General features: G+C 72.2%; 52 protein-coding genes (1 of these 52 only partly in view). 30 read left to right on the top strand and 22 right to left on the bottom strand.

Going from position 1 to position 57,272, the window contains the following annotated elements; translation table 11 throughout:
* Positions 1–1,692, top strand: partial view of an Hsp70 family protein gene (locus ABZS37_RS16075; protein WP_355169569.1) — the 3' portion only. The gene continues 1,083 nt to the left of window position 1, outside the view; 1,692 of the gene's 2,775 nt are visible here — the last part of the coding sequence; the start codon falls outside the window, past its left edge; it ends in the stop codon at positions 1,690–1,692.
* A gap of 18 nt (positions 1,693–1,710) precedes the next feature.
* Here the strand turns inward: ABZS37_RS16075 and ABZS37_RS16070 are convergent, their stop codons facing one another.
* On the bottom strand, positions 1,711–2,145 hold the full coding sequence (locus tag ABZS37_RS16070) for a Rieske 2Fe-2S domain-containing protein (protein ID WP_355169567.1): 435 nt from the start codon (positions 2,143–2,145) through the stop codon (positions 1,711–1,713).
* Between the two features lie 151 nt (positions 2,146–2,296).
* On the opposite strand from ABZS37_RS16070, the gene ABZS37_RS16065 reads away from it, so the two are divergent.
* Positions 2,297–2,869: a nucleosidase gene (locus tag ABZS37_RS16065; protein WP_355169565.1), complete on the top strand. Its 573-nt coding sequence runs from the start codon at positions 2,297–2,299 to the stop codon at positions 2,867–2,869.
* Between the two features lie 9 nt (positions 2,870–2,878).
* Here ABZS37_RS16065 and ABZS37_RS16060 read toward each other — a convergent pair whose 3' ends face one another.
* Positions 2,879–4,057 (bottom strand): low temperature requirement protein A, encoded by a 1,179-nt coding sequence (locus ABZS37_RS16060; RefSeq protein WP_355169563.1) that lies wholly within the window; start codon positions 4,055–4,057, stop codon positions 2,879–2,881.
* 170 nt (positions 4,058–4,227) lie between these two features.
* On the opposite strand from ABZS37_RS16060, the gene ABZS37_RS16055 reads away from it, so the two are divergent.
* The 3 genes from ABZS37_RS16055 to ABZS37_RS16045 all read left to right on the top strand — a co-directional run bounded on the left by ABZS37_RS16055 (position 4,228) and on the right by ABZS37_RS16045 (position 6,889).
* A complete protein-coding gene (locus tag ABZS37_RS16055; protein ID WP_355169561.1) occupies positions 4,228–5,088 on the top strand; it encodes a S1 family peptidase in 861 nt (286 codons plus the stop codon).
* 161 nt (positions 5,089–5,249) lie between these two features.
* Positions 5,250–6,206, top strand: coding sequence for a sugar kinase (locus ABZS37_RS16050; protein WP_355169559.1), 957 nt, complete (start codon positions 5,250–5,252; stop codon positions 6,204–6,206).
* Positions 6,207–6,274: 68 nt separating this feature from the next.
* Positions 6,275–6,889: a bifunctional 4-hydroxy-2-oxoglutarate aldolase/2-dehydro-3-deoxy-phosphogluconate aldolase gene (locus ABZS37_RS16045; protein WP_355169557.1), complete on the top strand. Its 615-nt coding sequence runs from the start codon at positions 6,275–6,277 to the stop codon at positions 6,887–6,889.
* Between the two features lie 50 nt (positions 6,890–6,939).
* Here ABZS37_RS16045 and ABZS37_RS16040 read toward each other — a convergent pair whose 3' ends face one another.
* The 5 genes from ABZS37_RS16040 to ABZS37_RS16020 form a co-directional block, all read right to left on the bottom strand.
* A complete protein-coding gene (locus tag ABZS37_RS16040; protein WP_355169555.1) occupies positions 6,940–7,521 on the bottom strand; it encodes a GNAT family N-acetyltransferase in 582 nt (193 codons plus the stop codon).
* The gene (locus ABZS37_RS16035) at positions 7,511–9,565 is read right to left on the bottom strand and encodes a penicillin acylase family protein (RefSeq protein ID WP_355169553.1); all 2,055 of its coding nucleotides are present in this window, start codon (positions 9,563–9,565) and stop codon (positions 7,511–7,513) included. Before ABZS37_RS16035 ends, ABZS37_RS16040 begins: the two co-directional genes overlap by 11 nt.
* On the bottom strand, positions 9,562–10,386 hold the full coding sequence (locus ABZS37_RS16030) for an ABC transporter ATP-binding protein (RefSeq protein ID WP_355169551.1): 825 nt from the start codon (positions 10,384–10,386) through the stop codon (positions 9,562–9,564). Before ABZS37_RS16030 ends, ABZS37_RS16035 begins: the two co-directional genes overlap by 4 nt.
* A gap of 29 nt (positions 10,387–10,415) precedes the next feature.
* Positions 10,416–11,444, bottom strand: a complete 1,029-nt coding sequence (locus ABZS37_RS16025) for an iron chelate uptake ABC transporter family permease subunit (RefSeq protein ID WP_355169549.1) — start codon at positions 11,442–11,444, stop codon at positions 10,416–10,418.
* A 76-nt stretch (positions 11,445–11,520) separates the two neighbouring features.
* The gene (locus ABZS37_RS16020) at positions 11,521–12,588 is read right to left on the bottom strand and encodes an iron chelate uptake ABC transporter family permease subunit (RefSeq protein ID WP_355169659.1); all 1,068 of its coding nucleotides are present in this window, start codon (positions 12,586–12,588) and stop codon (positions 11,521–11,523) included.
* A 118-nt stretch (positions 12,589–12,706) separates the two neighbouring features.
* Between ABZS37_RS16020 and ABZS37_RS16015 the strand changes: the two genes are divergently transcribed.
* The 7 genes from ABZS37_RS16015 to ABZS37_RS15985 all read left to right on the top strand — a co-directional run bounded on the left by ABZS37_RS16015 (position 12,707) and on the right by ABZS37_RS15985 (position 21,372).
* Positions 12,707–13,738 (top strand): ABC transporter substrate-binding protein, encoded by a 1,032-nt coding sequence (locus tag ABZS37_RS16015; RefSeq protein WP_355169547.1) that lies wholly within the window; start codon positions 12,707–12,709, stop codon positions 13,736–13,738.
* Between the two features lie 4 nt (positions 13,739–13,742).
* Positions 13,743–14,600, top strand: a complete 858-nt coding sequence (locus tag ABZS37_RS16010) for a siderophore-interacting protein (protein WP_355169545.1) — start codon at positions 13,743–13,745, stop codon at positions 14,598–14,600.
* 99 nt (positions 14,601–14,699) lie between these two features.
* A complete protein-coding gene (locus ABZS37_RS16005; protein ID WP_355169543.1) occupies positions 14,700–16,238 on the top strand; it encodes an aspartate aminotransferase family protein in 1,539 nt (512 codons plus the stop codon).
* A gap of 35 nt (positions 16,239–16,273) precedes the next feature.
* On the top strand, positions 16,274–17,551 hold the full coding sequence (locus ABZS37_RS16000; protein WP_355169657.1) for a SidA/IucD/PvdA family monooxygenase: 1,278 nt from the start codon (positions 16,274–16,276) through the stop codon (positions 17,549–17,551).
* Positions 17,548–18,171: a GNAT family N-acetyltransferase gene (locus ABZS37_RS15995; protein WP_355169541.1), complete on the top strand. Its 624-nt coding sequence runs from the start codon at positions 17,548–17,550 to the stop codon at positions 18,169–18,171. The genes ABZS37_RS16000 and ABZS37_RS15995 overlap by 4 nt, the downstream gene beginning before the upstream one ends.
* Positions 18,172–18,194: 23 nt before the next feature.
* The gene (locus ABZS37_RS15990; RefSeq protein ID WP_355169655.1) at positions 18,195–20,015 is read left to right on the top strand and encodes an IucA/IucC family siderophore biosynthesis protein; all 1,821 of its coding nucleotides are present in this window, start codon (positions 18,195–18,197) and stop codon (positions 20,013–20,015) included.
* A 67-nt stretch (positions 20,016–20,082) separates the two neighbouring features.
* Positions 20,083–21,372, top strand: coding sequence for an MFS transporter (locus ABZS37_RS15985; RefSeq protein ID WP_355169539.1), 1,290 nt, complete (start codon positions 20,083–20,085; stop codon positions 21,370–21,372).
* Positions 21,373–21,518: 146 nt separating this feature from the next.
* Here ABZS37_RS15985 and ABZS37_RS15980 read toward each other — a convergent pair whose 3' ends face one another.
* Complete coding sequence (locus tag ABZS37_RS15980) at positions 21,519–22,004, bottom strand: GNAT family N-acetyltransferase (protein ID WP_355169537.1); 486 nt, start codon at positions 22,002–22,004, stop codon at positions 21,519–21,521.
* 133 nt (positions 22,005–22,137) lie between these two features.
* Here ABZS37_RS15980 and ABZS37_RS15975 point away from each other — a divergent pair, with 133 nt between their 5' ends.
* Positions 22,138–22,800 carry a fasciclin domain-containing protein gene (locus ABZS37_RS15975; protein ID WP_355169535.1) on the top strand — a complete coding sequence of 221 codons (663 nt, stop codon included), beginning with the start codon at positions 22,138–22,140 and terminating at the stop codon, positions 22,798–22,800.
* A gap of 46 nt (positions 22,801–22,846) precedes the next feature.
* On the opposite strand, the gene ABZS37_RS15970 is transcribed toward ABZS37_RS15975, so the two are convergent.
* Both ABZS37_RS15970 and ABZS37_RS15965 read right to left on the bottom strand, forming a co-directional pair.
* Entirely contained in the window at positions 22,847–23,860 is a 1,014-nt protein-coding gene (locus tag ABZS37_RS15970; protein WP_355169533.1) for a phosphotransferase, read from the bottom strand.
* Complete coding sequence (locus tag ABZS37_RS15965) at positions 23,857–24,930, bottom strand: LacI family DNA-binding transcriptional regulator (protein ID WP_355169531.1); 1,074 nt, start codon at positions 24,928–24,930, stop codon at positions 23,857–23,859. The genes ABZS37_RS15970 and ABZS37_RS15965 overlap by 4 nt, the downstream gene beginning before the upstream one ends.
* 93 nt (positions 24,931–25,023) lie before the next feature.
* Here ABZS37_RS15965 and ABZS37_RS15960 point away from each other — a divergent pair, with 93 nt between their 5' ends.
* From ABZS37_RS15960 to ABZS37_RS15920, 9 genes are all read left to right on the top strand, one after another.
* Positions 25,024–25,743 (top strand): cupin domain-containing protein, encoded by a 720-nt coding sequence (locus ABZS37_RS15960; RefSeq protein ID WP_355169529.1) that lies wholly within the window; start codon positions 25,024–25,026, stop codon positions 25,741–25,743.
* Positions 25,744–25,911: 168 nt separating this feature from the next.
* The gene (locus ABZS37_RS15955) at positions 25,912–26,844 is read left to right on the top strand and encodes an ABC transporter permease (RefSeq protein WP_355169527.1); all 933 of its coding nucleotides are present in this window, start codon (positions 25,912–25,914) and stop codon (positions 26,842–26,844) included.
* Positions 26,845–26,867: 23 nt separating this feature from the next.
* On the top strand, positions 26,868–27,872 hold the full coding sequence (locus ABZS37_RS15950; RefSeq protein ID WP_355169525.1) for an ABC transporter substrate-binding protein: 1,005 nt from the start codon (positions 26,868–26,870) through the stop codon (positions 27,870–27,872).
* A 4-nt stretch (positions 27,873–27,876) separates the two neighbouring features.
* The gene (locus ABZS37_RS15945) at positions 27,877–28,671 is read left to right on the top strand and encodes an ABC transporter ATP-binding protein (protein WP_355169523.1); all 795 of its coding nucleotides are present in this window, start codon (positions 27,877–27,879) and stop codon (positions 28,669–28,671) included.
* A gap of 38 nt (positions 28,672–28,709) precedes the next feature.
* Positions 28,710–29,861: a Gfo/Idh/MocA family oxidoreductase gene (locus tag ABZS37_RS15940; RefSeq protein ID WP_355169521.1), complete on the top strand. Its 1,152-nt coding sequence runs from the start codon at positions 28,710–28,712 to the stop codon at positions 29,859–29,861.
* Entirely contained in the window at positions 29,858–31,009 is a 1,152-nt protein-coding gene (locus tag ABZS37_RS15935) for a dihydrodipicolinate synthase family protein (protein WP_355169519.1), read from the top strand. Before ABZS37_RS15940 ends, ABZS37_RS15935 begins: the two co-directional genes overlap by 4 nt.
* A complete protein-coding gene (locus tag ABZS37_RS15930; RefSeq protein WP_355169517.1) occupies positions 31,006–31,809 on the top strand; it encodes a sugar phosphate isomerase/epimerase in 804 nt (267 codons plus the stop codon). The genes ABZS37_RS15935 and ABZS37_RS15930 overlap by 4 nt, the downstream gene beginning before the upstream one ends.
* Positions 31,802–32,725, top strand: a complete 924-nt coding sequence (locus ABZS37_RS15925; RefSeq protein ID WP_355169515.1) for a hypothetical protein — start codon at positions 31,802–31,804, stop codon at positions 32,723–32,725. Before ABZS37_RS15930 ends, ABZS37_RS15925 begins: the two co-directional genes overlap by 8 nt.
* Positions 32,656–33,000 carry a hypothetical protein gene (locus tag ABZS37_RS15920; RefSeq protein ID WP_355169513.1) on the top strand — a complete coding sequence of 115 codons (345 nt, stop codon included), beginning with the start codon at positions 32,656–32,658 and terminating at the stop codon, positions 32,998–33,000. Before ABZS37_RS15925 ends, ABZS37_RS15920 begins: the two co-directional genes overlap by 70 nt.
* A 79-nt stretch (positions 33,001–33,079) precedes the next feature.
* Here the strand turns inward: ABZS37_RS15920 and ABZS37_RS15915 are convergent, their stop codons facing one another.
* Together ABZS37_RS15915 and ABZS37_RS15910 are read right to left on the bottom strand one after the other, a co-directional pair.
* On the bottom strand, positions 33,080–34,024 hold the full coding sequence (locus ABZS37_RS15915) for an acyltransferase domain-containing protein (protein WP_355169511.1): 945 nt from the start codon (positions 34,022–34,024) through the stop codon (positions 33,080–33,082).
* Between the two features lie 83 nt (positions 34,025–34,107).
* Complete coding sequence (locus tag ABZS37_RS15910; RefSeq protein ID WP_355169509.1) at positions 34,108–37,572, bottom strand: ThuA domain-containing protein; 3,465 nt, start codon at positions 37,570–37,572, stop codon at positions 34,108–34,110.
* A 233-nt stretch (positions 37,573–37,805) separates the two neighbouring features.
* On the opposite strand from ABZS37_RS15910, the gene ABZS37_RS15905 reads away from it, so the two are divergent.
* Positions 37,806–38,651: an SAM-dependent methyltransferase gene (locus ABZS37_RS15905; RefSeq protein WP_355169507.1), complete on the top strand. Its 846-nt coding sequence runs from the start codon at positions 37,806–37,808 to the stop codon at positions 38,649–38,651.
* Here the strand turns inward: ABZS37_RS15905 and ABZS37_RS15900 are convergent.
* From ABZS37_RS15900 to ABZS37_RS15885, 4 genes are read right to left on the bottom strand one after another with little or no spacing between them, the layout of a single operon-like run.
* Positions 38,563–39,294, bottom strand: coding sequence for a beta-eliminating lyase-related protein (locus ABZS37_RS15900; protein ID WP_355169505.1), 732 nt, complete (start codon positions 39,292–39,294; stop codon positions 38,563–38,565). The genes ABZS37_RS15905 and ABZS37_RS15900 overlap by 89 nt on opposite strands.
* 59 nt (positions 39,295–39,353) lie before the next feature.
* Positions 39,354–40,175 carry an NAD(P)-dependent oxidoreductase gene (locus ABZS37_RS15895; RefSeq protein ID WP_355169503.1) on the bottom strand — a complete coding sequence of 274 codons (822 nt, stop codon included), beginning with the start codon at positions 40,173–40,175 and terminating at the stop codon, positions 39,354–39,356.
* A gap of 60 nt (positions 40,176–40,235) precedes the next feature.
* Positions 40,236–40,826 (bottom strand): DinB family protein, encoded by a 591-nt coding sequence (locus ABZS37_RS15890; protein WP_355169501.1) that lies wholly within the window; start codon positions 40,824–40,826, stop codon positions 40,236–40,238.
* Between the two features lie 24 nt (positions 40,827–40,850).
* Complete coding sequence (locus ABZS37_RS15885; RefSeq protein ID WP_355169499.1) at positions 40,851–42,410, bottom strand: NAD(P)/FAD-dependent oxidoreductase; 1,560 nt, start codon at positions 42,408–42,410, stop codon at positions 40,851–40,853.
* 176 nt (positions 42,411–42,586) lie between these two features.
* Between ABZS37_RS15885 and ABZS37_RS15880 the strand changes: the two genes are divergently transcribed.
* The 3 genes from ABZS37_RS15880 (at position 42,587) to ABZS37_RS15870 (ending at position 44,960) form a co-directional block, all read left to right on the top strand.
* Positions 42,587–43,813, top strand: coding sequence for a hypothetical protein (locus ABZS37_RS15880; protein WP_355169497.1), 1,227 nt, complete (start codon positions 42,587–42,589; stop codon positions 43,811–43,813).
* Between the two features lie 119 nt (positions 43,814–43,932).
* Complete coding sequence (locus ABZS37_RS15875; protein ID WP_355169495.1) at positions 43,933–44,505, top strand: GNAT family protein; 573 nt, start codon at positions 43,933–43,935, stop codon at positions 44,503–44,505.
* A gap of 41 nt (positions 44,506–44,546) precedes the next feature.
* Entirely contained in the window at positions 44,547–44,960 is a 414-nt protein-coding gene (locus ABZS37_RS15870) for a type II toxin-antitoxin system Phd/YefM family antitoxin (protein WP_355169493.1), read from the top strand.
* A 26-nt stretch (positions 44,961–44,986) separates the two neighbouring features.
* Here ABZS37_RS15870 and ABZS37_RS15865 read toward each other — a convergent pair whose 3' ends face one another.
* The 6 genes from ABZS37_RS15865 to ABZS37_RS15840 form a co-directional block, all read right to left on the bottom strand.
* Positions 44,987–46,054: an ABC transporter ATP-binding protein gene (locus ABZS37_RS15865; protein WP_355169491.1), complete on the bottom strand. Its 1,068-nt coding sequence runs from the start codon at positions 46,052–46,054 to the stop codon at positions 44,987–44,989.
* The gene (locus tag ABZS37_RS15860) at positions 46,051–46,866 is read right to left on the bottom strand and encodes an ABC transporter permease (protein ID WP_355169489.1); all 816 of its coding nucleotides are present in this window, start codon (positions 46,864–46,866) and stop codon (positions 46,051–46,053) included. Before ABZS37_RS15860 ends, ABZS37_RS15865 begins: the two co-directional genes overlap by 4 nt.
* The gene (gene modA / locus ABZS37_RS15855; RefSeq protein ID WP_355169487.1) at positions 46,863–47,657 is read right to left on the bottom strand and encodes a molybdate ABC transporter substrate-binding protein; all 795 of its coding nucleotides are present in this window, start codon (positions 47,655–47,657) and stop codon (positions 46,863–46,865) included. Before modA ends, ABZS37_RS15860 begins: the two co-directional genes overlap by 4 nt.
* Positions 47,654–48,079, bottom strand: a complete 426-nt coding sequence (locus tag ABZS37_RS15850) for a TOBE domain-containing protein (RefSeq protein WP_355169485.1) — start codon at positions 48,077–48,079, stop codon at positions 47,654–47,656. Before ABZS37_RS15850 ends, modA begins: the two co-directional genes overlap by 4 nt.
* Positions 48,080–48,229: 150 nt before the next feature.
* Complete coding sequence (smpB, locus tag ABZS37_RS15845; protein ID WP_355169483.1) at positions 48,230–48,721, bottom strand: SsrA-binding protein SmpB; 492 nt, start codon at positions 48,719–48,721, stop codon at positions 48,230–48,232.
* 25 nt (positions 48,722–48,746) lie between these two features.
* Entirely contained in the window at positions 48,747–50,984 is a 2,238-nt protein-coding gene (locus tag ABZS37_RS15840; RefSeq protein WP_355169481.1) for a hypothetical protein, read from the bottom strand.
* A 150-nt stretch (positions 50,985–51,134) separates the two neighbouring features.
* Here ABZS37_RS15840 and ABZS37_RS15835 point away from each other — a divergent pair, with 150 nt between their 5' ends.
* From ABZS37_RS15835 to ABZS37_RS15820, 4 genes are all read left to right on the top strand, one after another.
* Positions 51,135–52,793, top strand: a complete 1,659-nt coding sequence (locus ABZS37_RS15835; protein ID WP_355169479.1) for an FAD-dependent oxidoreductase — start codon at positions 51,135–51,137, stop codon at positions 52,791–52,793.
* Between the two features lie 55 nt (positions 52,794–52,848).
* Positions 52,849–54,285, top strand: coding sequence for an ATP-binding protein (locus ABZS37_RS15830; RefSeq protein WP_355169477.1), 1,437 nt, complete (start codon positions 52,849–52,851; stop codon positions 54,283–54,285).
* Between the two features lie 95 nt (positions 54,286–54,380).
* Positions 54,381–55,013, top strand: a complete 633-nt coding sequence (locus tag ABZS37_RS15825; protein ID WP_355169475.1) for a flavin reductase family protein — start codon at positions 54,381–54,383, stop codon at positions 55,011–55,013.
* Positions 55,014–55,154: 141 nt separating this feature from the next.
* Positions 55,155–57,098, top strand: coding sequence for an ABC transporter ATP-binding protein (locus ABZS37_RS15820; protein ID WP_355169653.1), 1,944 nt, complete (start codon positions 55,155–55,157; stop codon positions 57,096–57,098).
* The last annotated feature ends 174 nt before the right edge of the window (positions 57,099–57,272 follow it).

Here is a 57,272-nt window from a genome sequence, read left to right as displayed (position 1 = left end):
GACCAACCGGAGTTGCCGGTGGCCGAGGGCGCCCTGACCGACCTGCCGCTACGTCGACCGCTGCCCGCGCCGGCGTACGCGGGACCGCCGATCGCCCCGCCCGCACCGACTCCCGTGAGCCCACCCGCGCCGACCGCCCCGGCGTGGGCCGGACCCGTCGCTCCGACCGTACCGGCCTGGGCCGGACCAGTCGCTCCGACCGTACCGGCCGGGGCCGGACCAGTCGCACCGACCGTACCGTCACAGCCCTGGCCCGGATCGACCCCGCCGGCGGGGCCGCCCGGGCCGGGTTGGTCCGGCGTCACCCCGACCCCGACCCCGGCTGTCGGCGGGGCGCGTTGGCGGCGGGCCCGCTGGGTGGTGCTCGGCGCGGTGCTGGCCCTGGCCGGCGTGGCCACCGCCGCGACGCTCTACCTCACCCGTGACCGCTACCCGGATCTGGAGTTCCGGTCGTTGCGCGAGCTGTCCCGGCCGCCGGCCGGCGCCGAGCGGCCCGCCAGCATGTGGACGGCGGTGCTCGGCGACCGGGCCTACCTCGCGTACCCGCTGCCGGACCGCCGGCTGGAGGTGGCCGCCGTCGACACCAGGACCGGCGACGAGCTGTGGCGCAAGGCGACCGACGTGCGAGCCGACGACTGGGAGAGGCTGGTGGCCATCCCCGGGGCCGTCGCGGTCGTCGCCGACGCCCCGGGCGACAGCACCCTGCGTCCGCTGGCCGTGCTCGACGGACGCACGGGCACGCAACGCTGGCAGCACCCGATTCGCGGTGACGACGACGTCTACTTCGCCGCCGACACGGCGGTGCTGGTGGACCGGGGCGCCGCCCAGCTGGTCGGCCTGCGCCTGAGCGACGGCGGGACGGAGTGGACCCAGCCCAACCCCCGCGACCAGTACGACGGCCGCCGCACCGTGGTCCGGCCGGTGGGCAGCGATGAGGCGTCGGCTGGCCCTGCCTTCCTCGACGGCACGCCCCGCGACCCGTGGGCCAGCAAGGGGCGGCGACTCGTCCAGGTGGGCGCGGACCGGTCGGTGCGACTGCTCGACATGGCTTCCGGCACCGTACTGCGCCAGTGGGGCAACGTCGCCGACCTCGACGACCTGGTGGTCGCCCATGAGGACCGGCTCTACGTGGCCGCCAACGAGGGCGGGTACCAGTTGTTGGCGTACGACCTGGGCTCCGACGCGGAGCCGGTGGTTCTCCACCGGTCCGGCAACGACGAGTACCGCCCGAAGGAGCTGGTGGCCTGCGGTGAGCGACGGGCGTGCCTGTTGCAGGTGCCAAACAGCAAGGTCGAGAACACTGAGGTGGTGGCCGCGACCGAGGGTGAGCACTCGCGCCATTGGCCCGCGCCGGGCGTGACGGGCCTGGTCCCGCTGGGCGAGCAACTGCTTGCCCAGCGGGAGTACCCGGAGCCCACCGTCACCCTCTTCGACGCCGCCGGCAAGCCGGTGTTGCGGGACCGTGGCGGTGTGGCGGTCCGGTTGGACGCGGGCAACCTGCTGGTCTTCGCCAAGGCGCCCAACATGGTCGCGGACAACCGCGTACTGGCCGGGGTGTGGGCCGAGTCCGGCGAGCACGACGACCTGGGCGAGCTCCAGGACGTCCGCAGCGCGTCCTGCTCGTGGAACACCACGGTCATCGCCTGCGGCGCGGACAAGGACTTCGTCCTGTACCAGTTCGCCGAAAACTGACCCCGCCCCGCGGGGTTGTCAGGCGCGGAGGATCTCGTCGCCGTTGATTGTGACGGGGATTTCGGTGAGGCCTCGGGTGGCGGGGCCGCCGAGGCGGGAGCCGTCGCTGGGCGAGAAGGTGGAGTTGTGCGCGGGGCAGGTGACCACCCCGTCGCGGGGTGCGGCGACCCGGACGCCCTGGTGCGGGCAGGTCGCGTCGTACGCCTTGAAGCTGCCGGCCTCGGGCTGGACGACCAGCACACCGTCGGTGACCGTGCCGCCACCGACCGGAACGTCTCCGGTGCGGGCCAGCACGGTGCCGGCTTTGGCAGCCGCCTGACTGCTGGTGGGGCTGTCGCCGGCGCCGCAGGCGCTCAGCAGCCCGGCGGCGCCGAGGGCGCCCACCCCGGTCAGCAACCCGCGCCGGCTCAGGCACCAGCGGTTGTCGCGGAGAAACTCCTGTCCGTCGTACACCGTTGTCACCTCTCCGTCGGCGGCCCCGGACCACCGTCGTCCGATCGCTCGCCGGCCCAGCCTGCCGCACGTGGCTGAACGCGCGATGCGTCCGAGCTGAATGATGGCTGGGTGCGTCGGTGGCCGAGTGCCGGGCCCGTACGATGCTCCGGTGAATCTTCGGGGTACGGTCCGCGCCGATCGTCCGCTGGTGGTGCTCGCCGTCGGGGAGGAGGCCCGCTACCTGCCTCCCGAGCTGCCGGTCCTGCTCACCGGCATGGGCAAGGTGAACGCCGCCAGCGCGGTGGCCGCGGTGCTGGCCGCCGGGCCGCGCCCCTCCCTGCTGCTCAACCTGGGTACGGCCGGCGCGTTGCGCCCCGGCTGGGCCGGCATTCACGAGGTCGCCACCGTGCTCCAGCACGACCTGGACACCGACCTGCTGCGCACGCTCACCGGCGAGACCTACGGGGCTCCGCTGTCGCTGGCGAGCGATGGCGCGGTGCTGGCCACCGGTGACACGTTCGTGGCCGACGACGCGGCGCGGGACCGGTTGGCGCAGCGTGCCGACCTGGTCGACATGGAGGGGTATGCGGTGGCGTGGGCCGCCGCGCAGGCCGGTGTGCCGTGCCGGCTGATCAAGCAGGTCAGCGACGAGGCGGGCGACGGCGCGGCCCGGACCTGGCGGGACTCGGTGGACGTGTGCGCCCGGGACCTCGCCGAGTGGGCCGGTCGACACCTCGCCTGACTGTCGGGGTCAGTCGCCGGGTGGTCCCATCAGCAGGCCCGGCGTGGTCTCCCGGGTCGCCCCGGGGACCAGGATGTGACCGGCCAGCCCGAGCGCCACGATCGCGGTTACCAACACCGGCGGCCAGCCGCCGGCCCACGGCAGCACCAGCAGCGGCAGGATCAGCCAGATCATTCGCCGCCACGGCACGATCTTGGACACCAGCAGGGAGAACAGGACTCGGCCGATCACGAACAGCGCCGGGCCGGCCATGATCACTATGAGCCACCGCGTCGGCGTCGTTCCGGTCGGCCGGGCGACGGCCAGGTCGAACGAGGCCGCCGTGCCGACCACGCCGGCCAGCATCAGCAGATGGGTGTAGGGAGCCACCCGTGTCGGCCGGCCCTCCCTGGCCCCGGCCTCCAGTAGCTCGCCGGCCCGGAAGACGTAGATCTGCCAGAGCAGCAGCATGGTGGCGAACGCGCAGAACAGGGCGGCGACCCGGAAAAGGTCGAGGTCGCCCCGGCTGGCCTGGAGGGTGGGCACCAGGATGATGTCGCCGAGGGCCAGGATGACGAACTGCTGATACCGCTCGCCGAGGTGCCTGGTGGTCCGCTCGTACTGATCGACAGGCACCCGGCCCAGCCAGGGCGTCGGGTAGCGGGCCGCCGCGGAGAGCAGATCGATCGCGATCGCGATCGTCCAGATCCCCCAGCTCGGAGTGTCGGACATCGCGCCGGCGACCCAGAAGATGCCCGACACCACGAACCAGAACAGGAACCGGGTGGCCCGCTTGATGGCTGCCCGGTGCCCCTGCCGGTACAGGATGGTGACCAGGATGATGCCGCGAATCACGTGCGTGCCGACGTACGCGACGACGAAGATCATCGCGTGCCCGATGGTGACCATCGGCAGCGATGCCGCCATCCCCACCGACCCGACCATGGCGACCATCAGGATGGCCTGGATGGGGCGCTGCTGCGGGTCGTAGAACTCCGTCGTGGTCGCGGTGACCGACCAGGTCCACCAGATGGCCGTCAGCATCAGCAGCACCTTGGCGCCGCCGGACCAGGAGAGATTTTCGCTCAGCAGCGTCGAGATCAGTGCCAGGGCGGCCACGAAGACCACGTCGAAGAGCAACTCCAGCAGCGTGGCCCGGGTAGACCCGTCCGGCCGGCGTACCAGCGCCGCGGAGCCCTCGGTGGTCATGCCCGGCCTCCCGCCGCGTCTTCCGAGGATTATCGGCGGCGTCGGCGCGGCCCGTCCCCGGATCGGTGATTCCCGCCCATCGGGGAAGAGTGCGCGTGAGGTTGCCACGGCGTCGGGCGCCGGGCGATGCTTGGCGACATCCATCAATCTCGATCTCTGCGGAGGCTCGGATGCGCCGCTCCCCGCTCGTCGCCCTCGTCCTGACCATCCTCCTGCTCGTCGCGCCCGGCGCGGCGCAGGCCGCCGTCCCCGACCGGGCCGCGCCGCCCGCCACCGCCCCGGCGGCCGTGCTGGCCGGGGTACGCACAGCGGGCACGGCCTGGGGTCTCGACCCGGCCACCGGCCGGATGACCCTCAGCGTCGACGACACCGTGGCATCCGCCCAGCTGACGGCACTGCGGGCGGTGGCCGACCGGGCCGGCGCGCTGCTGCGCCGCGAGCCCGGAACGCTGCGCACCCTGATCGCCGCAGGGCAGGGCATCTACGGCGGCGGCGGTCGCTGCTCGCTCGGTGCGAACGTGCGCAGCGGCAGCACCTACTACGTGATCACTGCCGGGCACTGCACCACCACCGCCAGCGCCTGGTACGCCGACAGCACCCAGACCACCGTGCTCGGCACCCGCACCGCCACCAGCTTTCCCACAAACGACTACGGGCTGATCCGCTACACCGGCCGGATCGCCCATCCGAGCGCGGTCTACACCTACCCCGGGCTGCTGACCATCTATGGCGCCGGCAACGCGTACGTCGGCCAGGCGGTGTGTCGCAGTGGTGTCACCACCGGGGTGCGCTGCGGCACCGTCACCGGCCTCAACCAGACCGTCAACTACGCCGGCGGCGCGGTCACCGGTCTGATCCGCACCAACATCTGCGCCGAACCGGGGGACAGCGGCGGACCGCTCTACGTCGCGTCCACCGGCACCATCATCGGCATCCTCTCCGGTGGCAGCGGCAACTGCACCTCCGGTGGCACGACCTACTACCAGCCGATCGGGGAGGTGCTGGCCGCGTACGGGCTGACGTTGCCCTGACCCTCGGTGCGCCGCGCGACGGGTTGCCCGTCTCGGGCGAGACACCTAGGCTCGGCGGCGTCCCGGACCCCGCCGCGAGGACGTGTGCCCCCATGCCGACCGAGTCCCGACACGATCGAGCGAACGTTCCGGCCGGGTCCCCGCCGGTCGAGGTGGCCGCAGTGGGGGAGACGATGGTGGTGCTCTGCCCCGCACCGGATGAGCCGCTGGAGCACGCCGAACAGGTCGCTGTGTCGGTCGGCGGCGCCGAGTCCAACGTGGCCGGCTACCTGGCCCGACTGGGGCACCGGGCGGCCTGGGTAAGCCGGGTCGGCGACGACCCCTTCGGCCGGGCCGTCGTCCGGCACGTCGCCGCCGCCGGCGTCCGCGTGGACCAGGTGAGCGTGGACCCGGCCGCTCCCACCGGCCTGTACGTCAAGGACCCGGGCCCGGAGGGGACCGCCGTGCACTACTACCGGGCCGGGTCGGCGGCCTCCCGGATGGACCCCGGCACGCTGGCGAACCCCGGGCTGACCGGTGCCCGGGTGCTGCACCTGTCCGGGATCACCCCGGCGCTCTCCGCCTCCTGCCGGGCGCTCGTCGAGCACGCGGTGACCGACCGGCCGCTGGCGGGGGCACTGGTCAGCTTCGACGTCAACCACCGGGCCCGGCTGTGGCCCGCCGAGCAGGCCGCGCCGGTGCTGCGCGACCTTGCCGACCGCTGCGACCTGGTGTTCGTCGGTCAGGATGAGGCGGACGTTCTGTGGGGCACCGCCGACCCGATGGCCGTACGCCGGCTGCTGCCCGGACCGGAGACGGTGGTGGTCAAGGACGGCGCGGTGGGCGCCACCGCACTGAGCCGCGACGCCGAGCCGGTCTTCGTCCCGGCGCCCCGGGTGACGGTGGTGGAGCCGGTCGGCGCCGGTGACGCGTTCGCCGCCGGCTACCTGGCCGGGCTGCTGCGGGGCCTCGACCCAGTGCGGCGGTTGCGGCTCGGTCACCTGGTCGCGGCCCAGGCGTTGGCCAGCAGCGGCGACAACGCCCCGGTGCCGCCGTGGGCCTGGTTCGAGAAGCTGCTCGCTGCCCCCGTAGACGCCTGGTCGCCGCTCGACCTGACCGCCGCGCGGGCGGGGGACTGAGTCGTGTCGTCGGGTCTCGGCCCGGCCGCCAGGCAACAGATGCACCGCGACCTCGGATGGAGTGCACCATGACCACAGCGGACTTCGACCACATCTTCGGCGGCGCCCGGGTGATGGCGATCCTGCGCGGCCTGCCGGTCGCCGAGACCGTTCGGCTCGCCGAGCGTGCCTGGGACCTCGGCATCGACGTGGTGGAGGTTCCGGTGGCCACCGCCGACGCGGTGCCGGCGCTGCGCGCCGCCGTCGAGGCGGGCACCGAGCGTGGCCGGATCGTCGGTGCGGGCACCGTGCTCGACGTCGAGCAGGTCGCCGCGGCTGCCGACGCGGGTGCCGCGTTCACCGTCGCGCCCGGCCTGGACCTGGCCGTCGCCGACGCCGCCGCCGCGCGTGGCCTGCCGCACCTGCCCGGTGTGGCCACCCCCACCGAGGCACAGCAGGCGCTGAGGCACGGCCTCACCTGGCTCAAGGCGTTCCCCGCGATCTCCCTCGGGCCGGCCTGGTTCACGGCCGTGGCCGGCCCGCTGCCACAGCTGCGCTTCGTCGCTACCGGCGGCCTCGACGCGGGCAACGCCGCCGCGTTCCTGCAAGCGGGCGTACGGGTGGTGGCGGTCGGCTCAGCCCTGTCCGACCCAAATCAGCTGGACCGCCTGGCCGAGCTAACCACCCTCGCCACCCCCGCGTAACCCTGACCCCTCCCGCGCCGATCTTGCACTTGCTGCCCCGACGAAAGCCTTCAATCGGGGCGCATCGCCGACCGAAAGTGCAAGATCGGCGGCCGGTCGAGGAAGAGCAGCCGCGCGCGTTTCTCCGGCAGGTCGATCAACGGTCCGGGCCGGAAACCCGTGCGGAGAAACCGGTTGATGGCACGGTCGTTGCGGGCGTCGGGTTCCATCACGACCCGCAGCCGGCCCGGGTCGGCGAGGACGAAGTCCAGGATCGCGCCGAACAGCGCACCGGTGAAGCCGCGCTCGACCGCCGTCGGCGGTCCGATGAGCAGGTGGACGCCGACGTCGCCGGGGCGTACCTCGTAGCACTCGCCGACCGGGTCGGCCTCGGGCTGGTAGGTCTGCGCCAGCGCGGCCGGCACGCCGTCGCGGTGCACCAGGTACGCGTGGTGGGTGGCCAGTGAGTCCAGGTAAGCGTAGATCTCGCGCACCCGTTCGCGGCTCGCCTCCCGCATCCCCCAGAAGCGCGCCCGGTCCTGGGTGACCCAGCCGTGCAGCAGGTCGACGTCCTCGTCCGGCCGCACCGGCCGGATGGTGACCACCCCGAATCCGCCGACGTTGCTGCGGTAGTGATGCCCATCAGTGTTCATCGTGCTCCTCGGCGAGACGGTCCCAGTCCGTGATGACCGGCAGCAGCTCACCGGCCAGCCAGGCGGGGCTCTGGTCGTCGTGGTGCGAGTCGCCCGGCACCCCGCAGGCGCCCAGCGGGACCACCCAGCGGCTGTCCTCGCGCCGGGCCAGGTCCCAGACGAAGCGCGCCGCCGGCCCCCGGAAGCACCAATGGGTCACCCCGGGCACGCTTGAGGTCGCCAGCACACAGTCGTGGTCACCGTCGAGTCGCGGGCCGGGCCCGTCGTCCGGGCCGGGCAGCGCCCGCCACGGCACCAGCCGGTGCAGGTCTCCCCAGCGCACCTGCCCGGCCGCCGCGTCGGCGACCTCGTCGGCCGCGGCGCGCACCAGCGCGGCCATGTCCACGCCGGGCAGCGGGGTCGCGCCGAGCAGGTGCTCCAGCGCGTAACCGACGCGCGGCGTCAGCGCCAGCCAGGGCGCGAACACCTCCGGGTACGCGGGCGGCTCGGCCAGCTCGGCCAGCGCCGGGTGGGCGGCGATCCGGCGTACGACAGCCGCCCGCAGGGTGGCGAAGGCAGCCGCGTCGGTGCTGTCGGCTGCCATTCGACGGTCCCAGCGCAGCAACCGTTCCCGCAGCGCGGTGGCGGCCGGGCCCAGCCCGGTCGACTCGGCCAGCACCGCCAGCAGCGGCTCGGCCGAGCCCAGGTACGTGTCGGTGTGCACCACGGCCATCTCGTCGGCCGACCAGGCCTGACCGGCGTCGAGCAGCTCGGCGATGCGGTGTGCCCGGTGCGGCGGGGCGAACTCGACCCCGAGCGGCGCCGCCAGCCCTCGCTCGTTGGCCATCACCGCCCGGCCGACCACCTCGGCTCGGGGCATCGGCGCGTACCAGCCCTGCCAGGCGTGCGCGGCGTCCCACGCGGGGACCACCCGTCGGCCGTTGTCCGGATGCCGCACCGGCACCGCCCCGGCGACCCGATGCAGCAGCCCTCCGGCGGTGTCCGCCGCCTGCACCACGTTGACCGGCTCCACCCAGTGCCGCAGCGCGCGGTCCACGTCCGCCACGGTGTGGGCGCGCAGCAGCTCCGGCAGCGTCGCGAAGCCGAGTTCGGCGCGGACCCGTGGCGGGTAGCGCAGGCTGATGGCCGTCTCGTCGTCCGGCCCCCCGACGATCACCGGACCTCGGTCGGTCTCCACCACCTCGACCTCGACCGGATCAGCCCCGGCCACCTCGATCGCCTCGACGTGGCGGTGGACGTCCCGCCAACCGTCCGGGCCGAGGGCCTGCACCTGCTGGCCGTGCCGGCGCAGCCGCTCGGCGTACAGGTCCTGGTAGTCGGCCATCGCGTTGGTGATCGACCAGGCCACCGCGCCGGTGTGCCCGAAGTGCGCGATCCCCGGCACGCCCGGCACCGCGAGCCCGACCACGTCGTACTCCGGGCAGGCCAGCCGGATCTGCTGGTAGACACCGGGATCCTCAAGGAACCGGTGCGGGTCGCCGGCGAGCAGCGCGGCTCCGGTGACGGTGCGCTCGGCGGCGAGCAGCCACCCGTTACTGCCGGCGACGGCCGGCCCGTCGGTGGCGAACAGGTCGACCGCTCCCGGGCCGAGCCGTTGCGCCACGTGCTCGCGCCAGAGCTTGCTGGGGAACCCGGCGAACAGGATGTGATGGCCCAGCCAGACCGCGAGCGGCGTCCACGGCTCCCACCGACCCGGGCTCAGCCCGGTGGCCGCGAACTCCGGCGCCCGGGCCGCCCCGGCGGCGAGACCCGCGTTGACCCCGGCCACGTACGCGCCCACCCACTCGGCGGTCGCCGGATCCAACGCCACGTGGCAGCGGCGTGCGGTGTCGTCGAGCCGGACCTGCCGGGCGAACCGGTCCCAGCCGAGCGCGTCGGCACCGAGGAAGGCGGCGCTGGTGCCCCGGGCGCGGTGCCGTTCCACCTCGATCTGCCAGGCCCGGTCGTACGCGGTCACCCGACCCTGCGCCGCCGCCAGCGCGAGTGGGTCGTCGGCACGCAGGTGCGGCACTCCCCACGGGTCGCGGAAACGCCGTGCGCTCATGCCCGCTCCGGGACGGTGGCGGCGGCCCGGCGCCGCGCGGCGGGAACGACCAGCGGGGTGCCGGTCTCCGGGTCGTCGATGACCCGGCAGGGCAGGCCGAACACCTCCGCCACCAGGTCGGCGGTGACCACCGATGCCGGCTCCCCGGCGGCCACCACGCGTCCGTCGCGCATGGCGATCAGGTGGGTGGCGTAGCGGGCCGCGTGGTTCAGGTCGTGCAGCACCGCGACCAGCGTGCGCCCCTGCTCCTCGTGCAGTCGGGCGCAAAGATCCAGGATCTCGATCTGGTGGGCGATGTCGAGGAACGTGGTCGGCTCGTCGAGCAGCAGCAGCGGGGTCTGTTGGGCGAGCGCCATCGCGATCCAGACCCGCTGCCGCTGGCCGCCGGAGAGTTCGTCCACCGGCCGGTCGGCGAGGTCGTCGACACCGGTGGCGGCCATCGACTCCTCGACCACCCGCTCGTCCTCGCGCGACCACTGCCGCAGCAGCCCCTGGTGGGGGTAGCGGCCCCGGGCGACCAGCTCGGCGACGCTGATCCCGTCCGGCGCGATCGACGACTGCGGCAGCAGCCCGAGGGTGCGGGCCACCTTCCGGGCGGGCAGGTCGTGGATGTCCCGGCCGTCCAGCAGGACCGTCCCGACGGTCGGACGCAGCATCCGGGACAGCGCCCGCAGCAGGGTCGACTTGCCGCAGGCGTTCGGACCGATGATCACGGTGAACGACTGGTCGGGCACCTCCACGGTCAGGTCCTCGGCGATGATGCGCCGGTCGTAGGCGAGGGTCAGCGCGGTGCCGCCGAGCCGGGAACTGCCGGGGTGCATGGGTGCTCCTTCGAGGGCGTCGCGGGTGTTCACAGCCGACCCGCCCGGCGTTCCATGGCCAGCAACCAGACCAGGTAGCCGCCGCCGATCACTCCGGTCACCACACCGACCGGAAGTTGGTGTCCGGAAAACGCGCGCTGGGCCAGCAGGTCGGCGCCGACCAGCAGCGCCGCGCCGACCGCCATCGACGGCAGCAGGTTCGGGCCGGGCGCCCGGGTCAGCCGCTTCGTCACGTGCGGTGCGACGAGCGCCACGAAGGACACCGGCCCGGCGGCGGCCGCCGCGAACGAGACGAGCAGCACCGCCGCGGCGAGCAGGACCAGGCGTAGTCGGCGCACCGACACACCGAGGGCGTTGGCCGTGTCGTCGCCCAACTCCATCATCCGCAGCGCCGGCCCGCAGCCGACGAGCACCAGCGGCGCCAGCACGGCGGTGACGACGAGCAGCGGCCCGGCGTTGGCCCAGCCCCGCCCGTCCAGGCTGCCGGTGAGCCAGAGCACCGCGCGGGCGGCGTCCATCAGCGGCGCCCTGGTCAGCAGGTAGCCGTTGACCCCGGTCAGGATCGCGGCGACGCCGATGCCGACCAGGATGAGCCGGAAGCCGTGCACCCCGCGTCGCCAGGCGAGCGCGTAGATCACCAGGCCGGTGGCGAGCCCACCGACGACCGCCGCGCCGGCCAGCGCCATGCTGCTACCGCCGAGGACGACCACCACCAGCGCACCGGTCGACGCGCCCTGGGTGAAGCCGAGCATGTCCGGGCTGCCCAGCGGGTTGCGGACCAGCGACTGGAACACCGTGCCGGCGAGAGCCAGCGCGGCACCGACCAGCAGGGCGGTGACCAGCCGGGGCAGTCGTAGCTCCTGCACGATGAACTGCTCGGCCGGTGTGCCGCCGCCGGCCAGCGTGCGCAGCACGTCGGCCGGGCCCATCGGGTAGTCACCACTGCCCACGGCGATCAGGCCGAGCCCGGCCGCGAGCAGCGCGGCGCCGGCACCGACGGCCAGCGCGCGGGGGCGGAACCGCAAAGACAGCCCGCCAGGTGTACGGAGAACAGTCACGCCACCGCTCCGCTTCGCTCCGCGATGGCGCGACGCGCCACCGTGCTGAGCCTGCTGGTCCGCTCGTGACGCGCGCTCACGGGTGGGCCACCCTTGCGCGCGTGACGAGCCACAGGAAGAGCGGGCCGCCCAGCACGGCGGTCACCATGCCGACCTGGAGTTCGCCGGGCCGACCCAGCACCCGGCCGAGCACGTCGGCGCCGAGCAGCAGCACGGGCGCGAGCACCGCGCAGTACGGCAGCAGCCAGCGCAGGTCGGGGCCGGTCAGGGCGCGAACCAGGTGCGGCACCAGCAGCCCGACGAAGACGATCGGGCCGCACGCGGCGGTCGCCGCGCCGCAGAGCAGGGTGACCGCGACGATCACGGCGGTGCGGATCAGCGCGGGTCGCGCACCCAGGGCCCGAGCCGCGTCGTCGCCGAGCGCGAGCGCGTTCAGGGGACGGGCGGCGCCGAGCGCGACCAGCAGGCCGACCAGGATGAACGGCAGGATCCGGGTCACGGTCGCGGAGTCCGCGCTGGCCAGTGAGCCGACCGTCCAGAACCGCAGGCGCTCCAGCGAGGCCGTGTCCAGCAGCATCACCGCGCTCACGTACGAGTAGAGGGTGGCGTTGAGTGCCGCGCCGGCCAGCGCGAGGCGAGCCGGGGTGGCGCCACGCCCCCCGCCCACGGCGTAGACGAGCGCGGTCACCACCGCCGCGCCGAGCAGCGCGAACCAGACGTACCCGCCGATGGCGGTGACGCCCAGGAAGGCGGCGGCGGTGGCGACGGCCGCGGACGCCCCGGCGTTGATGCCGAGCAGCCCGGGGTCGGCCAGTGGGTTGCGGGTGAGGGCCTGCATGACGGCGCCGGCCACGCCGAGCGCGGCGCCGGCAAGAAGCCCGAGCAGGGTACGCGGCAGGCGCATCCGGTGCACCACGGCGTACTCGGTGGCGTCACGATGCAGCAACCCGGACCAGACGTCGGCGAGCGGCATGGCTTTCGCCCCGACCGCGATGCTGAGCACCACGATCACGCCGAGCAGTGCCACGGCGGCGACCAGGCCGGCGGCGCGGGCCGCCTGACGGCCGCGCCGAACCGGGGGTGCGTCCGTGCTCCTGTCCGGCACGTGTCGTGCCGGTCTGGTGACGGTGGGTGTGGCGTCCAGTGTGGGCTCCGGAGTTGTGGCGACACGGCGAACCGCTGTTGACAATGACAGAGGTTAGGCTAACCTAACCCCGCTGCCCGGGTCGACCCCGACCAACCCCTGATCGAAAGACAACACCATGCCCGATGCCCTGTCTGCCCGCCGCCTCTCCCGCCGTGGCCTCCTGGCCGCCGGTGGTGCTGCCACCCTGGCCGCCCTGCTCGCCGGCTGCGGCAAGGACGACGCCGCAAAGCCCGCCACCAGCAACGGAAGCGGTCCCTGGTCGTTCACCGACGACCGCAACAAGAAGGTCGAGGCTGCGGCCCGCCCCGCCCGCGTGGTGGCCTTCACCGGCGTCGCTGCGGCTCTGGTCGATTTCGGTCTCGACAAGCAGCTCGTGGGCGTGTTCGGCGAGACCAAGCGCGCTGACGGCACCGCCGACCCGCAGTCCGGCGACCTGAACATCGAGGCCGTCGAGATCCTCGGCAACGTGTGGGGCGAGTTCAGCCTGGAGAAGTACGCGGCGCTGCGCCCCGAGCTGCTGGTCACCCACATGTACGACCCGGACGCGCTCTGGTACGTGCCGGACGAGAGCAAGGACAAGATCCTTCCGCTCGCGCCCAGCGTGGCGATCACCACCGCCCGGGTGCCCATGACCAAGCCCATCGAGCGGTACGCCGCGCTGGCCGAGTCGCTCGGCGCGGACCTGTCCGCGAAGAAGGTCACGGACGCGAAGGCCCGCTTCGACGCCGCCGCCGAGGCGGTCCGGCAGGCGGTCAAGGGCAACCCCGGGATCAAGGTGATGGCCTGCTCCGGCAGCCCCGACCTGTTCTACGTCTCCAACCCGAAGGTCAGCACCGACCTGATGTACTTCGCGGAGCTGGGCGTCGACATCGTGGTCCCCACCAAGCTCGAAGCCGGCGACTACTTCGAGGCGCTGAGCTGGGAGAGCACCGGCAAGTTCCCGGCCGACCTGATCCTGCTGGACAACCGCAGCACCGCGCTTCAGCCCAAGGACCTCGCCGCCAAGCCGACCTGGCAGCAACTGCCGGCGGTCAAGGCCAACCAGGTGACCCAGTGGGACGCGGTGCCCCGCTTCTCGTACGCCGGCTCCGCGCCGCTGCTGGAGAACCTCGCCACCGCCATCCGGAACGCGAAGAAGGTCAGCTGACGCCATGACTACGAGCACCGTCGAACCGATCGCCCTGCAGTACCGCTTCTTCGCCGCGCACGTCGTACGGGCCCGCCGGGTCGGCGCCTCGCTGATCCGGGTCACCCTCGGCGGTACGGAGCTGATCGACTTCGCCGGTGGCGGCCGGGACCAGAGCGTCTCGCTGTTCCTGCCGCACCCGGGACAGGACGCCCCGGTGGTCCCGGTCGAACAGGGCGAGGACTGGTTCGGCGCCTGGCGGGCACTCCCGCCGGACGTCCGTGCGGTGATGCGCTCGTACACCATCAGAGAGCACCGGCCGGCGGTCGCCGAGGTTGACATCGACTTCGTCAGCCACGGCGACACCGGCCCCGCCTCCCGCTGGTCGGCCCTCGCCGGGCCCGGCGACCGGGTGCTGCTGCTCGGCCCCGGGGTGCACGACAACCGCAGCGTCTGCTTCGGCCCGCCGGACGGCACGGACCTCGTGGTGCTGGCCGCCGACGAGACCGCGCTGCCGGCCACCGCGGGCATCCTGGCCTGGCTTCCCGCCGGCACCCGGGTCCGCGCCTGGATCGAGGTGCCCGACGCCGCCGACATCACGGACCTGCCCACCGAAGCCGACGCCGAGATCAGGTGGATCGTGCGCGGCAGCACCCCACCCGGCAGTGATCTGCTGGTCAGCGCGGTTCGTGCGACCCGGCTGCCCACCGGCACCCCGTACGCCTGGATCGCCGGCGAATCCGGTGTGGTGCGGGCGTTGCGCCGGCACCTGGTCGGCGAGCGCGGCCTCGACCGTCGGCGGGTGACTTTCGCCGGCTACTGGCGGCGTGGGCTTTCCGAGGAGGACCTGCGCGTCGAGGCGCTGGCCGGCGCCACCGCCTGAGCGGCGACCCATTCGAAAGGCAGCACTGCCCCCCGGCGCGCGACCGCGCCGGGGGGAGGGTTCCGGCTGCCCCTCGTCGAGAACGTGGAAGGACATCCCGTGACCGTGCCGACGTACCCCGTCGAGACCACCGCGCCGCCGCCGGCGCCAGCCGCCGCGCGGGCCCATCTGCTGCATGACGGCTCGGTCGAGCAGTACCGGCGGACGATCGCCGACGGTGTCGACCGGGTTGCCCGTCGGGTGGCCACCGTGGACCGCCCGGTCACCGGGATCACCCCGGCCGAGCTGGCACCCCTGGTCGACCGCGTGGACCTGGACCGGCCGCTGGGCGACGCCGGGGCCGCACTGGATGAGCTGGAGGACGTCTACCTGCGCGACGCCGTCTGGTTCCACCACCCCCGCTACCTCGCGCACCTCAACTGCCCGGTGGCCATCCCGGCGCTGCTCGGCGAGGCGGTGCTCACCGCCGTGAACTCGTCGCTGGACACCTGGGACCAGAGCGCCGGGGCCACCCTCATCGAGCGGCGGCTGATCGACTGGACCGCCGAGCGGATCGGCCTCGGTCGCAGCGCGGACGGCGTTTTCACCAGCGGCGGCAGCCAGTCCAACCTCCACGCGCTGCTCCTGGCCCGGGAGGAGGCGTGCGCCGAGGCGATCGGCTCGTCGGCGCGCGCCGAGCTGCTGCCCCGGCTGCGCGTCCTCACCTCCGCGGCTGGTCACTTCAGCGTGCAGAAGTCGGCCAAGCTGCTGGGCCTCGCCCCGGACGCGGTGATCGCGGTGCCCACCGACGCCCGGCGGCGGATCCGGCCGGCCGTCGTCCGCGAGGAGATCGCACGGTGCCGGGAGGCCGGGCTGGTGGTGATGGCCGTCGTCGGCACTGCCGGCACCACCGACTTCGGCTCCATCGACCCGCTCATGGAGCTGGCCGGGATCTGCGCGGCGGCCGGCGTCTGGCTGCACGTGGACGCGGCGTACGGCTGCGGTCTGCTCGTCTCGCCGACGCGGCGGCACCTGCTCGACGGCATCGAGCGGGCCGACTCGGTGACCGTCGACTACCACAAGTCGTTCTTCCAGCCGGTCAGCTCCAGCGCGCTGCTGGTCCGCGACCGGCGGGCGCTGCGGCACGCCACCTACCACGCCGACTACCTCAACCCGGCTCGGATGGTGGAGCAGCGCATCCCCAACCAGGTCGACAAGAGCCTGCAGACCACCCGCCGCTTCGACGCGCTGAAGCTCTGGCTGACCCTGCGCGTGATGGGCCCGGACGCGCTGGGCGCGCTCTTCGACGAGGTGGTCGACCGGGCCTCCGAGGCCTGGCAGCTGGTCAGCGAGGACCCCCGCTTCGAGGTGGTGACCCGCTCCGAGCTGAGCACGGTGGTCTTCCGCTACCTGCCCACCGGCCCGGGTCGGAAGCTGGCCGACGCCGCCAACCTGTACGCCCGGGAGGCGCTGGCCGCGTCCGGCCTCGCCGTGGTCGCCGGGACCCGGGTGGACGGCCGGCACTTCCTGAAGTTCACCCTGCTCAACCCGGCCACCACCGTCGACGACGTCGGCCACGTGCTCGACCTGATCGCCACCCACGCCGGCCGGTACGTGCACGACCACGTCACCGTCGACCTGACCTGCCACGTCGGCTGACGCCGGTGACCACGAACCTGCGCCTGGAGACTCGGATGTCCACCCACGACTTCATCGCCATCGGGCTGGGCCCGTACAACCTGGGCCTGGCCTGCCTCACCGCGCCGATCGACGAGCTGGACGGGGTCTTCCTGGAGGCTCGGCCGAGCCTCGCCTGGCACCCGGGCATGCTGCTGGAGTCGGCCCGGTTGCAGACCCCGTTCATCGCCGACCTGGTGAGCCTCGCCGACCCGACGTCGCCGTACTCCTTCCTCAACTACCTCAAGGAGATCGGCCGGCTCTACCCGTTCTACATCCGGGAGAGCTTCTACCCGCTGCGCAGCGAGTACGACGCGTACTGTCGGTGGGCGGCGGCGAAGCTGCCGAACGTGCGCTTCGGTCAGACCGTGACCACGGTGGAGTACGACCCCATCGACGAGCGGTACGTGGTGCGGGCCGACGCCGGCGCGGGGGAGACCGTCGAGTATCGGGCCCGGCATCTGGTGCTCGGCACCGGCACCCCGCCGCACCTGCCCGACGCCGTCGCCGAGCTGCCCGGCGACGCCGTGCACAACTCCCGCTACCTGGAGCACCGGGACACACTGCGCACCAAGCGCAGCATCACCGTGGTGGGCAGCGGGCAGAGCGCCGCCGAGGTCTACCACGACCTGCTCGGTGACATCGACCGGTACGGCTACCAGCTCAACTGGGTGACCAGGTCGCCGCGGTTCTTCCCGCTCGAATACACGAAGCTGACCCTGGAGATGACCTCACCGGACTATGTGGACTATTTCCACGCGCTGCCCGAGGTGACCCGCTACCGGTTGGAGTCCGAGCAGAAGGGCCTGTTCAAGGGGATCAACGCCGACCTGATCAACGACATCTTCGACCTGCTCTACGCGCACAGCGTCGACGGCCCGGTGAACACCCGACTGCTCACCAACACCGAGCTGGTCAGCGCCGCATACCAGGACGGGGCGTACACGCTGGGGTTGCGTCAGGTGGAGCAGGAGCGGGACTTCGCCCTGCGTACCGAGGGGTTGGTGCTGGCCACCGGCTACCGCTACCAGGTGCCGGCGTTCCTCACGCCGGTGCGCGGGCGGATCCGCTGGGACTCCCACGGCCGCTTCGACGTGGCCCGCAACTACAGCATCGACCACTCCGGGCGGGGCATCTTCCTGCAGAACGCGGGCACCCACACGCACAGCATCACCTCACCGGACCTGGGCATGGGCGCGTACCGCAACTCGTGGATCATCAGTGAGCTGCTCGGCCGGGAGCACTACCCGATCGAGAAGAGCATCACCTTCCAGGAGTTCGGGGTGACCTCGTGAGCGTCGTCTACACCCGCGCCGATGGTCGGCTCGGTGAGTTCGCGCTGCGTACCCTCGACCCGGACGCCGACGCGGCGCTGCTGCACACCTGGGTGACCCACCCGAAGGCGGCGTTCTGGCTCATGCAGGACGCCGACCCGGCCCAGGTGGCCGAGGAGTACCAGCGGATCGCCGACCACCCGCACCACGACGCGTACCTCGGGCTGTGGCGGGGGAGTCCCGCCTTCCTCGCTGAGCGTTACGACCCGGCCCACGTCGAGCTGGTCGGCCTCTACGACAACCAGCCCGGTGACGTGGGCATGCACTTCCTCTGCGCGCCCGTCGGCACTCCCGTACACGGTTTCACCCGGGCAGTGCTCGGCACCGTCATGGCCTGGCTCTTCGACGACCCGGCGACCCGGCGGGTGGTGGTCGAGCCGGATGTCCGCAACACCGCCGTGCACGCGCTGAACGCCGCCGTCGGCTTCGAGGTCGTCGGCCCGATCGCCAAGCCCGAGAAGGACGCGTTGCTCAGCATCTGCACCCGAGCCCAGTTCCAGGCTGCGGCCGACCGCGCTGCCGCCGACGGTGCCGCCCCCGACCGCGCCGCCGCCATCCGAACCGAAGGAGCCCCGGCGTGACCACCACCGCCGTCCCCACCCAGATGCCCGCCACCGCAGGGCACGCCGCCACCGGCGACCCGGTCGGGCATCTCACCCCGCAGCGCTGGGCCCGGGCCAACCGGCTGCTGGTCCGCAAGGCGCTCGCCGAGTTCACCCACGAACGGCTGCTCACCCCGGAACCCGTCGCGGGCCCCGACGACCGACAGTGGTACGAGGTCCACAGCGACGATCGCGCGGTCAGTTACCGGTTCGCGGCGCGGGTGCTCGCCCTGGCGCACTGGCAGATCGACGCGGACAGCATCACCCGGCACCGCGACGGCACCTCGCTGCCGCCCGACGCGGTGGACCTCATCGTCGAGCTGCGCGGCACCCTCGGGCTCTCCGCGCGGGTGCTCCCGGTCTATCTGGAGGAGATCACCTCGACGCTGGCCGGCACCGCGTACAAGCTGGCCCAGTCCGCACCGCGTGCCGCCGAGCTGGCCGGGGCGGACTTCCAGACCATCGAGACGTCGATGACCGAGGGCCACCCGTGCTTCGTTGCCAACAACGGCCGGCTCGGCTTCGGCGTCGACGAGTACCACCGGTACGCCCCGGAGGCCGCCACCCCGGTCCGACTGGAGTGGCTGGCCGCGCACCGGGACCACTCGACGTTCAGCAGCGCCACCGACCTCGACTACGACACGCTGATCGACGGCGAGCTGGACGCGGAGACCCGAGCCCGGTTCGCGGCGACGATGGCCAACCTCGGCCTGGACCTCGCCGATTACCACCTGATCCCGGCACACCCGTGGCAGTGGTCGAACAGGCTGGCGGTCACGTTCGCCGGGGAGTTGGCCGAGCGTCGGCTGGTGCACCTCGGCCCCGGGCCGGACGCGTACCTCGCCCAGCAGTCCATCCGCACCTTCTTCAACGTCACCGAGCCGAGCCGGCACTACGTCAAGACCGCGCTGTCGGTGCTGAACATGGGCTTCATGCGTGGGCTGTCGGCCGCGTACATGGCGGCCACCCCGGCGATCAACGACTGGGTGGCCGACCTGATCGCCGGCGACGAGGTCCTGACCGGCACCGGCCTGACCGTCATCCGGGAGCGGGCCGCGGTGGGTTACCGGCACCGGCAGTACGAGGCGGCGACCGACCGCACCTCCCCGTACCGGAAGATGTTGGCAGCGTTGTGGCGGGAAAGCCCGGTGCCCGACCTGGCACCGGGACGCCGACTGTCCACCATGGCCGCGCTGCTGCACGTGGACAGCGACGGCGGCTCGCTGGCGGCGGCGCTGATCGCCCGGTCCGGGCTTGCGCCCGAGGTCTGGCTGCGTCGCTACCTGGACGCCTACCTGACCCCGCTGCTGCACAGCTTCTACGCCCATGACCTGGCTTTCATGCCGCACGGCGAGAACGTCATCCTGGTCCTCGACGAGCGCGACACCGTCGAGCGGGTGATCTTCAAGGACATCGCCGAGGAGATCGCGGTGATGAGCGGCGAGGTCGAACTGCCGGAGGCGGTGGAGCGGGTCCGGGTCGACGTGCCCGACGACACCAAGCTGCTGACCATCTTCACCGACGTGGTGGACTGCTTCCTGCGTCACCTCAACGCGGTGTTGGTCGAGGCCGGTGTGCTCGCCGAGGACGACTTCTGGCGTACGGTCGCGGCCTGCGCCGCCGACTACTTCGACCGGGTGCCGCACCTGGCCGAGCGGGTACGCCACTACGACCTGTTCGCACCGGAGTTCACGCTGTCCTGCCTCAACCGCCTCCAGCTGCGCGACAACCAGCAGATGATCGACCTGGCCGACCCGTCGGCGGCTCTCCAGTTCGTCGGCACCCTGACCAACCCCCTGGCCGCCCACGCCCCGGCCCGGTGACGGTCGAGGCGGGCCGGCTGCCCGCCACGGCCAGCGTGGGACGGCCACGTTCACTACCCTTGGCGCGATGAGCCGATCTGCCGCCGCTGGGCGGGCTCCGCTCTGGCGGGACCGGACCTTCGGCACATACTGGGTCGCGCAGTCGCTGTCGGCGGCCGGCGACTCGTTCGCCTACCTGGCGGTGCCGCTGCTGGTGCTCCAGGCGACCGGGTCGGTGGCGCAGATGGGTCTGCTCACCGCCGTCGCGGGTGCGGCGTCCGTCGTCGCCGGGATCTTCGGCGGGGTGCTGGTCGACCGGTACGACCGCCGCACCCTGATGATCGTGGCCGATCTGGCCCGGCTGGTGCTCTACGGCCTGGTGCCACTGGCCTGGCTCGCCGGCCCGCAGGTCTGGCTGCTCTTCGTCGTGCTGCCGATCTGCGAGGCGGCCGGCATGGTGTTCCAGGTCGCCGCGGTGACCGCGGTCCGCAACCTCGTCGATCGGGATCGGATCACCGAGGCCAATGGCCGGTTGCAGGCGACGTACGCGGCGGCGGCCGTCCTCGGGCCGCTGCTCGCCGGCGTGGTGTCGGCCCGCTTCGGCCCGGCGACCGCCATCGCCGTCAACGCGGCGAGCTTCGCGGTCTCCGCGGCCGGTCTGTGGCTGATCCGGCTGCGACCCGTGCGGCCCGACGGCGCTCCAGCGGTGGTCCGGGAGCGGCCACTGGCCGAGTTCCTGGCCGGGGCGCGGTTCCTGTGGCGACAGCCCGTGCTCCGCGCGCTGACCATCCTGCTGTCGGTCTTCATCTTCCTCACCTACGGCTTCGTCGACGTGCTGATCTACCACGTCACGCACGACCTCGGCGGCTCCGACCGGACCGTCGGCACGGTGCTCGGTCTGGCGGCGCTGGGCACGGTCGCCGGGGCACTGCTGGTGGCCCCGCTACGCCGTCGGCGCGGATTCGGCGCGACCTGGATCGGCGCGCACGCGATCTGCGGTTTCGCGGTGGCGGGCGTCGGTCTCGCGACCACCGTGCCGACGGTCACCGCGCTGACGGCCGTCTACCTGTGCTGCCTCAGCGTCGGCGGGATCTGCTCGATGTCGCTGCGTCAGGAGATCACCCCCGACCACCTGCTCGGCAGGGTCACCTCGGCCTTCTGGAGCACGCACTATGCCCTCGGACCGGCCGGCGCGGTCGCGCTGACCTGGGCCGCCGCCCGGTACGGCGTCCCGGGGGTCGCCCTCGTCGCGGGGGCGGGATGTCTGGTGGTCGCGGTCGGCGGCCTGTTCACCCCGATCCGCCGAGCTGGCGCGGAGCCGGCCCCCGAGCCGCCGGGAACTCAGCCGGTGCCGGCCGGCGACACCGTCAGTGGTTGAGACGCTGTGGAGCTGATGTCGTCAACGATTCAGGCCTACGCGGCGCAGCCGATTCGTCTACGACATCAGCTCCAAAGGCGCCGAGTGCCACCAGGCTCCCCGGGTAGGCCAGCCCGAAATTGCTGAGAAGGGGGGCCCAGGCCGGGTCAGAACTCCTGGTACATGACGTGCAGGCCGACCCGGCCGAGGGTGGGGTGACGGAACGCGCCCGGCACCGTGCCGACCACGTCGAAACCCTCCCGTTGGTACAGCCGCACCGCCGACCGGTTGCTCTCCACCACGGCGTTGAACTGCATGCCCGCGTACCCCTGGTGGCGGGCCCAGGCCAGGGCGTCGCGGCACAGCGCGGTGCCCACGCCCCGACCACGGGCGTCGGCGGCGACCATGAAACTCGCGGTGGCCACGTGCGCGCCCGGCCCGGGCCGGTTGGTGCCCATCTTCGCGGTGCCGAGCACCCGCTCGCCGTCGACCGCCACGACGGTCCGTCCCGGCGCGGCCTCCGCCCACATGCCGTACGACTGTTCGGCGGTCATCTCGGGGTCGTAGGGGAAGGTCTCCTGTGCCCGGATCACCTCCTCGATGATCGGCCACACCTGCGACCAGTCCTGGTCGACGAACTCCCGAATCAGCACCGGGGGAGGTTAAGCCCCGAATGAGCTCCGGACAATTCGTTTCTCCGCAGGTGCATCCGGGCGGCGTACCCGGTGCGAAGCATGAGTCGTGACGAGACGTCACGGATCCGTCGCTTCGACGAAAGGCCCGCTGATGAAGATCGCACGACTCGCCGCCCGGATGGCGGTGGGCGCCATGGCCACCGCGCTGGCCACCACCGCCGTCGGTGTGCCGGCCGCTCAGGCCACTGGCAAGCCCAAGCCGCTCGGCACGACGTCACTCGCCCAGGTGCTGACCAAGGACAGCAGCGGCTTCGACCGCAACTCGCGTGACTTCGACGTGCTGACCGCGGCCGTGCTGGCCGTGCTGGAGGCCAAGCCGAACTCGCCGGTCAAGGTGCTCACCGACGGCACCGTCGCGCTGACCGCGTTCATCCCCACCGATGCCGCCTTCCAGCAGTTGGTACGCGAGATCACCCAGGCAAAGAAGCTGCCGAGTGAGAGCGCGGCCTTCACCGCCGTCGCCGGGCTGGGCATCGACACTGTTGAGTCGGTGCTGCTCTACCACGTGGTGCCAGGCGCCACCATCGATCGCAAGACGGCGATCCGGGCCGACGGCACGGACCTGACCACCGCGCTGGGCTCGACCGTTGAGGTCGACGTGCGCACCTACCTGTACTTCTTCCGCCAGGTGCGGCTGGTCGACGCCGACACCAACGACCGTGACGCCCGCGTCACCACCTTCGACGTCAACAAGGGCAACCGGCAGATCGCACACGCCGTGGACCGGGTGCTGCGCCCGATCGACCTGCCCTGACTCGGCGCGGGTGGCGTCCGACCACACGTCGGGCGCCACCCGCGAGTCAATCCCGGTCGAGTGCGGCGATCTCCTCGTCGAGCAGGGCCGCCAGCCGGGCGTGCCGCCCCGGATGGCTCCGCGCGGTCATGCCGCGGCTGGGCATCTCGATGGTCATCAGCAGGTACAGGTGCAGCCGGTAGAGACCGAGCCGACGACGCGCGGGGGCGTCCAGCACCAACGGTGCGGCGGCCCGGTAGCCGCGCAGCAGGGGATGCTCCGGCTCATCCTCGACGCGCCGGAAGAGCAGCGGCGAGACCAGATCCAGCAGCGGATCGCCGTAGAGGAAGCGTTCCCCGTCCACCAGACCGCACAGCCGCAGCCGGCCGGTCGGGTCGGGCGCGGCCAGCACGTTGCCGTCCCAGCAGTCGAAGTGCAGCAGCGCCGGGCGGCGTACCTCGTCCAGCACGTCGGCGTGCCGCCCCACCAGCCTGCGCAGGCCGTCCGGGGTGACCGGCAGCCGGACGTCCCAGTCGGCCGCGTCGGCGAGCAGCGCGTCGAGCATCGCCGTGAACGCCGCCCGCCAGCTCGACCCGCCGGCCCGGTCACCGTCGTACCCGAACCGGTCGCCGGTGATCTGGTGCAACGCGGCGAGCGCCACCCCGAGGTCGTACCGCGCCGGGTCGTCGTCGGGCGTCGCGCCGGTCTCGGCCAGGTCAGACAGCGACCGGCCGGGCAGCATCGCGGTGACCAACCACTCGCCGTACGCCGGGTCGGTGCCGTGCTGCAACACCGGGGGTACGGGCACCTGCGGCGCATGCTCGGCGACGAGCCGGAAGTACCGTGCCTCGGCCGCGCAGAGCCCGCGTTCGTAGCGCAGCAGTGGCGTCCCCGCCGGCGGCGCCAGCTTCAGCACCACCCGGCGGTCGTCGTCGAGCAGCGCCCACCAGACCGTCGCGAACCCTCCGCCGCTCAACGGGCCGGCGTCCCGGACCTGGGCCTGCGGCCCGAACGACGCGCGGACCAGGTGGGCCACGTCGTTGGTCGTGAGGGGACGCTGCGTGGGGCTGGAAGCTGTCACGACGTGGCGTCGCCCCGTCGCGCCCGGGGCGCCGACCCGGAAGCGGCGCGGGTGGAGCGCGGGGCGGGACCGGCGGTGTCGCGGCGGACCAGCTCTGCGGGAAGCACCTCGCGCCGGGGCGCCGGCGCCTCGGCGCCGAGCACCAGGGACATCGCCCGCACTCCCATGTCGACCAGCGGCAGTCGCACGGTGGTCAGCGCCGGGGTCACGTCCTGGGCGATCGGCATGTCGTCGAAGCCCACCACGGAGATCTGCTGCGGCACCGCCAGCGAGCGCGCCCGCAGGGTGGCGAGCGCGCCGATGGCCATCGAGTCGTTGAGCGCCACGATCGCGGTCAGCTCCGGATCGGCGTCGAGCAGTCGGGCGGTGGCCTCGGCGCCGCCGTCGCGGTCGAACTCCGCGTACCGGATCCGCCGTTCCGGCAGCTCGCGGCCCTGCTCGGTGAGGGCCTGCCGGAGGCCGGCCAACCGGTCGGTCGTGGTGGTGAGGATCCGCGGACCGGCGACCACGCCGATCGCCCGGTGCCCCAGCCCGCACAGCTCCCGCCCGGCGAGGTAGCCGCCGGCCCGATTGTCCGGCATCACCGCGTCACCGGAGTGCTCGTGTCGGCCGATCACCGCGACCCGCCCGCCGGTCGCCTCGTACGCGGCGAGCTTCTCGTTGAGCTGCCGGGTGAACGCCTCGTCGTGGTAGCCCGAGCCGGCCAGGATCAGCGCCGCCACCTGGTGGCCGCGCAACAGCTCCACGTATTCCAGCTCGCGGTCCGGGTCCCGGTAGCTGTTGCAGATCATCAGCAGCCGACCCTGGTCGGTGGCGACGCGTTGCAGCCCACGGGTGATCTCGGCGAAGTACGGGTCGGAGACGTCGTGCACGATCACGCCCACCGCGCTGCGGTGCGAGCGGGCCAGCAGTTGGGCGTGCGCGTTCGGCACGTACTGCAACTCGGCGACGGCGGCGAGCACTCGCTCGCGTAGCTCGTCGGTGACCGGCTTGCTGCTGCCGTTGATCACGCGGGAGGCGGTGGCGGGTGAGACGCCCGCGCGTCGCGCCACGTCGGACAGGGTCGCCATGGCCCGCCCTCTCGGTCTGTTGACGGCGTTTCGCCGTGCCGGCTAGCGTCACGGTACCGCAGAGAAAGCCCTTTCCCGCAGGGAGGCCCGGCCATGTCCGATCGCTTCGCCGCCCCGCTGCCCGGCGGGATCGGGGTCTCCCGGCTGCGCGTCTACGACACCGTCGCCCCGGACGGCCTGGTCGGCGGCACCCCACACGTGCACCTGTGCTGCACCGAGGGGTACGTGGTGACCGACGGTGAGGGTGCGGTGCAGACCCTGACCACCGCCGGCTTCCGGGAGACTCCACTGCGGCCGGGCGCGGTGGTCTGGTTCGAGCCCGGCACCGTGCACCGTCTGGTCAACGGCGGTGGGCTGACCATTGTGGTGCTCATGCAGAACAGCGGCCTGCCCGAGGCCGGCGACGCGGTGCTGACCTTTCCACCCGACGTGCTGGCGGATCCGGCCGCGTACGCCGCCGCGGTGGTGCTCCCCGCCGGGGGAGCGCCGGGCGCCGACGTCGGCGCCGCGTACCGCCGACGGGATCTTGCGGTCACCGGCTTTCAGGCGCTGCGGTCCGGCGGGCCGGTGGCGCTGGCCGCGTTCCACGCGGCCGCGATCGCGTTGCGCCAGCCGCTGGTGGCGCGTTGGCGGCAGCGGTGGGAGACCGGCGCGGGCCGAGCCGCCGCCGACACCGGGGTGCAGCTCGACGCCCTGGACCGGGGGGACCCCGGGCACCTGAGCGAGGCCGGGGTGTACGCGGTGAGCGAGCCGGTGGAGCGGGGTCGGCTGGGTATGTGTGGCCTGCTCGACACCTATCCAGCCAACGGTTGACCGTCTACTCACGACGGCCAACGAGCCGGCGACGCATCGGCGGAAACAGATCGAGGAAAGGCCTTGCCTGGCAATAGGGTGCCGCCTACGCTCCAGGAAAGCGTTTGCCTGATCCGCCGACCGGCCCGGTCCCACGGGCGCCGAGCCGGGCCCCCGAGGAGGTTCCGCGTGACCGAGAACGCTCTGGACACGGCGGGCCGGCAGGCGGCCGACGCACCCGACGGCTCGGCGGCCACCGACGGCGGCGACTCGTCCACCGTGGCTGGTCGGTCGCCCGGCACCGGTGGCCGCCCACCACGACCGACGCTCGGGCGTCGGGCGGTGGCCTTCGCCGACTCGCTCTGGCGCCCGGCGCTGGTGCTGGCGGCCTTTGTCGCGGCCTGGTGGTTCGTGGCCGCCCAGGAATACGTCCCCAACTACCTGGTGCCCACACCGGGCCAGGTCTGGGAAACGATGACCGGCCAGTGGTCCGAGCTGGCCCGACACACCCTGGTCACCCTCTACGAGACGGTGCTCGGCTTCGTGCTGGCCGCCGCGTTGGGTCTGGCCACCGCGGTCGCCATCGCCTACTCGCGCACCCTGGACAAGGCGCTCTATCCGATCGTCCTGTTCGCACAGGTCATCCCGAAGATCGCCATCGCTCCGCTGCTGGTGGTCTGGTTCGGTCTCGGTCTCACGCCGAAGATCATCCTGGCGGTGCTCATCGCGTTCTTCCCGGTGGTCATCTCCGGCGTGGCCGGGCTGCGCTCCACCGACCCGGAGCTGCTCGACCTCGCCGCCACCATGGGCGCCGGGCCGTGGCGCACCTTCCGTAAGATCCGCTTCCCGAACGCGTTGCCGCACCTGATGGCCGGTCTGAAGGTGGCCGTCACCCTCGCGGTGGTCGGTGCCGTGGTCGGCGAGTTCGTCGGCGCCAGCGAAGGGCTGGGCTACGTCCTGTTGCTGGCCAACGGCAACCTCGACGCCCCGTTGCTGTTCGCCGACCTGATCCTGATGTCCGCCATCGGCATCGTCCTGTTCGTGCTGGTCGAGATCGCCGAGGCACTGCTCATCCCGTGGCACGCCAGCCGCCGTTCCGGCGTGTCACTGACCACCTCCTGACCGACCCCATCACGGAGGCACCGATGAAACGCACCGCCACCACCATCCTGGCCACCGCCGCCCTGCTCCTCGCCGCCACCGGCTGCGGTGGGGACGACTCCGCCGGCAAGACGGGCCCCGACGGCAGCAAGCAGGTCACCCTCACCCTCAACTGGGTGCCCTACGGCGAGCACGCGCCGTTCTACTACGGGCTGCAGAAGGGCTACTACTCCGCCGAGGGCATCGACCTGAAGATCCTGCCCGGCAACGGCTCGGGCAACACGGTCAAGCAGGTCGCCCAGAAGCAGACCGACTTCGGCTGGGCGGACAGCCCGGTGCTGCTCAAGTCGGTGGCCAGCGGGATGCCGGTGCGCAGCCTCGGCGCGTACCTGGAGAAGGGCCCCTCCTCGGTGGAGTTCTTCACAGCGGAGAACATCAAGACCCCGGCGGACCTCAAGGGCAAGACCGTCGGCGGCACCCCCGGCGACGCCCTCTACGCGACCTTCCCGGCCTGGCTGGAGAAGAACGGCCTCAAGCAGACCGACGTCAAGGTCGTCAACGTCGACGCCGCCGGCAAGATCGCGGCCCTGGCCGAGGGCAAGGTCGACGCCATCATGGGCTTCTTCCACGACCAGGCGCCCACCATCGAGAGCAAGACCGGCAAGAAGGTCGACGTGCTGCTCTTCGCCGACTACGGGATGAACCTGCTCGGCACCGGCCTGATCGCCAACACCCAGACGCTGCAGAAGGACCCGGAGTTGGCGCGCAAGTTCGTCCGGGCCACCCAGAAGTCCTGGGCCGACGCCGCCCGCGACCCGGCCGGCGCGGTGAGCGCGATGACGGCGCTGGCCGAGAACGAGCCCGCCCCCGAGGTGCTCACCAAGCAGCTCACCCTGGTCCTGCCGCTGATCGGCGGCGAGGGCCCGCCCGGGGTCAACACCGAGGCCCAGTGGACCGAGACGATCGACCTGATGTCCCGCTATGCGGAGCTGAAGGACCGGGGCGCGCCCAACGCGTACTGGGATTCCTCGTACGCGGCCAAGGGGTGACCCGGTGACCGCCGCGCCGGCACGCACCGGCACCGCCATCGGGATGTCCGGGGTCACCGTACGGTTCACCTCCCGACGGTCGCAGACCACCGCCCTGGACGACGTGTCGCTGGACATCCAGCCGGGGGAGTTCGTCACGATCGTCGGCCCGTCCGGCTGCGGCAAGTCCACCCTGCTGAAGATCGTCGCGGGGTTGGTCCGGCCGACCAGCGGTGCGGTGTCACTGCTGGAGCGCCCGGTGCGCGGCCCGCAGAAGGAGATCGGCTTCGTCTTCCAGAAGGCCGCGTTGCTGGAGTGGCGCGGCGCCCGGGCCAACATCCTGCTCCAGGCCGAGATGCGTGGCATGGACCGGGCGCAGGCGGCCCGCCGGGCGGACGAGTTGATCGACATGACGGGCCTGACCGGCTTCGAGAAGGCGCTGCCGCACGAGCTGTCCGGCGGCATGCAGCAGCGGGTGGCGCTCTGCCGCGCCCTGCTGCACTCCCCGCCGGTGCTGCTCATGGACGAGCCGTTCGGCGCCCTGGATGCGCTGACCCGGGAGCAGATGAACGCCGAGCTGCACCGGATCTGGCGGGAGACCGGCACCACGGTGCTGCTGGTCACCCACTCCATCGCCGAGGCGGTCTTCCTCGGCACCCGGGTCGTGGTGATGAGCCCTCGGCCCGGCCGGATCATCCGCACCTCTTCGGTCGAGCTGCCGGCGCACCGCGACTACGCGCAGGTGATGTCGGATCCCCGCTTCGACCGGCTCGCCACCGAACTGCGCGGGTTGCTCGGCAGCGCGGCCGCCAACCACTGAGCGCGGATCGGTACCACCAGCACGACGGAAGGAACATCATGACCCGCAGGTCGATCGGCATCATCGTCAACGGCGTGACCGGAAGGATGGGCTACCGGCAGCACCTCGTCCGCTCGCTGCTGGCCATCCGCGAGTCCGGCGGCGTGGCGTTGGCCGACGGCACGACCATCTGGCCGGAACCGGTCCTGGTCGGGCGCAACGAGACGAAACTCCGGGAGCTCGCCGAGCGGCACGGGCTCAGCGACTGGACCACCGACCTGACCTCGGCGCTGGCCCGCGACGACGTCGAGATCTACTTCGACGCCCAGGTCACCCAGCAGCGGGAGAAGGCGATCCGGCAGGCCATCGAGGCCGGCAAGCACATCTACACGGAGAAGCCCCTCGCCGAGGACACCGCCGCCGCGCTCGACCTGGCCCGGGCCGCCGACGCGGCCGGCGTACGCACCGGCGTCGTGCAGGACAAGCTCTTCCTGCCCGGTCTGCGCAAGCTCAAGCGCCTCATCGACGGCGGCTTCTTCGGCCGGATCCTCTCGGTACGCGGCGAGTTCGGCTACTGGGTCTTCGAGGGCGACTGGCAGCCCGCTCAGCGTCCGTCCTGGAACTACCGGGCCGAGGACGGCGGCGGCATCACGGTCGACATGTTCCCGCACTGGCACTACGTGCTGGAGGAACTGTTCGGCCGCGTCAACGCCGTCACCTGCGTCACCGCCACCCACGTGCCCGAGCGGGTCGACGAGGCCGGCCGCCCGTATCCGGCGACCGCCGACGACGCCGCGTACGGCATCTTCGAGCTCGACGGTGGGGTGATCGCGCAGGTCAACTCGTCCTGGAGTGTGCGGGTGTACCGCGACGAGCTGGTGGAGTTCCAGGTCGACGGCACCGAGGGCAGCGCGGTGGCCGGGCTGCGCAACTGTCGGGTGCAGCACCGGGCGGTCACCCCGAAGCCGGTGTGGAACCCGGACCTGCCGGTCACCGAGGACTTCCGGGCACAGTGGACGGACGTGCCCGACAACGAGGAGTTCGACAACGGCTTCAAGGTGCAGTGGGAGGCGTTCCTGCGGCACATCGTGGCCGGTGAGCCCTTCCGGTGGGACTTTCTGGCTGGTGCGCGTGGCGTGCAGCTCGCCGAGCTGGGGTTGCGCTCGGCCCGCGAGGGCGTCCGTGTCGAGGTGCCGGAGCTGCACCGATGACCGCGGAGGTCGTGCTGCCGGGCGGGCGGCGGCACCGGCTGGTCGGGGGGAGCGGGTTCGCCCGGCCGGCCGCGCCGGCGACCAGCCGGATCGCGTACGCCGCCGCGCACGTGGTCGCCGACCCGAGCGCGGAGAACGTGCCGGGCGCCGCAGCGGTGGTGGACTGGGACACCACGCTCGCCTTTCGGCGGCACCTCTGGTCGTACGGGCTGGGGGTCGCCGAGGCGATGGACACCGCCCAGCGGGGGATGGGGTTGGACTACCCGGCCACCCGGGAGCTGATCCGTCGTAGCGCCGCCGAGGCCCGTGCGGTGGGCGGACGGATCGTCGCCGGGGTCGGCACGGATCAGCTGCCGGCCAGTCCGGCCACCCTGGCGGCGGTCATCGGCGCGTACCGGGAGCAGCTCGACGACGTTCGCGCGGCCGGCGCCCGGCCGGTGTTGATGTGCAGCCGGCATTTGGCCGCCGCCGCCCGTGGCCCCGAGGACTACCTCCGGGTGTACGACGAGCTGCTGACCGCCTCCGACGAGCCGGTGGTGCTGCACTGGCTGGGGCCCATGTTCGACCCGGCGCTGACCGGCTACTGGGGTGCGGCCGACCTGGACCTGGCCGCCGACACGGTCGTCGAGCTGATCAAGGCACACCAGTCCAAGGTGGACGGCATCAAGGTGTCGCTGCTCGACGCGGGGCGGGAGGTGTCGCTGCGCCGTCGGCTGCCCGCCGGTGTACGCCTCTACACCGGCGACGACTTCCACTATCCGGAGCTGATCCGGGGTGACGAGGTGGGCCACTCCGACGCGCTGCTCGGGGTGTTCGCGGCGATCGCACCGGCCGCCGCCGCCGCGTTGGCCGCCCTGGACCGGGGGGATCTGTCGGCGTACGACGAGGTCTTCGCGCCGACCGTGCCGCTGGCCCGGCACCTGTTCGCGGCCCCGACCTGGCACTACAAGACGGGGATCGTGTTCCTGGCCTGGCTGGCCGGGCACCAGGACCACTTCACGATGGTCGGCGGTGCGCAGTCGGGCCGGTCCCCGGCGCACCTGGCCACCCTGCTCACCCTGGCCGACGCCGCCGGGCTGCTCCCCGACGCCGACCTGGCCGCCGCCCGCGCACGGGCGCTGTTCACCGTTGCGGGGGTCGCTCAGTGAGCCTCACCCGGTTTTCGTTCAATCAGGCGACGGCTCAGCGCTGGCCGCTGCCCGAGGTGGTGGCCGGGTGCGTGGCTGCCGGCGTACCGGGCATCGGGTTGTGGCGGGAGCCGGTCGCGGAGCACGGGCTGGCGCGGTCGGCGAAGCTGGTCCGCGACGCTGGCCTCGCCGTCACCTCGCTGTGTCGGGGCGGTTTTTTTTCCGCCGACGACTGGCGGGCGGAGAACCTGCGGGCCATCGAGGAGGCGGCCACGCTCGGTGCCCCGGAGTTGGTGCTGGTCTCCGGTGGGCTGCCGGCGGGCAGCCGGGACATCGACGGCGCCCGGCGTCGGGTCGGCGACGCCATCGGCGAGCTGGCTCCGCACGCGGCGGCGGCCGGCGTCCGACTGGCCATCGAGCCGCTGCACCCGATGTTCGCTGCCGACCGCTGCGTGATCGCCACCCTCGGCCAGGCGCTGGACATCGCCGAGCGCTTCGACCCGGCGGTGGTTGGCGTGGTCGTGGACGCGTACCACGTGTGGTGGGACGACACGGTGTACGCGCAGATCGAGCGGGCGGGTTCCCGGATCGCCGCGTTCCAGGTCTGCGACTGGGTGACCCCGCTGCCTGAGGGGGTGCTGCTCGGTCGGGCGCTGCCCGGCGACGGCTGCATCGAGCTGCGTCGGCTGCGCGAGGCGGTGGACGCGGCTGGTTATGTCGGCCCGATCGAGGTGGAGGTCTTCTCTGCCGAGGTGTGGGCGCGTCCGGGCGCGGAGGTGCTGGACGCGGCGATAGCCGGCTACCTGCGCCACGTTGTCTGAGGCTCTCGAACGGCGGTGGCCGGCGGCGGTTGGTGCCTGGCTGGGCATCGGCACCGCGCCGGCAACCCTCGTGCTCGGCGCGGCGATGGCCGCCCGGCATGGCGGCGCGGTGCCGCTGGCCGGGCTGCTGGTCGGCGGGGTGTTGATGGCGGCGCTGCTCTGGGGGCAGGGTCGGATCGGTCTGCGCCGGCCACTGGGCGACGGCGGGACGCTGACCGCGGTGCTGCCCGCGTACCTGGGGGACACCTCGCGGCTGCTGCTGGCTGCGGTGCTGACCGTGTCGATGGTCGGGTGGAACGGGTTCAACGTCGGCCTCGGCGGTGCCTCGCTGGCCGCGTTGACGCACCTGCCGGGCTGGGCCGGGCCGGTCCTGCTGGAGGTGGCGGTCCTCGCCGTGTCGTGGGCGCCGGCTCGGCTCGGCAACCGGGTCGCGGTGTTCACCACGCTCAGCGCGGTGGTGCTGGTCGTCTGGTGTCTGACCGTGCTGCCACCACCGGGCGCGCCGGTTCGCGTCGCCGCCGGAGGGCTCGCCGACGCCGCCGCGCTGATCGGCTACGCGGCGGTGTTCGCGTTGCGCGCGCCGGACTTCAGCGTCGGTCTGGCCCGGCGACGGGACCTCGCCTGGTGTGTGGGGCTGCTGCTCGGGCCGGCGTTGCTCGGTGTGCTCGCCGGGGCCGGCCTGTGGCTGCGGACCGGCTCGGCGGACGTGGTCGCGCTGCTCGCCACCGGGTCGGGGCTGGCCGCGTACGCGAATCTGTTCGTCGCGGTGGCGGTCTTCGCCGCCGCGCTGACCACCACGTACTCCGGGGCGTTGGCGCTGCGCGGCCTCGCGCCGCGGGTTCCCGCGTGGGCGGCGATGCTCGTCATCGCGGTGCTCGGTGGGCTGCTGGCGGTGGCGCGTTTCGACCGGCTCTGACCCTGCTGGCCGCCGCGCTGCCGGTGCTGGTGGTGCCGATGGCGGTGGAGGCGGCGGCCCGTCGGCGCGGCCGTGCCCCGCGTACCGTGCCCGCCTGGTGCTGGCTGCCACCGGCGCTGCTCGCGGTCGCCTGCACGCTCGCCGGGGTCGGCGTCGGCCCGCTGCTCGGGCTGGCCCTCGCCGGGGCGTTCACCCTGCTGTGGCGACCAGGCCATCCTGCCCACCATCCGCAACAAGACGAGCAGGGGCCAGCACGAGGCCGCCGCGATCCGTGAGGGTGGCGACCCGGAACAACAGCACGAACTCGAACCCGTTTGACCGGTCAAGGTCGGGCCGGGGCCGACATCGGCGACGCTAGATCGGGAAGCGGCCGCGGCGGATGTGCCAGTGGCGGCCGGCCTTCAGGTGGTCGACGATCGCACGCTGGAGCACGGTGCGGCGCGGCAGCTGGTCGAGCGGCGTGCTCAGGGTGCGGAACACGAATCGCAGCACCTCGACGTCGGCGTCCAGCCCTTCCGGCTCCTGGTAGGGCTCCAGCTCGAACCTCCGCTGGAACCGGACGATGTTGGAGCCCTCGGGAAGGTACTCCAGCAGCTGCGGGTCGAGCAGCCACGAGCCGCAGGCGAACGCCGTGTAGTGCTCGTCGGGAAAGTGGCGCGGGAAGAACGCGCGGGCCTCGTCGAGCGACGCCGTGACCGCCTCCGGGGTCATCGGCCCCGACTCCGCAATGTGCAGGTCGATGGCGGTGCCGCCGCGCTGGTGCTGCAGACGGCCCAGCTCGTAGATGCCGCCGCGCGCGTGCAGGGTCAGCCAGCTCTGCATGACCGGCCAGCCCTCGCGGTGCATCCGCCGGTCCACCGCGAGGTTGCGGCCCAGGTCCGCGAGGGTCGCCCACGACACGGCCTCGGCGATGCCGTGGTCGCGGTGGTAACCCGTGACGACGTCGACCATGGCCAGGTACGCGTACACGTAGAGATGCCGCCAGGCAGGGCCCCGATCGCGTGGCAGCTCCGGCCCGGGCACCAGCCAGCCGTGGCCGCCGAGATCGGCGCGGACCAGGGCGATCGAGCGGTCGAGCAGCCAGCGCAGCTCGGGCGTCCACAGCGGAGAGTCGGCGTCGGGCCAGCCCGCCATGATCTCGGCGGCGTCGTCCGGCCGCACCGCGAGCCGGTCGAGGATCGCGGGCGCGTCGGCCTTGGCGGGCAGCGGAGCCGACGGCCGGTCGCCGGCGAGCCGGTGTACGCGGTCGACGTCCTCGACGGGGACCCCGAGCCGGGCGGCGGTGTCGTCCAGATTCACGCGGACGACCCTACCGGCGATGCCCGACGTCGTGGTGCTCGCCGGTGGCGGGCGGGGCTGTCCCGCCCGCCACCGGTCCGCGGTCAGGTGACCGTGATGGTCAGGTTGGCCGAGCGGGTCTCCCCACTGGTGTAGGTGACCGTCACCCGGGCGGTGAAGGTCCCCTTGCGGGGGTAGCTGTGGGCGGTCGACCGCAGGGTCGCCCCATGCGTGATGGCGCTGTTGTCGCCGAAGTCCCACGCGTAGTCGGTGATGCTCTGCCCGGTGGGCGCCGTCGCGGTGGCCGTCAGGGTGGTGGTCAGCGGCGCGGTGCCCATGCCCGGGCTGGTGGCGAGGGAGAGCGTCCCGCCGGGCTCCTGTTTGACGCCGGCCCCGTTGAACCGCAGCCAGTCGAGCGAGAGCAGGTCCGGGGTCCCGCCGACCTGGGCGGCGTTGACGAACTTCACGTACAGGATGGTGGTCCCGGTGGGCTTGTTGGTCAGCGTGACGGTGGGTGAGACCAGGTTGTCCCACCCGCCGGTCGATCCGATGGTGGCCTTGCCGATCAGCGTGCCGGTGGGTGAGCCGGTCCGCAGTTCGATGTCGCCGCCGAGCCCGCCGTTGGTCACCCCGAGCGTCGCCGAGCCGACGTTGCGCAGGTCCACCGGCCCGTACGCCGCCCAGTCGTTGTGGTCGACGTCGCCGAGCCGCTTGCCGGCGCGGGCGGTGGCCCGGTCGTTCACGGTGAGGCCGGACTGGGCGCTGAAGTGCTCGGCCTCCTTGCTCTTCGGTTGCAACTGCGCCCTGGTCGAGCCGGTCAGCGCGGGTACGCCGCCGGCCGCGCCACCGTCGGTGTACTGCGCGGTGACCACGGTGTAGAGGTTCTGCCCCGGCCCGTGCCCGTCACCGGCGTCCGCCTCGGTGGCGAGCAGCCCCGAGCAACCGGTGTACACGTCCAGTGGATGGGCGTGTGAGTCGTGGCCGAGCTGCGTCTGCACGGTCACCCTGGCACAGTCGATGGTGGTGTCCTCCGGGTCGGTGACCGTCACCGTGTACGGGATCTTGTCGCCGAAGTCGAAGAACCCGCCGTCGGGCACGTTGATGGTCACCGTGGGTCGGGTGTTGCCGACCACCACGTCGGTGACCGCGCTGGCGGTCAACCCGTTGCCGCTGTTGCGTACGGTCAACCGGGCGGTGTGCTTCCCTGCTGTCGAGTAGGTGTGGCTCGGGTTGGCCGTGGTGGAGTCGGTGCTGCCGTCGTTGGTGAAGTCCCAGGCGTAGCTCAGCGCCGACCCGTCACCGGCGGTCGACCCGGCCGAGGAGAAGGTCACCGTGAGCGGCGCGCGTCCGCTGTCCGGGTTGGTGGCGATCTTCGCGGTCGGTGGTCGCCCGTTGGCGACGTAGTCGATGCGGTAGATGCCCGCGCCGGCGTTGCTGCCGCCGCGACCGCTGCCGGTGCCCTCGCCGAAGTCGATGACGTAGAGCGACCCGTCCGGGCCGAACTCCGCCTCGAAGGGCTGGATCCAGCTCATGTTGTCGAAGATCCCGTTGATCGACTGGAGGTCACCGACGGCGGTGGGGCCGAAGCGGGTGTTGCTGAAGGTCTGCGCCGTCTTGTGGATGGAGAGCGTCTTGAACCACTTGCGGGTGAACTCGTAGGTGATCCACTTGCCCTCGAAGTACTCGGGGAACTTCGTGGTGCGGGGGTTGGCCGGGTCGTAGTCGTAGACCGGCCCGCTCATCGGCCCGCCGCCGCCGGTGCCCAGCTCGGGGAACTGGCTGGAGGCGGAGTACGCGTACCAGACCAGTGCCGACCTCGCCGCCGGCAGCGTGGTCAGGCCGGTGTTGTTGGGGGAGTTGTTGGTCGGAGCGGCGCAGGTGAACGTCGACCCGGAGGTGCTGGTGGCGAAGTTGTAGTCGTTGAACGGGATGTTGTTGCCCACGCAGTACGGCCAGCCGTAGTTGCCGGCGGTGGTGATGCGGTTGAACTCGACCGTCCCCTCCGGACCGCGGTTGGGGTCGGCGGCGCGGGCGTCCGGGCCGTAGTCGGCCACCAGCACCGCGTTGGTCTGCGGCTCGATGGTGATCCGGAACGGGTTGCGCATGCCCATCGCGTAGATCTCCGGCCGGGTCTTCGCGGTGCCGGTCGCGAAGAGGTTGCCGCTCGGGACGCTGTACGTACCGTCGGCCTGTGGGGTGATCCGTAGGATCTTGCCGCGCAGGTCGTTGGTGTTGCCGGCGGTGCCCTGGGCGTCCCAGGCGGCCCGGCCGGCGCGCTCGTCGATCGGGGTGAATCCGCTGGAGCCGAACGGGTCGGTGTTGTCGCCGATCGCGGCGTAGAGCCGCCCGGCCGCGTCCATGGCCAGTGAGCCGCCCATGTGCGAGTTGGCCCGGCCCTCACCGCGGTAGGTGGGGATGGTCAGCAGACGCTTCTCCGAGGAGAGCGCGGCGCTGTTGTTGGCGACCGTGAACCGGGACAGGTTGAGCTGTTTGAGGGTCTTGTCCGACCAGAGCAGATAGACCCAGCCGTTGCTGGCGAAATTGCGGTCCAGGGTCATCCCGAGCAGTCCGTCGGACTGGTCGGTCATCGCCGAGGTGTACGCGAAGTCCAGCAACGTGGTGACCTGGAGGGTGTCGGAGTTGACCACCTTCAACGCGCCGGTGCGCTGGATGTAGTAGACCTTCCGGTCGGGGGCGACGGCCAGCTCGAACGGGTCGGCCAGATTCTCGGTGACCAGCCCCACCCGTTCGAAGTTGGTGGTCTCGGTGGCCGAGCAGTCGCCGGCGACCGCGCCGGCCGCCCACTCGATGCCGAAGCGCAGGTGCTCCAGGAAGGCCGGCGTGGTGAACTGGGAGCTGGCGTGCCCACCGGCGGTGAACCAGGACCGGCCGCCGTCGTAGCGCTGACACCAGGAGTACGCGTGGTCGACGCCCTCGTCCATCCCGGGGATCCCGTCGCGCACCTTGATCTGCGCGAGCGTGTGCACGTTGCCGGTCGGGTTGGTCCGCCAGTTGTACCACTCCTCGCTCTGCTCCCAGAGCTCCGGCAGGTTGCGCGTCGAGGGGTGCGCCCGGTCGAGGACCTTGACCCGGCCGGGGTAGGTGCCGCCGGTGGCCGAGAAGTCGGGGTGGTAGTCGAAGATGGTGCCGACCAGGCCCTCGTACCACGGCCAGTCTCGTTCACTGGCCGAGGCGGCGTGCAGGCCGGCCCAGCCGCCGCCGTTGCGGATGAACGTCTGCAACGCCGCCCGCTGGCTGGCGTTGAGCAGGTCGCCGGAGGCGGGCGTGGAGTTGGTGTTGTTGAAGACCAGGGCGTCGAAGGTGGCGAGGTTGGCGTCGGTGAAGGCGGCCGCGTCGGTGGTGGCGACGACCTCGAAGTTGTGGGTGGTGCCGAGCTGCTGGATCGCGGCGACGCCGGCCGGGATCGAGTCGTGGTAGAAGTTGGTGATCTTGGAGAAGACGAGCACCCGGAAACGCGGGGCGGCCTCGGCGGGCAGGGCGGTGGTGGTGCTCACCACGGTGGCGATGGCGAGCAGGATGAGGCAGAACGCGCGGAGGTGTCGGGGCATGGGGGCGCTCCCTGTCGGACGGAGAGGGTCGGAAAGCGCTTTCTCGCTGCCCGCATCACGGTACTGACAGGCAGTGACGACCGTCAATAGATGTTAGGTAAGCGGTTTCCTGCCCGGGATGCTGTCGACCGACAGCGATGTCCACGGACCCCGCGCTCCACACGCAGCACCTACCATGGTCGGGCACACGTCGCGCCATGCGGCGGCGTGGGCGGTCGACCTGGGGAGGTCACGTGACGACACCAGCGGCTTCGGAGGCGTACGAGGGGCGGGGCGCCGACCGGATCGACACCACAGTGGTGCACCCCGCCCGCCGCTACAACTACTGGCTGGGTGGCAAGGACAACTTCGCCGTCGACCGGGAGTCCGGGGACCAGATCGCCGCCGTCTATCCCGGCGTGCGCACCCTCGCTCGGGAAAACCGGGCCTTCCTCGGCCGGGCGGTGCGGTTCCTCGCCCAGGAGGCCGGCGTCCGGCAGTTCCTCGACATCGGCACCGGCATCCCGAGCGCGGACAACACCCACGAGGTGGCCCAGTCGGTCGCCCCCGAGACCCGGGTGGTCTACGTCGACAACGACCCGATGGTGCTGGTCCACGCCCGGGCGCTGCTGACCAGCGACCCGGCCGGCGCCACCGCCTACCTCGACGCCGACCTGCGCGATCCGGAAAAGATCCTCACCGACCCGCAGTTGCACGCCACGTTGGACCTGTCCCGGCCGGTGGCCCTCGTGCTGGTCGCCGTGACGCACTTCCTCACCGACGACGACCGCCCACACGAGCAGGTCGCCCGGCTGGTCGACGCGCTGCCGTCGGGCAGTTGGCTGGCCCTGACCCATTTCACCACCGACCACATCCCCACCGAGATCGTCGAGCGGATGTACGCTGAGTTCGCCGCCGGCCGGATGAAGCAGGACGCCGTACCCCGTGACCGCGCCGAGTTCGCCCGTTTCTTCACCGGCCTGGAGCTGACCGAGCCGGGCATCGTCCCGGTCACAGAGTGGCGCCCGCAGGTGCCACCGGAGCGGCGACCGTCCCTGGCCGATGCGTCCATCTACGGGGCGGTAGCCCGCAAGCCCTGACCGCACCGTCGCTTGCGCCATCGCGGGCCCCAGCAACCCCGCCGTCGCCCTCGACCGCTGTGGCGGCGCTCAGAGCGGCTGGCCACTGTTGGAACACCTCGCCGCCGTAGCGGTGCCGCCAGATGCGGGCGTAGGAGGCGAGCTGTGCGGTGCCCGCGAGCGCCGCACCGCTGATACCGCCGATCGTCTTGTAGAACGAGACGTAAGTGCTGTCGGCGAGGTCGGCGATATCGCTGAGAGTGTGTGCCAGGTGTGGGGTGGAGTCCCACATCCGGGCGCCGTCGAAGTGGACACGTGCACCGATGGCGTGCGCTGCGGCGGACACGGCGGCGAGTTCGCCCCAGGAGGGAAGGACGAAGCCGGCGTTTCGCAGCGGGAGTTCGATGACGACGGTGCTCACGGGTTCGGCGAGCGCGGTGACCTCCTCGGCGGTGGGGTTGCGGGGCGCGGTGGTCGGCCAGGTGCTGTGCAGGCCGCTCAGGTGGGCGTAGGCATGTCGTTCGTCCGCCTCCAGGTGGGCGAGTGGATGAAGTGCGACCGTCGGGTGCCCGGTGTGGTCGGCGCCGTAGCGCAGCGCAACCTGCTGGGCCATCGTGCCGGTGGGGAAGAAAACGGCGGCCTCGGTTCCCAGTAGGTCTGCCACACGTTCTTCCAGCGTGGGACATCAGCGGATCGTCGCAGGTCAGCGCAATGAGAGGCCTCTCAGGAGGGTGGCGGGGACGCCACGACGTGTCGCAGCGAGTACTCAGCGGTGGTGTAGGCGCCGCCTTGAAAGGCGGCGGCGTCGATCGGGGCTTCCGAACCGGGCACCCGGTCGGCATGACTTTCCGCGTCGTCTACCGGCAGATAGCCGAGCTGCGCCCCGGCGGCGGTATCCCAGAACGCGCGGGTGTTGGCGGAAACGGCATAGGCGGTCACGAAGTGCACCTCGGGTGCGGTGATAGCCGCACGGATGAAGCCGATGCCGTCGCGCGGGCTCAACCATGTTGCCAGATAACGGGCCTCGGTCGGCTCGTCCTCGAAGCTGCCGATTCGCAGACACACCACCGACAGGCCGAACTTGTCGGCGTAGAGGCGCCCGAGTGCTTCGACGGCGACCTTGCTCACCCCGTAGAACCCGTCCGGTCGGGCCGGTGCGTCCGGTGCGACGACCTGCCCGACCGGGTAGAAACCGGTGACACGGTTGCTGCTGGCCAGGACGACTCGTCCTACCCTCTGTCGGCGAGCAGCCTCCAGCACGTGGTACGTGCCCAGCACGTTGCTCTCCAACAGGTCGGCCAAGGGCGCCTCATCCGGGTGGCCGGCCAGGTGAACCACAGCGTCCGCTCCCTCCAGCGCGGCCACTACGGCGTCCAGGTCTGCCAGATCCAGTTGAACCACCCGATCTGTCGAAGACCGCGGATCCAATGGAACCCGATCGACCAGCACGAGGTGGCGAACCTCATCGCGCAGGTGTCGGCAGACTTCGGCACCGATTCGACCTGCGGCACCCGTGACCACGACCGTGCCCAGACGTGAACTCATGGCCTACATCCTGGCGGCCTGGACCGACAAGATGGTCATCGTCAAGACGGACCCGGACTGCTATCCGAACCGGTCAGCGAGCTTCGTCAGCCTGGCGACGTACGCCGGCCAGTCATGGTCGTCGGGGATGTTGGTGTTGTCCCGCCGCAGCCCGATCGTCGTGTCGTGCTGCTCGCGCATGATGTCTGCGTGACCGGCGTGACGAGCGAGGTCGCAGGTCACGTGGATGATGATCCTGTGCAGCGTCACGGCCTGTGCACCTGGTCGCCACCACGGCACCCGTCCCGGCGCGTCCAGTGGTAGCTGGTGGATCGTCTGATCCGCGAACACCCCGACACGGCGGTACAGGTCGATCAGTCCATCCTTCGTCTCGTCCTCCCGCGCGTACCAGTCTGCCTGCGGGTCCTCGTCGTACGCCGACATGGGGACCAGTTCCTCGGGCGTCGGGAATTCGCGCCCGAAGGTAGGCCCGAAGTAGCCGACTTCGACATTGAGGCAGTGCTTGAGGACTCCCAGCAGATTGTTGCCGGTCGCGGTGCGGGGCAGTCTGGCTTCGCGTTCACTCAGCCCGTCGAGCTTCCAGATCAGGTCTTCGCGAGTCTCCTGCAGGTAGTGGTGCAGCGCGGCCTTCGCATCGCCCAGGTCAGTCATGCCCGCCAGTTTTCCTTACGGCCGTCAGCCCAGCGGCACCTGCGCCGGGTGATCACCGTTGCCAGCGGCACCGACGCCCTCAGGCGCGGTGATTGGTGCGGTGGTGATCCGGCTCGGCAGCACCGGGGCATCCCGGCCCGTGCCCCGCCGGCCGTCGCCGCCGGACGACTGCTCGTGGTAGTCCTGCTCCACGTTGACCGACCAGACATCGTGCGCGCTGCCGGTGGCGATGTTCTCGGCGGTGAGCATCGCGGTCAGCATCGAGTGGTCCTGGTTGTTGTAGCGGTGCATCCCGTTGCGCCCCACCGGGTGCACGTTCGGCACCGCCTCGGCCAGCCAGGCCCGGATCGTGTCCACGTTGTGTTGGTAGCGCTCGTCGTACACCGGGTAGGCCTTCGGCATCCGCACGACGTAGCCGGCCTCCACCACGCCGGGCCGGGCCAGACCCAACCGCTCCAGCTCCGCGGTGGCCAGCGCCACCAGGTCGGCGTCGGGGGTACGCCACATCTCGTCGTCCTCGAAGACGAAGTACTCCAGGCCCAGGCAGGTGCGCCCGTCCTTGACGAGGTACGGCGACCAGGAGCCGAAGTTCTGGATCCGGCCCACCCGTACCCCCTGGTCGTGCACGTAGATCCAGTTGTCCGGGAACGAGAACTCCGCCGGCACCACCAGGGCGACCGTCAGGAAGTCGCGGTAGCGCAGGTCCGCGGCGCAGGCCAGCACCTCCGGCGGCGCCGGCGGGCGCAGCGCGGCCACCAGCTCCGAGATCGGCATGGACGAGATCACGTGGTCTGCTGATTCGGTACGCTGCCCGCCCGCGCCGTTGACCGTCACGCTGATCGCCCGCCGTTGCGCCGGGTCGCGGTGCACGGCGGTGACCCAGGTGCCGGTCGACACCTGCCCGCCCCGGTCGCGCACCTGCTCGGCGCAGCGCTCCCACATCATCCCCGGCCCGTACTTCGGGTACTGGAACTGCTCGATCAGGCTGGTCACGTCCGTGCGGTACCGCCGGGGCAGCACCGCGTTGCGGATCGCCTTGGCCAGCGACAGGTTCTTGATCCGCTGCGCGGCCCAGTCCGCCTGCAGCCGGTCCGCCGGCATCCCCCAGACCTTCTCGGTGTACGTCTTGAAGAAGATCGAGTACAGCCGCCAGCCGAAGCGGGCCGACACCCAGCCCTCGAAGTGCGACTGGTCTCGTGGCGGGCGCAGTCGGGCCCGGGCGTACGACCCGAGGCAACGGGCCGCCTCCGGCAGCCCGAGGTTGCGCAGCGCGTTCACCGCGCTCAGCGGGTAGTTGAACAGCGCACCCCGGTAGAAGATCCGGCTCATTCGGGGCCGGGTCAGGAAGTCCTCGTCCGGCAGGATCTCGTGCCAGAACGCCTCCACCCGGGGCACCTTCGTGAAGAACCGGTGCCCGCCGATGTCGAAACGCCACCCGTCGCGCTCCACCGTCCGGCTGATCCCGCCGACCACCTCGTCGGCCTCGAAGACCCGGACCGACCGGCCGTGCCGGAGCAGCTCGTACGCCGCTGTGAGCCCCGCCGGCCCCGCGCCGATGACCACCGTGCCGTGCTGCTCACTCATGCTGCCGCGCTCCCTGCTCACCGTCATGGTTGAGGCGCGGCGCGTACCCGTTCTGCGCCGAATGTCACCCTTGATGGTGGTGGTTTCCGCTTCGGCGGGTCGCGCGGCGGCGTACAACGGGAAGGGCGACACCCCGCGCACGGCGGGTGGGCCGGCGGACCGGGGGAGCGGGGCGGATGCACCGGTGGCGGAGCGTCGCGGCGGCGCTGGCCGCCCGGTTGGTCGCTGCCGGCCGCGTCGGGGCGCGCACGGCCCGTCGGGTGCCGGCGCCCTGGCCGTACGTGATCGGCCTGTTCCTCGGCGCGAAGCTGCTGCTGACCCTGCTCGGGCTGCTGGCCCTGCACGCCTGGGACGGCGTCCCCGGGGCGCCCCCGTCGGACGAGGCGTTGATGTGGGCACAGCAGCGGGAGATTTCCGGGCACCGGTGGATCTCCTTCTGGTTCGCCTGGGACGCGCTGCTCTACCTACGGCTGAGCGAGCTGCCCCTGACCGGGCCGTGGAGGGACTTCGCTTTCCCCCTGCTCTACCCGTTCCTGGCCCGGCCGGTCGGCGTGCTGCTCGGCGGCGACAACGCGCTGGCCCTGCTGTTGATCAGCAACGTCGCGTTCCTGCTGGCCCTCTGGTACGGCTACCGGTTGGCCGAGCTGCTGCTCGGCGACGCGGACGCGGCCCGCCGGTTCACCCGGTACCTGGTGCTGCTGCCGACCGCGTTCCTCTTCCAGGCCGCGCTGACCGAGTCGCTCTTCGTCTGCCTCGCGTTGGCCGCGTTCTACCACGCCGAGCGGCGCCAGTGGCTGCTGGTCGGTGTGCTCGGCTACTTCCTGGCGATGAGCCGTTCCGTTGGCCTGATCGTCGCGCTGCCGCTGGCCCTGGTGCTGCTCCGCCAGCACGACTGGCGGCTCGGCCCGCGCGCCCTGCTCGGTTACCTGCGGATTGGTTGGCCGTTGCTGCTGCTGCCCGCCGGGTGGTTCACCTTCATGGCGTTCTGCCGGTGGCGTGGCGGGGACTGGTTCGCCTACCAGCACGCCCAGCAGACCGGGTGGGGGATCAGGGTGCAGAACCCGGTGCCGGTGCTGTTGAACGGGCTGGCCGGGGAGCCGCGCGACGCCGCCCGGATCTGGTTCGCCGTGGCCGTGTTGGCAGTGCTGGTCGCCGGGTTCCGCCGCCGGGAGCTGGCCTACCTGGTCTACGGCGTACTCATGGTGTTGGTGCCCCTGTCGATGGGCCCGGCGGTGTACAAGAGCCTGCTGCGCTACCTGCTCGCCGCCTTCCCGGTGGCCCTGGTGCTGGCCCGCTGGGCCCGTCAGGCCAGCGTCGACGTGTGGCTGACCGCGGCACTCGCCGTGGTGCAGGGCGCGCTGTTCGTGCTCTGGCTCAGCTACTGGACCCACATGATCATCTGATCGGGCCGTCGGTAGGCCCGGGCAGGATGAGGCAAGGACCGAGCCCCGGGCCGGCGCCGACCGACGTGCCTGTGCGAGCCTGCTACCGACGTTCGAAGCGCACCCGCGTAGGAGGCCCCGTGTTCGCCCTGCCGCTGACCGAGGAGGTCGAGCTGCGCCCGCTGGACCCGTGGCGGGCTGAGGAGTTCCTCGCCAACCTGGACCGGGCGCGGAAGCACATCCAGCCCTGGGTGTCGCCGTCCTTCGTCGCGACCGACCTGGCGTCGTCCCGGGCGGTGCTGCAGCGGTACGCCGACCGGTGGGCCAGCGACACCGGTGGCATCTGGGGGCTGTGGTGGCGGGGCACCCTCGTCGGCGGGGTCATGTTCGTGTCGTTCGACGTGACCCGGGGCGTCTGCGAGGTCGGATGCTGGGTGGAGCCGGAGGCGCAGGGAAGGGGCATGGTCGCGCCGGCGGTCCGCCGGATCATCGACTGGGCGGTCCGCGAGCGCGGCATCCAGCGGGTGGAGTGGCGTACCGACGCCGACAACACCCGCAGCAAGGCCCTCGCCCGCAGGCTCGGCCTGCGCCTCGACGGCACACTCCGCCAGGTCAGCCCAGGCCCGCACGGTCGGATCGACCTTGAGGTCTGGTCGGTGCTGGCCGACGAGTGGCTCGCCGCGCCCAGCGAACCGCAGCCCACCGTCCACTGACGACCGCGCGTTCTGTCGTACCCGGGCGGCACCATGCATCCATGGCCGTCCCCGCGCTCACCCCTCATTCCGACCCGCCGCGTTCCGTGCCGCTGCGTGAGGCGCGCACCCGGTTCAGCCAGCTCGTCGCGCTGGCCGAGCTGACCGACGCGGTCACCGTCGTCACCCGCGACGGCGATCCCCGCCCGGTCGCCGCGATCGTTCCCGCCGCAGCCGCCCGCAGCGGCGCGCAGGCCCGCGCCGACGCCGACCGGCTCTCCACGGTCACCGCCGGCTGGGCCCGGCGCCTTGAGGAGCAGCACCGGCGCAGCAGTCAGCGGCACGCCGCCGAGCTGGGTGCGATCCGCGCGGCGCTGGCCGAGGCGTGGGCCGAGCTGGATCGCCGGGTCATTCCCGGCAGCGACCCGGCGCTGGCTCGGCTGCGTGCCGCGCACAACGACCTGCTCGCCGACTGACCCCGCGCCGGACGCCGGTCCGGGGTTCAGCCGGTGGCCGGGTAGGCGTGCGTCTCGGCCGCCTTGACCGCCACCCAGACCCGCTGTCCGGGGATCAGCCGTAGCTGGGCGGCGGCGGCCGGCGTGACGTCGGCGGCCACCCCGATCGGCCCGTCCACCTGCACCCGCACGTTGTCGCCGTGCCGCTGGACACCGGCCACGGTGCCCGCCCAGGTGTTGCGTGGGCTGCCCTCCGGTCGGGTCGGGTGCAGGGCCACCGCAGCCGGGCGGAACGCCACGAAGGCCTCGCCGTCCAGCCGGTCGGCGACGGTGAGGGTCAGCTCGGGCGCGACCCGTACCCCGTGCCCTTCGGCCCGGCCCCGGTAGAGGTTCAGCCCGACCAGCCGGGCGACGTAGTCGGTGCGCGGGCGGGCGGTGACGCTCGGCCCGTCGCCCTCCTGCACCACCTGACCGCCCTCGACGATGACCAGCCGGTCGGCCAGCGCCAGCGCGTCGAGCGGGTCGTGGGTGACCAGCACCGTCGCGCCCGGATGGGCGGACAGGTGGCGGTGCAGCTCCGCGCGGGTGTCCAGCCGGGTGCGGGCGTCCAGCGCGGCGAGCGGCTCGTCCAGCAGCAGCAGCGCCGGCGCGACGGCCAGCGCGCGGGCCAGCGCCACCCGCTGCGCCTGACCGCCGGAGAGCTGCCGGGGGCGGCGGTGCGCCTGCGCGTCGAGCCCCACCCGGCCGAGCCAGTCCCGGGCCGTGGCACGCGCGGCCCGCCGGTCGACACCGTGCCGGCGCGGCCCGAAAGCCACGTTGTCCAGTGCGCTGAGGTGCGGAAAGAGCAGGTAGTCCTGGAAGACCACGCCGATCGACCGGCGCTCGGTGGACACCCAGCCCCGTGTCGCCGGGCGGTCCAGGACGAGGCCGTCGAGGGTGACGTGCCCGTCGCTGAGCGGATGCAGCCCGGCCAGCGCGCGCAGCGCGGTGGTCTTGCCGGCGCCGTTCGGGCCGAGCAGCGCGACCACCTCGCCGGGCGCGACCCGCAGCGGCACGTCGAGCCGGAAGGTGCCCCGGTCGACGACGAGCCGGGCGTCGAGCAGTGGACCGCTCATGCGCTGGTCATCCAGCGGTCCCGCAACGCGACCAGGATGCCCACCGACACGACGAGCAGCACCAGGCTGAGCACGATCGCGGACTCCAGATCGGTCTCCAACGCCAGGTAGACGGCGAGCGGCATGGTCTGCGTCCGGCCGGGATAGTTGCCGGCGAAGGTGATGGTGGCACCGAACTCGCCGAGCGCCCGCGCCCAGCAGAGCACCGCCCCGGCGGCCAGCCCGGGCGCCACCAGCGGCAGCGTGACATGGGTGAAGGTGGTCCACCGACTGGCGCCCAGCGTCGCGGCGGCCTCCTCGTAGCGGTGGTCGGCGGCGCGTAGCGCACCCTCCACGGCGATGACCAGGAACGGCATGGCGACGAACGACTCGGCCAACACGACACCCGCGGTGGTGAAGGGCAGGGTGATGCCGAACGTGGCGTCGAGCCAGCCGCCGAGCAGCCCACGCCGGCCGAAGACCAGCAACAGCGCCACCCCGCCGACCACCGGCGGCAGCACCAGCGGCACGGTGACCAGGGCGCGTACCAGCCGGCGGCCGGGGAACTCGACCCGGGCCAGCACCCAGGCGAGTGGCACCCCGAGCAGTAGGCAGAGCAGGGTGGCCAGGGTGGCGGTCTGCACCGACAGCCGCAGAGCGGTCAGCGCGCCCGGCTCGGTGAGCCGCTCCGGCAGGGTCGCCCATGGTGCCCGGATCACCAGGCCGGCCAGCGGCAGAACGAGGAAGAGCAGGCCCAACCCGGCGGGGATCAACAGCGCCGCGGGCACCCGCCCTCGCCGTCGGGGAGGGGCGTGATCGAGGACCTGGCTCATGGAGCCTGGAAGCCGGCCTCGGCGAGGACCGCCTGCGCCGGCGCCGAGCGGACGTACGCCACGAAGGCCCACGCGCCCGCCGAGTTCGGCGCGTCCTTCAGCGCGATGATCGGGTAGTCGTTGACCGCCCGCGCCGACTCGGGAAACTCCACGCCGGTCACGTCGGCACTCGCTGCCCGCGCGTCCGTGCGGTAGACCAGGGCCGCGTCGACCTCGCCGAGCTTCACCTTGGCGAGCGCGCCCTTCACGTCCTGCTCGAGCGTGACCGGCGTCAGCGCCACGCCGGCCGCGTCCAGCGCGGTGTGGGCCGCCGCGCCGCAGGGCACCTGGTTGGCGCAGAGTGCCACCTTCACACCCGGCCGGGTCAGGTCGGCCAGCCCGGTCACCCCCTTCGGGTTGCCCCGGGGCAGCGCGATCACCAACTGATTGCGGGCGAAGGTGCTCGGTGTGCCGTCGGCATTGCCGGCCTCGATGACCGTGGTCATGTTCGCCGGGGCGGCCGAGGCGAACACGTCCGCCGGTGCGCCCTGGTTGATCTGGTTGGCGAGGGCGGAGCTGCCGGCGAAGTTGAGGGTCACGGTGCTGCCCGGATTGGCGGCCTCGAAGGCCTTCCCGATTCGGGTGAACGACTCGGTCAGCGAGGCGGCCGCAAACACCGTCACCGTGCCGGTGACCCGACCGTCCGCGGCACCGCCGGATGCCCGGTCGTCGCCTCCGCCGCAGCCGGCCACCGCCAGCGCGGTCGCCGCCACCACAGCCGCCAGGGCCGTACGCGTTCTCCGCGCGCTCATCCGCCGGACCTCCCCCTGGTCGTCGCGGTGGGCGCGGCCCGCTCCACCACCACCGTGGTCGACTTGATCACCGCGACGGCCACCGACCCGACCCGAAGGTCGAGCTCGTCGACCGCCTCCCGGCTCATCAGCGACACGACCCGGAACGGGCCGGCCTGGATGTCGACCTGGGCCATCACCGTGTCCTTACGAACGTCGACGACGATGCCGCGCAGCCGGTTGCGGGCCGAGGAGAACTCGGCGCCCGCGTCCGGATCGGCGGCCTGGGCGCGGGCGAACGCGGCCAGGTCGACACCGTCGATGACCCGGTGGCCGTGCTCGTCGCGCTCGGCCGTCAGCCGCCCGGCGTCCACCCAGCGGCGAATCGTGTCGGCGCTGACGCCGAGCAGGTCGGCCGCCGCACCGATCTGGAACGTCGTCACCGGCTCACCCTAGCGCCCGCATCTGCGACTGCGAAAGCCCGATGAGGGCAGCTTCCGCGTACCTCATTGGGCGTTGTAGGCCGCAGGTGCGGCTCGCCGTCGGCGGCCGGCGGACGGAAGACGGCGACCGCGCGACCCGCACGACGGAGGTCAGGGTCGGCGGGGGTGGCCCTTCAGGTGCCGGCCCAGTTCGCGGGCGATCTCCCGGTTGGCGTCCCGCTCCGCCAACGTCTGCCGCTTGTCGTAGGAGCGCTTGCCCTTCGCCAGGGCCAGCTCGACCTTGGCGAAGCCGTTCTCGAAGTACATCGACAGCGGGACCAGCGTCACCCCGCCCTCGCGCACCTTGTCCAGGATCCGGTCGATCTCGGCCCGGTGCAGCAGCAGCTTGCGGTTGCGGCGGGGAGCGTGGTTGGTCCACGTGCCGTAGGCGTACTCGGCGATGTGCAGCCCGTACAGCACGATCTCGCCGTCGCGCTCGTGCGCGAACGCGTCCACCAGCGAGGCTCGCCCCTCACGCAGCGACTTCACCTCGGTGCCGACGAGCACGATGCCCGCCTCGTAGGTGCGCAGCACGGTGTACTCGTGCCGGGCCTTCTTGTTGGAGGCGATCAGCCGACGCTCGGGCTGCTTGGACGGGGTCACCCGGCGACGATAGCCGGCCGTTGCCTCAGTCGGCCGCCGGGCGCTCAGAGCGCAGTCGCGCGGCCAGATCGCGCACCGCATCCGCGAACGCCTCCTGCGACTCGCACGGCCAGTGCCCCAGGATCGGCGGGGGAACGCTGTCGCTGGGCGGCGCGACCACGTCCTGCGGGTCCTTCAACCGGCGATCCACCATCGCCGCCGGACCGGTCAGCGTCTCGGTCTCCCCGGGCCGGTGCGAGGCGAAGATCCAGCCGCCGATCGGGTCGGTGTCTCGCCACAGGTTGATCCAGCGCCAGCCGACCCGCTCACCGATCTCCCGCAGCGCCGGCTCGTCGGCGTACGCCGGGAACAGCCGCGAGTACAACCGGCCCAGGGGCGACCCGTAGGTCAGCAGAGCGACCCGATCGGTGATCCGGGTCGGCAGTTGCAACACCGTCGCGGCGAGCAGCACCGAACCGTGGCTGTGCCCGGCGAGCAGCACCCCCTGACCCTGCTCCACCAGGTAGGAGATGCGCTTGGCCAGCTCCGGCACGGCCCGTTCGGCATAGCAGGGCGGCGCGAAGGGGTGTGCGGCCCGGGGCCAGAACGTGCCCAGATCCCACAACACACCCACGTACCGGCGGAACTGCGCGGTCCGGTAGGCGAAGATGCCGCCGACCACCAGCCCGAGGATGATCGCGGCGATCAGGTAGCTGCCGGATCCGATCAAAAAGTTGACCATGCTCTCGGGCACCCCGACGTAGCGCTGCGCAACATCACCGGGACGGAGCTGGAGCATGCCGAGCACGCTGGTGGACAGGCCGAGCGCGGCCAGCCCGGCGTACACCACGGAGAGCGGTTCCAGCCGCTCGGTGAACCGGGCCCGCGCCACCGCCTGCTCGACCCGGCGCAGCCGGTCCGCCGCCCCCGGTGGCGCGTGCGGAAAATCGGCGGCCACGATCGCCCGCGCGGCCCGCCGCCGCCCACGCCGGGTCAGCACGGTGACGAGGCCAGCCACCAGCACCGCGGTCACCACCGCCAGGAAAAACCCGAAGATCGCCCACTTGTACGACAACGGAGGGCTGGTCTCCAGGCTGTCCGCGGTCGTCCCGTCGCGATCGAGCAGGTCCGCCACCCGGTAGACCAACTCGGCGGAGAACGCCACGGCGAGCCCGGCCGCGGCGGTGACGAAGACCGGCGCTCCCAACGCACGGAGCCGAGCCCTCCGCTGCCCGCCGCCCCGCCGCCAGATCACCACCGCGACGAGGGCGGCCACCAGCACGGTCTGGCTGACGAACAACCAGGCCACGGTTGCGCTGTAGCCGGGCAGCGCACCATCCTGCGGCCACGGAGTCGGGCTGATGACGATGTGCACGATCACCAGGATGGTCAGGCCGCAGGCGAACGTGCGCAGCCCGCGGAAGAGGGCGTCCACTCGGGGCGCCCGATCAGTCCGGTCGATGCTCCGTACGACGGTGAGCAGGACCAGGCAGGTCAGCAGCACCGCCCCGGTGGCCGCCAGCAGCGCCACCATCACCAACGAGGCGTGCTGGCTGGCCCTGGCCGCCAGCAGGCTGCCGTCGAGCGTGGCGAACGCCGCCGCGACGTGCACCGAGCGCAGCCGACCCACCAGCGGCTCGCCGTCCCACTGGCCGACGGCACTCAACCGGTGCTTGGAGACCGGCGTCGACGGGGTCCGGAACGCGTCGAACGAATGGCTCGGGCGGGCACCCAGCCACCAGACGAGCCCGATGGCGGCGACCGGCACCAGCGCCAGCACACCCAGGCGCAGCCCGATCGGGCGTCCTCCGAGCCAGGACAGCCAGCTCCGGCCGGCCAGGCACGACGGCGTGCCCATGCAACGCCAGGCGATCAGGTCCAACGCCACCCCGACGATGGAGAGCACGTAGAGCATGGTGAGGGTGAGGGCGAGCACCCGGCACAGCGCCATGATGCCGTACTTCGAGGCGTGGCTCGCCGGGCGCATCCAGACCGCCACATTGCAGAGCATGAACGGCAGAAGGAACACCAACGACAACGTCCGCACGGCCGTCCCGGACGGCAGGTCACTCCAGCGGTACGCCTCCAGCGTCACCCCGTCGGTCCCGGTCGAGTCCGGATAGCCGGGACGCGGTCGGTAGAACCCTCCGCTGCGGTCGCCAGCGACCTGGTGCACGTGCGGCCGGTCCAACACCTGGTCCGCCCCCGCACCGGAGACACCGTGTACCCGCAACTCCACGATCCCGCCCGACATCGTCGGTCCGGTCGGCGACACGTCCGCCATGGGCCCCCCGAGGTGTGCGCGCCAGCCAGGCGGGTCGTCGATGTACGGCGACCCGCGCGGCTCCCCGGCTTACCCATCCCGAACCCGGTCAACCGTGCGTCGACACTCGGCCATGTGCGGTCGACGACCCGGAGGTGATTTCATGGCGCCATGGCGAACCCGGTGATCCTGACCGTCGACGACGACCCGGTGGTGTCCCGGGCGGTGGCCCGGGACATCCGGCGCCGCTACGGCGACCGCTACCGGGTGCTGAGGGCCTCCTCTGGGCCGGAGGCGCTGGAAGCGTTGCGAGAGGTCAAGCTGCGCGGCGAACAGGTGGCGCTGCTGCTGGCCGACCACCGGATGCCGGAGATGACCGGAGTCGAGTTCCTCGAGGCGGCGATGGACATCTTCCCGGCCGCCCGCCGGGTGCTGCTCACCGCGTACGCGGACACCGACGCCGCGATCGAGGCCATCAACGTGGTCGACCTGGACCACTACCTGCTCAAGCCCTGGCATCCGCCGGAGGAGAAGCTGTACCCGGTGGTCGACGGACTGTTGGAGGCGTGGGCGGTCACCCCGGACGCGGCGAGTGCCGAGATCCGGGTCGTCGGGCACCGCTGGTCGGCGCCGTCGTTCAAGGTCCGCGACTTTCTGGCCCGCAACCTGGTGCCGTACCGCTGGCTGCTGTCCGACGACCCGGAAGGCGCCCGGCTGCTCGACGCGGCCGGGGCCACCGAGGCGGACGTGCCGCTGGTGGTGACGGCCGAGGGTAAGGCGTTGGTCGCCCCGAGCGAGGCCGAGTTGGCCGCGCTGGCCGGGTTGACCGTGGTGCCGGCGGCTGACTTCTACGACCTGGTCGTGATCGGCGGTGGACCGGCCGGCCTCGGCTCGGCGGTGTACGGCGCGTCGGAAGGGCTGCGCACCGTGCTCGTCGAGCGACGGGCGACCGGCGGGCAGGCCGGGCAGAGCAGCCGGATCGAGAACTACCTGGGTTTCCCGGACGGCGTCTCCGGCGCCCAGTTGACCGACCGGGCACGCCGGCAGGCGGTGAAGTTCGGCGCCGAGCTGCTCAGCGCCCGGGAGGTGGTCGGTCTGAGCGAGGCTGGCGGCGCACGACTGCTGCGCTTCGGCGACGGCACCGAGATCGCCGCGCACACCGTGGTGCTGGCCACCGGGGTCTCCTACCGGGTGCTCGACGCCCCGGGGCTGGCCGACTTCACCGGCCGGGGAGTGTTCTACGGCGCCGCCGCCACCGAGGCGCCGAGCTGCGTCGAGCAGGACGTCTACATCGTCGGCGGGGCCAACTCCGCCGGCCAGGCGGCCGTGCACTTCTCCCGGTACGCGTCGAGGGTGCACCTGCTGATCCGGGGCGCGGACCTGACCGCCTCGATGTCGCGGTACCTGATCGACCAGTTGGAACGGATCGACAAGATCACGGTGCACCCGCACACCGCGGTGGTCGGCGGCGCCGGCCAGGATCACCTGCAACGGCTGCATCTCTGCGACACCCGCACCGGCGAGGCTCGCTCGGTCGACACCTCCTGGCTGTTCATCTTCATCGGCGCGGAGCCCCGCACCGACTGGCTGGACGGGGTGCTCATCCGCGACGGGCGCGGCTTCATCGTCACCGGCCCGGATCTGGTCGCCGGGGGGCGGCGGCCGGCCGGCTGGTCGCTGTCGCGCGACCCGTACCACCTGGAGACCAGCGTGCCGGGGGTGTTCGCCGCAGGGGACGTGCGGGCCGAGTCGGTCAAGCGGGTCGCCTCGGCCGTCGGCGAAGGCGCGATGGCCGTTTCGCTAGTGCACCGTTACCTGGAGGCCCAGTGAGTGCGAGGAGTGAGCCGGGTTTGCGAGCCCCGCAGTCACGAACAAAGGAGGCCCAGTGAGTACCGCGTCTGACCGGCTGACACCCGCGCAGCTGCGCACCCTGTTCCTGTTCGAGGCCCTCGACGACGGGCAGCTCGACTGGCTGGCCGAGCGTGGCCGGGTCGAGCAGCGCGCCGGGGGCACCCTCGTCTACGCCGAGGGCGAGGCCGCGACCTGCTTCTTCGTGCTGGTGCGCGGGGCGGTGGCGCTGAGCCGGCAGGTGCGCGGCGACGACGTCGAGGTCAGCCGGACCGACCAGCGCGGGGTGTACGGCGGGGCCGTCCAGGCGTACCTGGGTGACCAGGTCGAGCAGGTCTACCGCAACAGCCTGCGGGCGGTGACCGACGCGGACTTCTTCGTGTTGCCAGCGGAGGACTTCGCGCACGCCCTGCGGTCCTGGTTCCCGATGCCCATGCACCTGCTGGAGGGGCTGTTCTTTGGTATGCGGGATTCCCAGACCATCGTCGGCGAACGGGAGCGGCTGTTGGCCCTCGGCTCCCTCTCGGCGGGTCTGACCCACGAGCTGAACAACCCGGCCGCTGCGGCGGTGCGGGCCACCTCGGTGCTGCGCGACCGGGTCGCCGGGATGCGGCACAAGCTCGCCATGATCGCCGACGGTCGGCTCGACGGCACCGCCCTGCACGGGCTCGTCGCGTTGCAGGAGGAGGCGGTTGCCCGGGTCGCCACCGCGCCGAAGTTGACCCCGATGGCGACCGCCGACGCCGAGGACACCCTCACGGACTGGCTGGAGGAGCACGGGGTCGATGGCGCCTGGGATCTGGCGCCGATCCTGGTGGGTGGCGGGCTCGACACGGCCTGGCTGGCGCAGGTGAAGGCGGCGGTCGGTCCCGCCGACCTGGAGGCCGCGGTGCGCTGGCTCACCTACACCGTCGACACCGAGCTGCTGATGCGTGAGATCGGCGACGCGGTCACCCGGATCTCCGGCCTGGTGGGCGCCGCCAAGCAGTACTCGCAGTTGGACCGCGCGCCGCACCGGGTGGTGGACGTGCACGACCTGCTCGACGCCACGCTGGTGATGTTCAAGGGGAAGATTCCCGCCGAGGTCAAGCTCGTCCGCGAGTACGACCGCGGCCTCCCACCGGTCCCGGCGTACGCGGCCGAGCTGAACCAGGTGTGGACCAACCTGATCGACAACGCGTTGGGCGCGATGGGGGAGAAGGGTGTGCTGACCGTCCGCACCGGACGCGTCGGTGACCTGCTGGCGGTGGAGATCACCGACACCGGCCCCGGTATCCCGCCCGAGGTGCGTCCACGCATCTTCGAGCCGTTCTTCACCACCAAGCCGGTCGGCTCGGGCACCGGGTTGGGGCTGGACATCTCGTACCGGATCGTCGTGCGCAAGCACCACGGCGACATCCGGGTGGAGACCGAGCCCGGGCGGACCACGTTCCGGGTGCTCCTGCCGATCACCGAGGGGACGCCGCCGTCCTGACCTGCCGACCGTTCGTCGCCTCCACCCGGCGGGGTTGACCCCGCGGTGGTCGCTTCGGCAGGGGCCGAACCATGACCGCCGTACGGTCGGCGACCATGACGATCAGCCACACACCAACCGCCACCGAGTACCTGACGATCAACCCGAGCATCCTGTACTTCGGCACCCCGGTGGTGCTGCTGAGCACCGAGAACGACGACGGCAGCGCCAACCTGGCACCGATCTCCTCGGCGTGGGCCCTCGGGCAGGTCGTCGTGCTCGGTCTCGGCGGCGACGGGCAGACCGCGCACAACCTCGCCGCTCGCCCCGACCTGGTGATCAATCTTCCCGCTGCGGATCAGTGGGAGGCTGTCGAGCGGCTGGCGCCGTTGACCGGACGGCACCCGGTGCCGGCGACCAAGCGGGACCGGTTCCAACACGAGCCGGCGAAGTTCGAGGCCGCCGGCCTGCGGCCGCAGCCGTCGCGCTGCGTCCGACCGCCCCGGGTGGCCGAGTGCCCGCTGCACCTGGAGGCCCGCGCCTCCCGGATACACGCCGACGTCACTGACACCTTCCTCATCGTCGAGGCCCACGTCCTGGCGGTGCACGCCGACGAGGGCATCGTCGTGCCGGGCACCAACCACGTCGACCCGGCCGCCTGGCATCCGTTGATCTACAACTTCCGCCACTACTTCGGGCTGGGCGCCGAACTCGGTCACAGCTTCCGCTCGGAGACGCCGGCCGGTTGACCTGGCCGACTCGGGATGGTGACGACACGCCATTGGCACACCCGTGCGACGCGCCGATTACCTGAAGACATCGAACGGTTGCAGGCAGTAGTCTCGGGCGGCATCCGTGATCCCCGCCCCCGAGGAGGGTCTGTGGAGTCGATGGCCCGCCAGCGCACCGCTGCCGAGGACGACGACCAGCCGGGCGATCCGCCCGCCGCCACGATGTTGCCGGAGTTGGAGGACCGTGACTGGTTGCACCACGCGCAGGAGTTCGCGCACACCAGCTTCTGGGCGGTGGCCCGCAGGCTGCCCCGGCTGGTCCGGGAGGCGGTCGGGCTGGCCTGGGCCACCAACCGCAGGGACACCGTCGCCTCCATCGGGCTCAACGTCGCCGCCGGGGTGATGACCACCTTCGGTCTGCTCGCCACGACCAGCGTGCTGCGCGAGTTGTTCGCCGCCGGTCCCACCCCGGACCGGGTCCGCTCGGCCCTGCCGGCGCTGATCGTGGCCGCGGCGGCGGTGTCGGCACGTGGTGGTCTCACGATCGCGGCCGGCTGGGCCCAGGCCCGGCTGACCCCACAGATCAACTATCAGGTGGAGCTGCGGCTGTTCGAGGCCACCACGGCGGTGGACCTGGCCGCGTTCGACGACGCCGGCTTCGCCGAGGAGATGGACCGCGCGCGGGACCGGGGGATGACGGAGGCCGCGTACATCGTCGACCACACCGTCAACCTGGTCACCGGCGTGGTCGGGATACTCGCCACCGCGGTGGCGGTGACCGTCATCCAACCGCTGCTGCTGCCCTGCCTGCTGCTCGCCGCGGTGCCCCAGGCCATCACGGCGGTGCGGATGGCCCGCCGGGAGTACCTGGCGATGCTGGCCCGGATCACCCGGCGCCGTCGGATGTGGATGCTGGCCCACCTGATGGCCAACCGGCACACCGCGGCCGAGGTGCGCGCCTACCAGATGCGCGACTTCCTGCTGACCGAGTACCGCGGGGTGATGGCCGTCGAGACCCGGGCCCAGCTGCGTCTGGTCCGCTCCCAGACCGGCACCCGGGTGGTCGGCGCCACGGTGGCGGGGCTGGCCACCTTCGGGGTGTACGCGGTCCTCGGCGGCCTCCTGCTGAACGGGATGGTCGCCCTCGCCGCCGCGGCCACCGCACTGCTCGCCCTGCAGTCCGCGCGGACCAGCCTGGGTGTTTCGGTCATCGCCACCAACTCGCTGTACGAGGACGCCCTCTACTACCAGGACTACCGGGACTTCCTGGCCCGCGCCCACGCCCGGGTGCCGATCGGCGGCGACCGGGTGATCGACGGTGTCGACGCGATCGAGGTGGACGAGGTGAGCCTGAGTTATCCGGACACCGACGCCCCGGCAGTGGACCAGGTCAGTCTGACCGTCCGGCGAGGTGAGGTGATCGCGCTGGTCGGTGAGAACGGCTCGGGCAAGACCACCCTTGCCAAGCTGATCGCTGGGCTCTACCAGCCGACCGGTGGGGTGATCCGTTGGGACGGCGTCGACGCGGCCGAGCTGGACCCACACGCCCTCGGCGCCCAGGTGGCCGTGATGACCCAGGAGTGGTGGAAGTTCCCGTTCACCGCCGGGCAGAACATCCGCGTCGGGCGGCACGACCGCCCGCCGGAGCGATCCGGCCCCAGCGTGCAGGAGGCCGCCGGCGCGGCCGCCGCACACGACATGATCGTCGGCCTGCCGCACGGCTACGACACCCTGCTCGACCGGGAGTTCAAGGACGGCCACGAGCTGTCCGGCGGGCAGTGGCAGCGGTTGGTCGCCGCCCGCGGCCTCTACCGGGACGCCGCCCTGCTGATCTGTGACGAACCCTCGGCAGCCCTGGACGCCCGCGCCGAACACGCCCTGTTCCAGCACCTGCGCCGTCGCCCCGACCGGGCGGTCGTCCTGATCACCCACCGGCTGGCCAACGTCCGGCACGCCGACCGGATCTTCGTGATGGAACGGGGTCGGCTCGTCCAGCAGGGCAGCCACGACGAGCTGATGGCGGCCGGCGGCCTCTACCGGGAGCTGTTCGAGCTCCAGGCCAGTGGCTACCTGACGGGCGTCGACGACGCCCTACCTCGCTAACCCCACCGCGCTCTGCCGCGCTGCTCGGCCCCGCCCGCTGCCCACCCCGCCTACCCGCTGCCTCGCGTCGCACCCCGCCCCGCCGCGCCGCACCCCGCCGCACCCCGCGTTGCCCCGCCAAGATCGTGCTCGATCCTGGAAGTAGTGGCCTCGCAGCCCTGCTGATGCCACTAC

Origin of the sequence: Micromonospora sp. NPDC005413, assembly GCF_040606435.1 — a bacterium.
Lineage (GTDB): Bacteria > Actinomycetota > Actinomycetes > Mycobacteriales > Micromonosporaceae > Micromonospora.
This window is presented reverse-complemented; position numbering and strand designations above follow the sequence as displayed.

Coding starts and splice junctions, on each gene's coding strand:
- ABZS37_RS16040 (WP_355169555.1), bottom strand. CDS start 7,521: ATGAACACTGATGGGCATCACTACCGCAGCAACGTCGGCGGATTCGGG.
- ABZS37_RS15895 (WP_355169503.1), bottom strand. CDS start 40,175: ATGAGTTCACGTCTGGGCACGGTCGTGGTCACGGGTGCCGCAGGTCGA.
- ABZS37_RS15820 (WP_355169653.1), top strand. CDS start 55,155: ATGGCCCGCCAGCGCACCGCTGCCGAGGACGACGACCAGCCGGGCGAT.
- ABZS37_RS16045 (WP_355169557.1), top strand. CDS start 6,275: ATGACCACAGCGGACTTCGACCACATCTTCGGCGGCGCCCGGGTGATG.
- ABZS37_RS15885 (WP_355169499.1), bottom strand. CDS start 42,410: ATGAGTGAGCAGCACGGCACGGTGGTCATCGGCGCGGGGCCGGCGGGG.
- ABZS37_RS15835 (WP_355169479.1), top strand. CDS start 51,135: ATGGCGAACCCGGTGATCCTGACCGTCGACGACGACCCGGTGGTGTCC.
- ABZS37_RS16060 (WP_355169563.1), bottom strand. CDS start 4,057: ATGACCACCGAGGGCTCCGCGGCGCTGGTACGCCGGCCGGACGGGTCT.
- ABZS37_RS15990 (WP_355169655.1), top strand. CDS start 18,195: ATGCCCGCCACCGCAGGGCACGCCGCCACCGGCGACCCGGTCGGGCAT.
- ABZS37_RS16015 (WP_355169547.1), top strand. CDS start 12,707: ATGCCCGATGCCCTGTCTGCCCGCCGCCTCTCCCGCCGTGGCCTCCTG.
- ABZS37_RS16010 (WP_355169545.1), top strand. CDS start 13,743: ATGACTACGAGCACCGTCGAACCGATCGCCCTGCAGTACCGCTTCTTC.
- ABZS37_RS15965 (WP_355169531.1), bottom strand. CDS start 24,930: ATGGCGACCCTGTCCGACGTGGCGCGACGCGCGGGCGTCTCACCCGCC.
- ABZS37_RS15825 (WP_355169475.1), top strand. CDS start 54,381: ATGACGATCAGCCACACACCAACCGCCACCGAGTACCTGACGATCAAC.
- ABZS37_RS15950 (WP_355169525.1), top strand. CDS start 26,868: ATGAAACGCACCGCCACCACCATCCTGGCCACCGCCGCCCTGCTCCTC.
- ABZS37_RS15975 (WP_355169535.1), top strand. CDS start 22,138: ATGAAGATCGCACGACTCGCCGCCCGGATGGCGGTGGGCGCCATGGCC.
- ABZS37_RS15985 (WP_355169539.1), top strand. CDS start 20,083: ATGAGCCGATCTGCCGCCGCTGGGCGGGCTCCGCTCTGGCGGGACCGG.
- ABZS37_RS15910 (WP_355169509.1), bottom strand. CDS start 37,572: ATGCCCCGACACCTCCGCGCGTTCTGCCTCATCCTGCTCGCCATCGCC.
- ABZS37_RS15860 (WP_355169489.1), bottom strand. CDS start 46,866: ATGAGCCAGGTCCTCGATCACGCCCCTCCCCGACGGCGAGGGCGGGTG.
- ABZS37_RS15935 (WP_355169519.1), top strand. CDS start 29,858: ATGACCGCGGAGGTCGTGCTGCCGGGCGGGCGGCGGCACCGGCTGGTC.
- ABZS37_RS15960 (WP_355169529.1), top strand. CDS start 25,024: ATGTCCGATCGCTTCGCCGCCCCGCTGCCCGGCGGGATCGGGGTCTCC.
- ABZS37_RS15870 (WP_355169493.1), top strand. CDS start 44,547: ATGGCCGTCCCCGCGCTCACCCCTCATTCCGACCCGCCGCGTTCCGTG.
- ABZS37_RS15865 (WP_355169491.1), bottom strand. CDS start 46,054: ATGAGCGGTCCACTGCTCGACGCCCGGCTCGTCGTCGACCGGGGCACC.
- modA (WP_355169487.1), bottom strand. CDS start 47,657: ATGAGCGCGCGGAGAACGCGTACGGCCCTGGCGGCTGTGGTGGCGGCG.
- ABZS37_RS15880 (WP_355169497.1), top strand. CDS start 42,587: ATGCACCGGTGGCGGAGCGTCGCGGCGGCGCTGGCCGCCCGGTTGGTC.
- ABZS37_RS15940 (WP_355169521.1), top strand. CDS start 28,710: ATGACCCGCAGGTCGATCGGCATCATCGTCAACGGCGTGACCGGAAGG.
- ABZS37_RS15840 (WP_355169481.1), bottom strand. CDS start 50,984: ATGGCGGACGTGTCGCCGACCGGACCGACGATGTCGGGCGGGATCGTG.
- ABZS37_RS16035 (WP_355169553.1), bottom strand. CDS start 9,565: ATGAGCGCACGGCGTTTCCGCGACCCGTGGGGAGTGCCGCACCTGCGT.
- ABZS37_RS16030 (WP_355169551.1), bottom strand. CDS start 10,386: ATGCACCCCGGCAGTTCCCGGCTCGGCGGCACCGCGCTGACCCTCGCC.
- ABZS37_RS16000 (WP_355169657.1), top strand. CDS start 16,274: ATGTCCACCCACGACTTCATCGCCATCGGGCTGGGCCCGTACAACCTG.
- ABZS37_RS16055 (WP_355169561.1), top strand. CDS start 4,228: ATGCGCCGCTCCCCGCTCGTCGCCCTCGTCCTGACCATCCTCCTGCTC.
- ABZS37_RS15890 (WP_355169501.1), bottom strand. CDS start 40,826: ATGACTGACCTGGGCGATGCGAAGGCCGCGCTGCACCACTACCTGCAG.